At 60.2% G+C, this 47,542-nt stretch carries 53 protein-coding genes and 1 pseudogene (1 of these 54 cut by a window edge); 21 read left to right on the top strand and 33 right to left on the bottom strand.

What is annotated here, in order from left to right; all coding sequences use genetic code 11:
- From HGP16_RS24955 to HGP16_RS24920, 8 genes are all read right to left on the bottom strand, one after another.
- Nucleotides 1-1,600 (bottom strand): heme lyase CcmF/NrfE family subunit (locus tag HGP16_RS24955; protein WP_168842679.1); only part of this gene is annotated, 1,600 nt, incomplete at its 3' end.
- The gene (gene ccmE / locus HGP16_RS24950; protein ID WP_168842678.1) at nucleotides 1,597-2,046 is read right to left on the bottom strand and encodes a cytochrome c maturation protein CcmE; all 450 of its coding nucleotides are present in this window, start codon (nucleotides 2,044-2,046) and stop codon (nucleotides 1,597-1,599) included. The genes ccmE and HGP16_RS24955, both read right to left, overlap by 4 nt.
- Entirely contained in the window at nucleotides 2,043-3,185 is a 1,143-nt protein-coding gene (gene ccmI, locus HGP16_RS24945) for a c-type cytochrome biogenesis protein CcmI (RefSeq protein ID WP_168842677.1), read from the bottom strand. The genes ccmE and ccmI overlap by 4 nt, the downstream gene beginning before the upstream one ends.
- A 95-nt stretch (nucleotides 3,186-3,280) precedes the next feature.
- Entirely contained in the window at nucleotides 3,281-3,712 is a 432-nt protein-coding gene (locus tag HGP16_RS24940; RefSeq protein ID WP_168842676.1) for a hypothetical protein, read from the bottom strand.
- A gap of 90 nt (nucleotides 3,713-3,802) precedes the next feature.
- Nucleotides 3,803-5,200 (bottom strand): sensor histidine kinase, encoded by a 1,398-nt coding sequence (locus tag HGP16_RS24935; protein WP_168842675.1) that lies wholly within the window; start codon nucleotides 5,198-5,200, stop codon nucleotides 3,803-3,805.
- Nucleotides 5,190-5,861: a response regulator transcription factor gene (locus HGP16_RS24930; RefSeq protein ID WP_168842674.1), complete on the bottom strand. Its 672-nt coding sequence runs from the start codon at nucleotides 5,859-5,861 to the stop codon at nucleotides 5,190-5,192. Before HGP16_RS24930 ends, HGP16_RS24935 begins: the two co-directional genes overlap by 11 nt.
- A 137-nt stretch (nucleotides 5,862-5,998) precedes the next feature.
- Entirely contained in the window at nucleotides 5,999-6,247 is a 249-nt protein-coding gene (locus HGP16_RS24925; RefSeq protein WP_168842673.1) for a hypothetical protein, read from the bottom strand.
- A gap of 560 nt (nucleotides 6,248-6,807) precedes the next feature.
- On the bottom strand, nucleotides 6,808-7,116 hold the full coding sequence (locus tag HGP16_RS24920) for a Dabb family protein (protein WP_168842672.1): 309 nt from the start codon (nucleotides 7,114-7,116) through the stop codon (nucleotides 6,808-6,810).
- A 156-nt stretch (nucleotides 7,117-7,272) separates the two neighbouring features.
- Between HGP16_RS24920 and HGP16_RS24915 the strand changes: the two are divergent.
- Nucleotides 7,273-7,599 (top strand): annotated as a pseudogene (locus HGP16_RS24915) (MmcQ/YjbR family DNA-binding protein); the annotation flags it as partial.
- Here HGP16_RS24915 and HGP16_RS24910 read toward each other — a convergent pair.
- The gene (locus tag HGP16_RS24910) at nucleotides 7,580-8,068 is read right to left on the bottom strand and encodes a YcgN family cysteine cluster protein (RefSeq protein WP_168842685.1); all 489 of its coding nucleotides are present in this window, start codon (nucleotides 8,066-8,068) and stop codon (nucleotides 7,580-7,582) included. The pseudogene HGP16_RS24915 and the gene HGP16_RS24910 overlap by 20 nt on opposite strands.
- Nucleotides 8,069-8,233: 165 nt before the next feature.
- Between HGP16_RS24910 and HGP16_RS24905 the strand changes: the two genes are divergently transcribed.
- From HGP16_RS24905 to HGP16_RS24895, 3 genes are all read left to right on the top strand, one after another.
- Nucleotides 8,234-10,429 carry a transglycosylase domain-containing protein gene (locus tag HGP16_RS24905; protein ID WP_168842670.1) on the top strand — a complete coding sequence of 732 codons (2,196 nt, stop codon included), beginning with the start codon at nucleotides 8,234-8,236 and terminating at the stop codon, nucleotides 10,427-10,429.
- A gap of 267 nt (nucleotides 10,430-10,696) precedes the next feature.
- Nucleotides 10,697-11,284, top strand: a complete 588-nt coding sequence (locus HGP16_RS24900; RefSeq protein WP_168842669.1) for a DUF1214 domain-containing protein — start codon at nucleotides 10,697-10,699, stop codon at nucleotides 11,282-11,284.
- Nucleotides 11,277-11,825, top strand: coding sequence for a DUF1254 domain-containing protein (locus HGP16_RS24895; RefSeq protein ID WP_168842668.1), 549 nt, complete (start codon nucleotides 11,277-11,279; stop codon nucleotides 11,823-11,825). Before HGP16_RS24900 ends, HGP16_RS24895 begins: the two co-directional genes overlap by 8 nt.
- Before the next feature lie 139 nt (nucleotides 11,826-11,964).
- Here the strand turns inward: HGP16_RS24895 and HGP16_RS24890 are convergent, their stop codons facing one another.
- Nucleotides 11,965-12,132, bottom strand: coding sequence for a hypothetical protein (locus tag HGP16_RS24890; protein WP_168842667.1), 168 nt, complete (start codon nucleotides 12,130-12,132; stop codon nucleotides 11,965-11,967).
- Nucleotides 12,133-12,654: 522 nt separating this feature from the next.
- Here HGP16_RS24890 and HGP16_RS24885 point away from each other — a divergent pair.
- A complete protein-coding gene (locus HGP16_RS24885; protein WP_168842666.1) occupies nucleotides 12,655-12,861 on the top strand; it encodes a hypothetical protein in 207 nt (68 codons plus the stop codon).
- Between the two features lie 451 nt (nucleotides 12,862-13,312).
- Nucleotides 13,313-14,320: a DUF2336 domain-containing protein gene (locus tag HGP16_RS24880; RefSeq protein WP_409526862.1), complete on the top strand. Its 1,008-nt coding sequence runs from the start codon at nucleotides 13,313-13,315 to the stop codon at nucleotides 14,318-14,320.
- 7 nt (nucleotides 14,321-14,327) lie between these two features.
- Here the strand turns inward: HGP16_RS24880 and HGP16_RS24875 are convergent, their stop codons facing one another.
- The 3 genes from HGP16_RS24875 to HGP16_RS24865 all read right to left on the bottom strand — a co-directional run bounded on the left by HGP16_RS24875 (nucleotide 14,328) and on the right by HGP16_RS24865 (nucleotide 17,335).
- A complete protein-coding gene (locus HGP16_RS24875; RefSeq protein ID WP_168842664.1) occupies nucleotides 14,328-14,687 on the bottom strand; it encodes a DUF1491 family protein in 360 nt (119 codons plus the stop codon).
- 94 nt (nucleotides 14,688-14,781) lie between these two features.
- On the bottom strand, nucleotides 14,782-15,816 hold the full coding sequence (locus HGP16_RS24870) for a peptidoglycan-binding protein (protein ID WP_168842663.1): 1,035 nt from the start codon (nucleotides 15,814-15,816) through the stop codon (nucleotides 14,782-14,784).
- Complete coding sequence (locus tag HGP16_RS24865) at nucleotides 15,788-17,335, bottom strand: sensor histidine kinase (RefSeq protein WP_168842684.1); 1,548 nt, start codon at nucleotides 17,333-17,335, stop codon at nucleotides 15,788-15,790. Before HGP16_RS24865 ends, HGP16_RS24870 begins: the two co-directional genes overlap by 29 nt.
- A 470-nt stretch (nucleotides 17,336-17,805) precedes the next feature.
- On the opposite strand from HGP16_RS24865, the gene HGP16_RS24860 reads away from it, so the two are divergent.
- The gene (locus tag HGP16_RS24860) at nucleotides 17,806-18,270 is read left to right on the top strand and encodes a DUF5330 domain-containing protein (protein WP_168842662.1); all 465 of its coding nucleotides are present in this window, start codon (nucleotides 17,806-17,808) and stop codon (nucleotides 18,268-18,270) included.
- Nucleotides 18,271-18,400: 130 nt separating this feature from the next.
- A complete protein-coding gene (locus HGP16_RS24855; RefSeq protein ID WP_168842661.1) occupies nucleotides 18,401-18,823 on the top strand; it encodes a SufE family protein in 423 nt (140 codons plus the stop codon).
- A gap of 75 nt (nucleotides 18,824-18,898) precedes the next feature.
- Here the strand turns inward: HGP16_RS24855 and HGP16_RS24850 are convergent, their stop codons facing one another.
- The 8 genes from HGP16_RS24850 to HGP16_RS24815 form a co-directional block, all read right to left on the bottom strand.
- Nucleotides 18,899-19,330: a MucR family transcriptional regulator gene (locus tag HGP16_RS24850; RefSeq protein WP_047627360.1), complete on the bottom strand. Its 432-nt coding sequence runs from the start codon at nucleotides 19,328-19,330 to the stop codon at nucleotides 18,899-18,901.
- A gap of 532 nt (nucleotides 19,331-19,862) precedes the next feature.
- Nucleotides 19,863-20,228: a monovalent cation/H(+) antiporter subunit G gene (gene mnhG / locus HGP16_RS24845; RefSeq protein WP_168842660.1), complete on the bottom strand. Its 366-nt coding sequence runs from the start codon at nucleotides 20,226-20,228 to the stop codon at nucleotides 19,863-19,865.
- Nucleotides 20,228-20,605: a cation:proton antiporter gene (locus HGP16_RS24840; protein ID WP_168842659.1), complete on the bottom strand. Its 378-nt coding sequence runs from the start codon at nucleotides 20,603-20,605 to the stop codon at nucleotides 20,228-20,230. The genes mnhG and HGP16_RS24840 overlap by 1 nt, the downstream gene beginning before the upstream one ends.
- On the bottom strand, nucleotides 20,602-21,075 hold the full coding sequence (locus HGP16_RS24835) for a Na+/H+ antiporter subunit E (RefSeq protein ID WP_168842658.1): 474 nt from the start codon (nucleotides 21,073-21,075) through the stop codon (nucleotides 20,602-20,604). The genes HGP16_RS24840 and HGP16_RS24835 overlap by 4 nt, the downstream gene beginning before the upstream one ends.
- On the bottom strand, nucleotides 21,072-22,634 hold the full coding sequence (locus tag HGP16_RS24830; RefSeq protein WP_168842657.1) for a Na+/H+ antiporter subunit D: 1,563 nt from the start codon (nucleotides 22,632-22,634) through the stop codon (nucleotides 21,072-21,074). Before HGP16_RS24830 ends, HGP16_RS24835 begins: the two co-directional genes overlap by 4 nt.
- Before the next feature lie 4 nt (nucleotides 22,635-22,638).
- Nucleotides 22,639-23,016, bottom strand: coding sequence for a Na+/H+ antiporter subunit C (locus HGP16_RS24825; protein WP_168842656.1), 378 nt, complete (start codon nucleotides 23,014-23,016; stop codon nucleotides 22,639-22,641).
- Entirely contained in the window at nucleotides 23,016-23,435 is a 420-nt protein-coding gene (locus tag HGP16_RS24820; protein ID WP_168842655.1) for a Na+/H+ antiporter subunit B, read from the bottom strand. The genes HGP16_RS24825 and HGP16_RS24820 overlap by 1 nt, the downstream gene beginning before the upstream one ends.
- Nucleotides 23,432-25,828 (bottom strand): putative monovalent cation/H+ antiporter subunit A, encoded by a 2,397-nt coding sequence (locus HGP16_RS24815; protein ID WP_168842654.1) that lies wholly within the window; start codon nucleotides 25,826-25,828, stop codon nucleotides 23,432-23,434. Before HGP16_RS24815 ends, HGP16_RS24820 begins: the two co-directional genes overlap by 4 nt.
- 345 nt (nucleotides 25,829-26,173) lie before the next feature.
- On the opposite strand from HGP16_RS24815, the gene HGP16_RS24810 reads away from it, so the two are divergent.
- A complete protein-coding gene (locus HGP16_RS24810; protein WP_168842653.1) occupies nucleotides 26,174-26,689 on the top strand; it encodes a hypothetical protein in 516 nt (171 codons plus the stop codon).
- On the opposite strand, the gene trhA is transcribed toward HGP16_RS24810, so the two are convergent.
- Nucleotides 26,664-27,332, bottom strand: coding sequence for a PAQR family membrane homeostasis protein TrhA (trhA, locus tag HGP16_RS24805; RefSeq protein WP_168842652.1), 669 nt, complete (start codon nucleotides 27,330-27,332; stop codon nucleotides 26,664-26,666). The genes HGP16_RS24810 and trhA overlap by 26 nt on opposite strands.
- A 301-nt stretch (nucleotides 27,333-27,633) precedes the next feature.
- Between trhA and HGP16_RS24800 the strand changes: the two genes are divergently transcribed.
- Nucleotides 27,634-28,500 (top strand): VOC family protein, encoded by an 867-nt coding sequence (locus HGP16_RS24800; RefSeq protein ID WP_168842651.1) that lies wholly within the window; start codon nucleotides 27,634-27,636, stop codon nucleotides 28,498-28,500.
- A gap of 99 nt (nucleotides 28,501-28,599) precedes the next feature.
- Nucleotides 28,600-29,769, top strand: coding sequence for an AI-2E family transporter (locus tag HGP16_RS24795; RefSeq protein WP_168842650.1), 1,170 nt, complete (start codon nucleotides 28,600-28,602; stop codon nucleotides 29,767-29,769).
- Nucleotides 29,770-29,781: 12 nt separating this feature from the next.
- Here HGP16_RS24795 and HGP16_RS24790 read toward each other — a convergent pair whose 3' ends face one another.
- Nucleotides 29,782-30,573 carry a polysaccharide deacetylase family protein gene (locus tag HGP16_RS24790; RefSeq protein WP_168842649.1) on the bottom strand — a complete coding sequence of 264 codons (792 nt, stop codon included), beginning with the start codon at nucleotides 30,571-30,573 and terminating at the stop codon, nucleotides 29,782-29,784.
- 261 nt (nucleotides 30,574-30,834) lie between these two features.
- Between HGP16_RS24790 and HGP16_RS24785 the strand changes: the two genes are divergently transcribed.
- Together HGP16_RS24785 and HGP16_RS24780 are read left to right on the top strand one after the other, a co-directional pair.
- Entirely contained in the window at nucleotides 30,835-31,746 is a 912-nt protein-coding gene (locus HGP16_RS24785; RefSeq protein ID WP_168842648.1) for a DnaJ C-terminal domain-containing protein, read from the top strand.
- A gap of 3 nt (nucleotides 31,747-31,749) precedes the next feature.
- Nucleotides 31,750-32,082, top strand: a complete 333-nt coding sequence (locus HGP16_RS24780; RefSeq protein ID WP_168842647.1) for a chaperone modulator CbpM — start codon at nucleotides 31,750-31,752, stop codon at nucleotides 32,080-32,082.
- A gap of 72 nt (nucleotides 32,083-32,154) precedes the next feature.
- Here HGP16_RS24780 and HGP16_RS24775 read toward each other — a convergent pair whose 3' ends face one another.
- Nucleotides 32,155-32,544 (bottom strand): DUF930 domain-containing protein, encoded by a 390-nt coding sequence (locus tag HGP16_RS24775; protein WP_168842646.1) that lies wholly within the window; start codon nucleotides 32,542-32,544, stop codon nucleotides 32,155-32,157.
- 286 nt (nucleotides 32,545-32,830) lie between these two features.
- On the opposite strand from HGP16_RS24775, the gene HGP16_RS24770 reads away from it, so the two are divergent.
- The 4 genes from HGP16_RS24770 (at nucleotide 32,831) to HGP16_RS24755 (ending at nucleotide 37,661) form a co-directional block, all read left to right on the top strand.
- On the top strand, nucleotides 32,831-34,924 hold the full coding sequence (locus tag HGP16_RS24770) for a S9 family peptidase (protein WP_168842645.1): 2,094 nt from the start codon (nucleotides 32,831-32,833) through the stop codon (nucleotides 34,922-34,924).
- Nucleotides 34,925-34,945: 21 nt separating this feature from the next.
- Complete coding sequence (locus tag HGP16_RS24765; protein WP_168842644.1) at nucleotides 34,946-35,473, top strand: DUF1697 domain-containing protein; 528 nt, start codon at nucleotides 34,946-34,948, stop codon at nucleotides 35,471-35,473.
- Between the two features lie 70 nt (nucleotides 35,474-35,543).
- Nucleotides 35,544-37,049, top strand: coding sequence for a protein adenylyltransferase SelO (locus tag HGP16_RS24760; RefSeq protein ID WP_168842643.1), 1,506 nt, complete (start codon nucleotides 35,544-35,546; stop codon nucleotides 37,047-37,049).
- Between the two features lie 72 nt (nucleotides 37,050-37,121).
- A complete protein-coding gene (locus tag HGP16_RS24755) occupies nucleotides 37,122-37,661 on the top strand; it encodes a hypothetical protein (RefSeq protein WP_168842642.1) in 540 nt (179 codons plus the stop codon).
- A gap of 83 nt (nucleotides 37,662-37,744) precedes the next feature.
- On the opposite strand, the gene bla is transcribed toward HGP16_RS24755, so the two are convergent.
- The 3 genes from bla to dmeR form a co-directional block, all read right to left on the bottom strand.
- Nucleotides 37,745-38,755 (bottom strand): class A beta-lactamase, encoded by a 1,011-nt coding sequence (gene bla / locus HGP16_RS24750; protein WP_168842641.1) that lies wholly within the window; start codon nucleotides 38,753-38,755, stop codon nucleotides 37,745-37,747.
- A gap of 85 nt (nucleotides 38,756-38,840) precedes the next feature.
- A complete protein-coding gene (gene dmeF, locus HGP16_RS24745) occupies nucleotides 38,841-39,836 on the bottom strand; it encodes a CDF family Co(II)/Ni(II) efflux transporter DmeF (RefSeq protein WP_168842640.1) in 996 nt (331 codons plus the stop codon).
- A gap of 140 nt (nucleotides 39,837-39,976) precedes the next feature.
- The gene (dmeR, locus tag HGP16_RS24740) at nucleotides 39,977-40,249 is read right to left on the bottom strand and encodes a Ni(II)/Co(II)-sensing transcriptional repressor DmeR (RefSeq protein WP_168842639.1); all 273 of its coding nucleotides are present in this window, start codon (nucleotides 40,247-40,249) and stop codon (nucleotides 39,977-39,979) included.
- A 198-nt stretch (nucleotides 40,250-40,447) separates the two neighbouring features.
- On the opposite strand from dmeR, the gene HGP16_RS24735 reads away from it, so the two are divergent.
- Both HGP16_RS24735 and HGP16_RS24730 read left to right on the top strand, forming a co-directional pair.
- Nucleotides 40,448-40,861 (top strand): helix-turn-helix domain-containing protein, encoded by a 414-nt coding sequence (locus HGP16_RS24735; protein WP_168842638.1) that lies wholly within the window; start codon nucleotides 40,448-40,450, stop codon nucleotides 40,859-40,861.
- A 200-nt stretch (nucleotides 40,862-41,061) separates the two neighbouring features.
- Complete coding sequence (locus tag HGP16_RS24730) at nucleotides 41,062-41,550, top strand: GNAT family N-acetyltransferase (RefSeq protein ID WP_168842637.1); 489 nt, start codon at nucleotides 41,062-41,064, stop codon at nucleotides 41,548-41,550.
- Between the two features lie 103 nt (nucleotides 41,551-41,653).
- Here HGP16_RS24730 and HGP16_RS24725 read toward each other — a convergent pair whose 3' ends face one another.
- Nucleotides 41,654-42,286, bottom strand: coding sequence for a C39 family peptidase (locus HGP16_RS24725; RefSeq protein WP_205926581.1), 633 nt, complete (start codon nucleotides 42,284-42,286; stop codon nucleotides 41,654-41,656).
- A gap of 105 nt (nucleotides 42,287-42,391) precedes the next feature.
- Here HGP16_RS24725 and HGP16_RS24720 point away from each other — a divergent pair, with 105 nt between their 5' ends.
- Nucleotides 42,392-43,171: a class I SAM-dependent methyltransferase gene (locus tag HGP16_RS24720; protein WP_168842636.1), complete on the top strand. Its 780-nt coding sequence runs from the start codon at nucleotides 42,392-42,394 to the stop codon at nucleotides 43,169-43,171.
- Nucleotides 43,172-43,182: 11 nt separating this feature from the next.
- Here the strand turns inward: HGP16_RS24720 and HGP16_RS24715 are convergent, their stop codons facing one another.
- The 3 genes from HGP16_RS24715 to HGP16_RS24705 all read right to left on the bottom strand — a co-directional run bounded on the left by HGP16_RS24715 (nucleotide 43,183) and on the right by HGP16_RS24705 (nucleotide 45,537).
- Nucleotides 43,183-44,097, bottom strand: a complete 915-nt coding sequence (locus tag HGP16_RS24715) for a cytochrome c (protein WP_168842635.1) — start codon at nucleotides 44,095-44,097, stop codon at nucleotides 43,183-43,185.
- A gap of 196 nt (nucleotides 44,098-44,293) precedes the next feature.
- The gene (locus tag HGP16_RS24710; RefSeq protein WP_168842634.1) at nucleotides 44,294-44,737 is read right to left on the bottom strand and encodes a cytochrome c; all 444 of its coding nucleotides are present in this window, start codon (nucleotides 44,735-44,737) and stop codon (nucleotides 44,294-44,296) included.
- Between the two features lie 164 nt (nucleotides 44,738-44,901).
- A complete protein-coding gene (locus HGP16_RS24705) occupies nucleotides 44,902-45,537 on the bottom strand; it encodes a LysE family translocator (protein ID WP_168842633.1) in 636 nt (211 codons plus the stop codon).
- 128 nt (nucleotides 45,538-45,665) lie between these two features.
- On the opposite strand from HGP16_RS24705, the gene HGP16_RS24700 reads away from it, so the two are divergent.
- Complete coding sequence (locus HGP16_RS24700; RefSeq protein WP_168842632.1) at nucleotides 45,666-46,367, top strand: helix-turn-helix transcriptional regulator; 702 nt, start codon at nucleotides 45,666-45,668, stop codon at nucleotides 46,365-46,367.
- 36 nt (nucleotides 46,368-46,403) lie between these two features.
- Here HGP16_RS24700 and HGP16_RS24695 read toward each other — a convergent pair whose 3' ends face one another.
- Together HGP16_RS24695 and HGP16_RS24690 are read right to left on the bottom strand one after the other, a co-directional pair.
- The gene (locus tag HGP16_RS24695) at nucleotides 46,404-46,862 is read right to left on the bottom strand and encodes an anthrone oxygenase family protein (RefSeq protein WP_246703503.1); all 459 of its coding nucleotides are present in this window, start codon (nucleotides 46,860-46,862) and stop codon (nucleotides 46,404-46,406) included.
- 144 nt (nucleotides 46,863-47,006) lie between these two features.
- Nucleotides 47,007-47,542, bottom strand: the 3' portion of a protein-coding gene (locus HGP16_RS24690; protein ID WP_168842630.1) for a metallophosphoesterase. 304 nt of this gene lie beyond the right edge of the window; 536 of the gene's 840 nt are visible here — the last part of the coding sequence; its start codon lies beyond the right edge, outside the window; the stop codon is at nucleotides 47,007-47,009.

Genomic DNA, 47,542 nt, shown 5'->3' with positions numbered 1-47,542 from the left:
CGCCGAGTTCAGCGGTCTCGCCAGGTTTCATACTGGTGATGTTCTCGCCCTCGAAGGTCGTCACCGCGATGATACCAAGGACAGTAATGCCGAGGCCGGCATGCGCCAGCGCCGTGCCGAAAGCGGACCGCGGCAGCCCGCTGAGGCGCCGCCAGGCAACATTCGCAGCCCCCTTGCCGACACCGGCGCGATACCAGAGATCGGCCAAGGCGCCGAAGATCAGGAAGAAGCCGGCTGCAAGACCGAGAACGGCAAGTACCGGGCCGCCATACCGGATGTAAAACAGAACCAATCCAGCGATGAAGGCCAAGCCTGCGACGACATAGAGCCGCTGCAATGCGCCGAGCAGGTCGCCGCGCTTCCAGGCGAGCAGCGGGCCGAACGGCACGGCAATGAGGATCGGCGCCATCAGCAATCCGAATGTCATGTTGAAGAAGGGCGGACCGACGGAAATCTTGTCACCCGTCAGCGTTTCGAGCGCCAGTGGATAGAGCGTGCCGGTCAGCACCGTGCCGCAGGCAACCGTCAGGATCAGGTTGTTCAGCACCAGTGCTCCCTCGCGCGAGATCGGCGCGAACAATCCGCCGGCGGCAAGCTTCGGCGCGCGGAAGGCGAAGAGCGACAGCGCCCCGCCGATGAAGATCAGAAGAATGCAGAGAATGAAGATGCCGCGCGTCGGATCGCTGGCGAAGGAATGGACCGAGGTCAGCACACCGGAGCGGACGAGGAAGGTGCCGAGGAGCGACAGGGAAAAAGTGAGGATCGCCAGCAGCACGGTCCAGATCTTCAAGGCGTCGCGCTTTTCCATGACCAGCGCCGAATGCAGCAGCGCCGTGCCGGCAAGCCAGGGCATGAAGGAGGCATTTTCCACCGGATCCCAGAACCACCAGCCGCCCCAGCCGAGCTCGTAATAGGCCCAATAGGAGCCCATGGCGATGCCGAGCGTCAGGAAGCTCCAGGCTGCCAGCGTCCACGGACGGACCCAGCGCGCCCAGGCGGCATCGATGCGGCCTTCCAGAAGCGCCGCGACGGCAAAGGAAAAACAGACTGAGAAGCCGACATAGCCGAGATAGAGCAAGGGCGGATGGATCGCGAGGCCGATATCCTGCAGCACTGGATTGAGATCCTTGCCTTCCGCCGGCGCCGGATTGAGGCGGATGAACGGATTGGAGGTCAGCAGGATGAAGACCAGAAAGGCCGAAGATATCCACGATTGCACGGCCAGCACATTGGCGCGCAGCACATCGGGCAGATTGCGCCCGAACAGCGCAACCAGCGCGCTGAACAGCGCCAGGATCAGCAGCCACAGCATCATCGATCCCTCGTGATTGCCCCAGACGCCGGAGATCTTGAAGATCAGCGGCATCAGCGAATGGGAATTGGCCCAGACGTTGAGGACGGAGAAATCGGAGGCGACATAGGCGTAGGTCAGCACGCTGAAAGAGAAGGCGACCAGCAAGAACACGACGATCGAGCCGATCGGTGCGATATCCATCATCGACACGTCACCGCGCCGGGCACCGACCACAGGCAGAATTGAGACGATCAGCGCGGTGGCGAGCGCCAGCACCAGGGCATAATGTCCGAGTTCGATGATCATTGCGTCGCCTCCTCGCCCTTCCAGACGCCGTCGGCCTTCAGCTTGTCGGCGACCTGCTTCGGCATGTAGCGCTCATCATGCTTGGCGAGCACGCTGTCAGCAACGAAAACGTCGCTGCCCGGCTCGAACTTGCCTTCGGTCACCACACCCTGCCCTTCGCGGAAGAGATCCGGCAGGATGCCATCATATTTGACCTTGATCGTATCGGTGCCGTCGGTAACGGAAAACTGCACCTGCGTACCCTGGCCGCGCACGATCGAGCCTTCGCCGACGAGGCCGCCAAGGCGGATCAGCGTCCCGGCATTGACCGGCGTCTTCGCTAGGTCCGCCGGCATGTAGAAATAGGCGACCGACTGGCTGAAGGCGAAGAGGACCAGCAGCACGGCGACGGCGATGAAACCCATGCCGCCGGCGATGACTGCCAGACGTTTCTGCTTGCGGGTCATTGCTGCGTCACCTCCGTCGGCAGTCCCAATTCCTTCGCCAGCGCCAGAAGCTGCTGGCCCTGCCCTCCATCGGCCGGAAACGCCGCGAGGCCGCGCTTCAGCGCATCGACGGCACGATCCCGGTCGTTCAACACGGCATAGGAGCGGATGAGCCGCATCCAGCCTTCGAAATTCTTCGGATCCTCTTTGAGCTTGGTATCGAGACTATCGACCATGCCGCGGATCATCTGCTGGCGATCGCCGCTGCTGAGCGCGTTCGCCGCAGCGACGTCCTCGGCGGTCGGATTGCCGGGTGCATTACCGTTGGCGGATATCTCAGGTCGGCCGCCATTCTTGATGATGTGCTCGCCGACGGCCGCGAGCCAGGGCGCGTCCGGCGGCGATTGTTTCGCCAGGGCCTCAAAGGCGGTCTTCGCTTCGGCTGCCTTGCCTTCCTGCTCCAGCGCCAGCGCCAGATAGAAAAGCGTGCGCGGATTGGCGGCATCGAGCGCTTGCGATTGCTGCAGCACGCCACGCGCCTCCGCCGTCACGATGCCATTGGCCTTCACCACGAGAACTTCGCCGAGATCGCCGAGGTGAGCGGCACTCGGCCCTTCCAGGCGAATGAGGTTGCGATAGGCAAGCTCAGCATCGCCGATGCGGTTGGTTTTGAAATAGATCGGCGCCAGGACTTCCCAGCCCTTTGCGTCATCCGGGTTCTTGGCCAGATGCTGCTCGATCTTGACGATCGAGATGGCGAGATCGTTTCCCGGCATCTCAAGACGTGCTTCCAGCGGCTGGGCCGGCAATCCCGGCTTGCCGTTCGCAAGATAAAGACAGAGTCCGACGGCCGGAAGAATGACGATGATAAAGGCTTGGGCAAGGCGATAATTGCCGCGCGCGGGCAATTTCGTTGCCGCCTTGTCATCTTTGGCAATTGCGATGAGGCGCCGGCCGACCTCGGCACGGGCATAACCGGCCTCCTCGGCGGAAATCAGGCCGCCAGCGAGGTCCCGATCCAGTTCGCGGAGCTGATCGCGATAGACCTCGGCCTCTCCGGAACGACAGTCATCCGCCTCCTTTGCACCACGCAGAAGGGGATAGAGCAGCACAGCGCCGACAACCGCCGTAAGAACGGCCACGAGAATCCAGAACAGCATACACGCCCAATACTTTAACAGGGCGCCCATTCCAACCGAGAAAGGCCTTCTGACGAAGATTTGAGGCGTTTGGCCGCGCTTTTCGGCGTGAAACCCTATTCGAGCGGTGTCCAGGTGCCGTCGTCATTGCGGCAGGCCGCGCCCCTTGCCATCGTCGGTTTGTCGTCGACGGTGACAGTGTGGGTATATTGCCGGCAATTCTGCGAACCGACCTGATAAGGCGCGGCGGGGACTACCTCGCCGCTCGCATTCCTACCCTTCCATGCCACAGGCTGGCCGAGAGGCGAGGTCTCAAGCGCCCGATATTCCGCCTCCAGCGCGCGCTGCTTATCGCTGTCGCTGAGCTTGATGCCGGTGCGCTCGACGATGCCACCATCAAGAGCATTGATGAAGGTTGCGGAGGCTGGAGGCTTCGCAGACGAAAATAGGCTCTTGCCGCTCCCTAAGCCGCTCGTCGTCGAGCAACCGGAAAGCGCAATCGCGGCGAAAAGAGAGGGAGCGACCAGAAAAAAGGTACGAAGCTTCATACAACCGAACCAGTATCAAAAAGCAAAACCATAGGTACTGCGCTGCGGCATCGTCATGACCCACAACGTCTTTTGGCATCATGCCGTGCCTCACGCAACATCCTTCGTCAGGCCCGGCAAAATTAGGCTGGCGCGAAGCCCGCCCCAGGTGCCCCGGGACAGTTCGAGCCGGCCTTGATATTCGTTGGTAATCTCGCTGACAATCGACAGGCCAAGACCGGTGCCAGGCTTGCTTTCATCGAGCCTGCGTCCGCGTTTCATCGCCTCGCGAATCTGATCCGGCTCAAGCCCTGGCCCATCGTCTTCAACCACCAGTTCCACCCAATGACGGCGCACGGGATCAATGCCCTTGATCTCCGGCGGCGCTTCGCTCGCCGAAAGGCGCACCTTATGTTCGGCGAAGCGGGCGGCATTTTCCAAGAGATTGCCGACGGTCTCCTCCAGATCCTGCTGCTCCATGGCGAGCGCCAGATTGGGCGAGACGGTGAGCTCGAATTCCTTGTCGGCGTTCAGCCGCCGCATGACACGGACGAGCCGCTCCAGCGCCGGCTCCGCCTCGGTGCGGGCCAGCACGGATTCACGTTGCGCGGCGATGCGGGCGCGATTGAGATAGGATTGCACCTGCCCCTGCATGGCTTCCGCCTGGTTCTTCACAAGATCGCCATGCGAGCGCTCGAGCACGCGGGATTCGTTGAGCAGCACCGCGATCGGCGTTTTCAGCGAGTGCGCGAGATTGCCGACCTGCATGCGAGCACGCTCGACGATGCGCCGGTTGCTTTCGATCAGCGCATTGACCTCGTTGGCAAGCGGCAGGATTTCGCGCGGGAAATCGCCCTGCAGACGCTCGCTTTCGCCGGCACGGATACGCTCCAATGCGGCGCGGGCCTTATCGAGCGGTTTCAGGCCGTAAAGAATGGCGAGCGCATTGACAATGAGACTGCCGACACCGAAGCCGACCAGCGCGAAATAAAGGCTATGGGAAAAATTGCGGACATCGTCCTCGACGACGGCGATATTGCCGGTGACGCGGAAGCGCGCAGCGCGGCCGTCCGTGTCGAGCACAACCTCAGTTTCGGCCACTTGTACGCGGTTTCCAAAGGCGTCGGTAACGATGTAGTAGCGCTCGTAGTTCTTGTCGAAAGGCGCTTCCAGCACGGAAAGAACGGGCAGGCTCGACGCGCCGAGCGAGGGCGAAACCAGCGGTGTCGCGGTATAGGTGCCGAGCGGCTCAACCATCCAGTACCAACCGGTCTTCGGCTGTGCGAAACGAAGGTCGCCGAGCTGCGGGCTGCCCGACAGAGCGCCCTGATCGCCGATCGTTACCGAGTTGATGACGTTATAAAGCTGCGCGCGCAGCAAATCTTGAAAGCCGCGCTCGGCGCTCTTGCGATAGATATTCGAGATGACGAGGCCGATCACCACCAGCGCCACCGCCGACCACAATGTGGTCAACAGCAGGACGCGAGCGGTGAGCGACTTAATTCGCATTGGTCGGAGCTTGGATTCGGTAACCAAGGCCGCGGACCGTTTCGATTAGATCGACACCCATCTTCTTGCGCAGGCGACCGACGAAAACCTCGATCGTATTGGAATCCCTGTCGAAATCCTGGTCGTACATATGTTCGACCAGTTCGGTGCGCGAGACGACCTCGCCCTTGTGGTGCATGAGATAGGCGAGCAGGCGATATTCATGGGAGGTGAGCTTCAGCGGCTTGCCGTCGACGGTCGCCTTCGAGCTCTTGGTATCGAGCCGCACCGGGCCGCAGACGATTTCCGAGGAGGCATGGCCGGCCGCGCGGCGGATGAGCGCGCGGATGCGCGCCAGCACTTCCTCGACATGGAAGGGCTTGGCAACATAGTCGTCCGCGCCGGCATCGATGCCCGCCACCTTGTCGCTCCACCGGTCGCGGGCGGTCAGAAGCAGCACCGGCACCGTGCGCCCGGTGCCGCGCCATTTCTCCAGCACGGTGATGCCATCCATTTCAGGCAGGCCAATATCCAGAATGATCGCGTCGTAGGGTTCGGTATCGCCGAGGAAATGGCCTTCCTCACCATCAAAGGCCGTATCGACGACGTAACCCGCCTCCTTCAAGGCTTCGGCAAGCTGTCGATTCAAGTTGATATCGTCTTCGACTATGAGAATGCGCATGTCTGGATCCAATTTCCCCGGTTCGAGAAACAGTACTGTAAATCGTGCTGCAGTGGAATCACGGAAACAATAAGATTTTGTGTGGGATTCAAGGCCTTAGAATGTCCATTGCACGCCGGCGCTTCACGTGCCCACCCTCACATCGGCACTTTCATCGTCACCTTGCGCGGGCGCTGCCCATTGCCCTGCACGAGAACAGTGACAATGCAGCTGTCGCCGGAGGGTTGTGCGGATAGGAGCTGTCCTCCGGTCTTCTCTACGACCTCGGCCGCGGCCTCGCTGCAGTCGCTGTTGGCACGAGCCACCAGGGTCGACGTCGGCGCTGGCAGAACAGCCGAGCCGGCCAAGACGAGGGCCGCCGCTGCTATGCTTGAAAATGTGGCCATGCTTCGGACTTCCCACAGGGATATTAACTTGGTGATTATTTACCCAAACACGTCTGAATGGCAAATGAATGGGCTGTAATTTTCAGCCCATCGGGCAAGCAAGGCACGCAATCTCTGTCTTAACCATTTGAAATAATTGAATGCAAAGTGGCAAGCTCGCCACGACGGCAACCGAGCGGCGCTTTATCGCCCTGCATTGATACAATCTATCGGCGATATGTCCGCGACGACGCATATTTAGCTTCGAAGCGCCCTTCTTCGAGCTCCAGGCTCAGCCATTTTTAATCATTCTTGCTTATCATCTGCCCGTGGGTGCGACATGGGCAGGCACACCGCAATGGGCCAATGCAAACCGGCCCTCAAGCGCTCTACCGAGGTAAGGCGTTGGTATTTCCTTGAGTCCTTTGAATCACTTGAGACGATTCCTTCACAAATCGAGTCCACAACTTCAAAGATTGATTCAAGAGCCTCGCGAAAAGAATCCGGTTACCGACAATCCGATTCCGCTCGAATGCTCAATCCATTGAAATGGCTGGCAGGAACCGGCCCGGCGCGCCCGTTCAGAATGGTTCGCGGGCGGCCGTCGCGGTCTCGTAATCGGCGGCGATCCGCATCTCGCGCAGCGGACGAACACGCTCGATGGAGCGCTGATAGTTTGGATGCGCCTTGTAGGCGGCAAGCGCCACTTCGTCATCGAATTCGCCGTAGACGACGAGATCGACTTCGGTTCCGAGCTGGTCGGTCTTCATATTCGTGCCGATTTCCAGGAGCCGTGCATGTGGAATGGCTGTCAGGATCGAGAGGCCGGAGCGAACCTCCTCGAGATTGGCGCGATCAGGAACGGTGAAGAAGACGATATGACGGATCACGCGGCGGCTCCTTGTCCATATGCGAGGGCATGGCGCGATACCATGCGGATAGGCGCAATTCAATAAATTGGCCGCCTCGCTTCCGGGACCGTTTCGTCGCGGGCGTTGCAGGCGGCCATTTATCGTATATCGGTGGGACGTGTTACCATCACGGCCATGACCGACGAAGATCTTATATCCCTTGCCCTCTGCCTGCCGGAAGCGGCGGAGAATTCACACTTCGGAACGCGCGATTTTCGTGTTCGGGGCAAGATTTTCATGACCCTTCCAGGCCCGGACTTCTGCGTCGTCAAGCTGACACCCGACCAGCAGCAAATGGCATTGGCAACCATGCCGGGCGACATCATGGCCGTGCCTGGCGGCTGGGGCCTGAAGGGCTTTGCGCGGCTGTTTCATCATGATGCCGATCATGAGACGATCAGGTCACTGGTGCAGCGCGCATGGCGAAACGTGGCACCGAAATCTATGGCTTTGCCGGAGGGCTCGGCTCCATGTCGTCTTCGACGGTCAGCGGCCAATCGACCACATAATCCTCGAAATCGTCGAGCTCGACATCATTCTCGCTGATGGTACGTCCTCGGGCGGAAACGCCGGCGATGTGCACGGTTTCCGGATCGCCCGAGATCAGCGGGTGCCACCAGTAGAGATCACGACCTTCCTCGACGAGACGATAGGCGCAGGTCGGCGGCAGCCATGCCAAATCCGGCACCTTCTCCGGCGTCAACTGCACGCAGTCCGGCACGAAATCCCAGCGGTTCAGATAACTCGTGCAACGACAGCTCTCACCATCCATGAGCTTGCAGCGGACGGAGGTGAAATAGACATCGCCGCTATCCCAGTCCTCCAGCTTGTTGAGACAACAGAGGCCACAGCCGTCGCACAGGCTTTCCCATTCCGGCGAGCTCATTTCCGCCAGGGTCTTGCTTTTCCAGAAGGGTAACTCGTCTGTCATCATCGTCGTCCTCGCCACCCGACAAAGGGAATTCGGGCTGCGGCATGCATGTCTCTTGTTCTTTTCTCTAAATCAACCAATTATTCAAATAGCCGTTCTATGAGATAATGAGCTTTGTGTGTGCCACAAGAAGCACGCAGCAATATTGTGGTCGGGAAGTAGAGCGTGGAAGACCCATCCAATCCAGAAAACCGGCCGAAGGCGGAGCCTGAGACGCCAAAGGATAACGGGGCCGAAAAGCCGCGGCGTCGCAAGCGCTATTTCTTCCTGCGCCTTGATTCATGGATCGACTCCACTTTGTGGAACGCAGGCTTCGGTCTCGCCGAGGCATGGGAGGAGATCACGATCTTCTTCCGCCGTTTCCGCGTGCGCGGCTGGAAACGCATCGTTTTCGAGCTGCTCGGCGAAGGTCTGACGCTGGGCGCGGCCGGCTCGGTAGTGATGCTGATGCTCGCGATGCCCGCCTTCGAGTCGACGCAGGGCGACTGGCGCAACCGCGGCAATTTCGCCGTCACCTTCCTCGACCGTTACGGCAACGTTATCGGCCACCGCGGCATCATTCATGAGAATTCCGTGCCGGTCGACCAGCTGCCGGACTATTTCGTCAAGGCGGTACTCGCAACCGAGGACCGGCGCTTCTTCGACCATTTCGGTATCGACGTGATCGGCCTGTTCCGCGCGGTGACCGTCAATGCGCAAGCCGGCGGCGTCGTCCAGGGCGGCTCGACGCTGACGCAGCAGCTTGCCAAGAACATCTTTCTCAGCAACGAGCGCTCCATCGACCGCAAAATCAAGGAAGCCTTTCTGGCGATCTGGCTCGAGGCCAATCTCTCCAAGAAGGAGATTCTGAGCCTCTATCTCGATCGCACCTACATGGGCGGCGGCACCTTCGGCGCGGCGGCGGCGGCGCAATTCTATTTTGGCAAGAGCATAACCGACGTCAATCTGGCAGAGGCTGCAATGCTTGCGGGCCTTTTCAAGGCGCCGGCGAAATATGCGCCGCATGTCAATCTGCCGGCCGCCCGCGCCCGCGCCAACGACGTGCTTTCCAACCTCGTTCAGAGCGGGCTGATGACCGAGGGGCAGGTGATCGCCGCACGCCGCAATCCGGCCTCCGTCGTCGACCGCGCCCAGATCGAATCCCCGGACTATTTCCTCGACTGGGCCTTCGACGAAGTGCAGCGGCTCGCAACACGGTTTCCCGAGCGCTCGCTGATCGTTCGCACCACCATCGACATGGGGCTGCAGAAGGCGGCGGAAGATTCCGTCCAATCCAGCCTGATGGAGTTCGGCGAACGTTACCATGCCAAGCAGGGCGCCAGCGTCATGATCGAAAACGGTGGCGCCGTTCGCGCCATGGTCGGCGGCAGCGACTATGGCGAAAGCCAGTTCAATCGCGCCACCAAGGCGCTGCGCCAGCCGGGTTCCTCCTTCAAGATCTATACTTACTCCGTCGCGATGGAGAACGGCATGACGCCGACATCCACCATCGTCGACGCGCCCATCAGCTGGGGTAACTGGAGCCCGCACAATTACGAAAACCGCTATGAAGGCAAGGTGACGCTGACGCAGGCGATCACCCAGTCGATCAATACCATTCCGGTGCGGCTGGCGAAGGAGAAGTTCGGCATCCAGCCCATTCGCAACATGGCCAAGGCCATGGGCGTGGAAACGCCGATCCGCAACGACAAGACCATTCCGATCGGTACCTCCGAGGTGACCGTTCTCGACCAGGCGACGGCCTATGCCGTCTTCCCGGCCAACGGCATGCAGTCGCGGCGCCATGGCATCGACCAGATCACCGGGTATGACGGCAAGGTGCTCTACGACTTCAGTCACGACGAGCAGTCGGCCAAGCGCGTCCTCAGCGAAAAGGCCACGTCCTACATGAACCAGATGCTGACGCAGGTTCCGGTCATCGGCACCGGCCGCAGGGCAGCACTCGACAACGGCATCGTGGTCGGCGGCAAGACCGGCACCACGCAGGCCTATCGCGATGCCTGGTTCATCGGCTTTACCGGCAACTACACCTGCGCCGTCTGGTTCGGCAACGACGACTATACCTCCACGAACAACATGACGGGCGGCACGCTGCCGGCCATGACCTTCAAGAAGATCATGGATTATGCGCATCAGGGCATCGTGCTGAAACCCATACCCGGCATCAGCAACCCGTTCCCGGCGCAGAAGCCGCAAACCGTCGCAGCCAAGAAGCCAGCCGATGCCTCCACTCCCAGCCTGCCTCCCCTCATACGGCCGCGCTCGCTTTCGGTGGATTCCACGAATATCCTGCGCAATATCGGCGAAAGGCTGAAGGCCGCGAGCCGGCTCGGCGTGCAGAAGGTGGCGACGTCGGAATAAAGATCATCCAAGCAGAGATGAAGACGGAGGCCGCATCAGCACCCCGGGCGGGTTTTCCAACGAAAATATGAAGGAGCATGCCGCGGTCGCAACAAGGCCGGCCGACGGGCGAATGGCCCGACAGCTGCTGGTGTTTCGGCCGCAAGCTGCCGTGTTAGCTCATCGAGAGCATCCTGTATGACTGCAGCCTGAAAGCGGCTCGCCCTTCCCCCTACCGACAGAATCAGGAATAAATCGATACTGATTTGTCACGAGGACGATCCTAGGGTGTTCCGAGTTCCCCTTCTTGTTGCGCTTTCGCTTGTCATCGCCTTTGGTGGCGGGATCGTGTTCACGCTCCTGGCGCTGGATGCGACCTCCGGTTTCGGCGCGATCAAGCTCGGTGCCTGGCAGGCCTTTCCGGAAATGCAGACGGCCGATGCGGACCCTTATGCGAAATCCCACAGGGCTCGCGCCGGGCGCTTGCTCTACGGGACCGCGGAAGGGCTCGTGTTTACCGCCTCCGATGACGATGCCGGCGCGCGGCTGACGGCATCTTGTCGCTATCGCATCAGCGGCCAGACACCACCGGCGAGGCTTTGGACGCTGTTTATCGCGGGCAATGACGGCCGACCGATCGAAGGCGCCACCGGACGTCCTTCCACCATCAATTCCTGGATCGTCCTGCGCAATGCGGATTCAAGCTTCAGCATTACGGTTTCATCGAATGCGCAGGCGGGCAACTGGCTTGCCCCGCCCCCTGCCGGCAATTTCCGCCTCGTGTGGACGCTGCTGGATTCGCCGGCCGCCGGCAATTCCGGTCTGATCGATCTCGGTATGCCGAAACTCGAAAAAATCGGGTGCGGCAATGTTTAGATTCGTTTTCGCGATCCTGACCGGTCTCTTCGGCGCGGCGCTGCTGCACATTGTCATCATCCTCTCCTTGCCGCATTTCTCCGACCGCGATGCCTATACCCGCGTATCGGACGAGGGCGACGAGAACCATTTCTACATGCTCGACGACAAGGATGACGAGGCGGGGCTTTCCAACACCGATCCCTTTATCCGTACCGCCGTCTGCGCATTCGATATCGAGGACATCCCTGTTCATCTCACCGCGAAAGGCAAAGTGCCGTTCTGGTCGCTCGCCGTCTATGATGCCGCATCGAATGAAGTGTTCAGCATGAGCGACCGCACGTCCGTCGGCGGTGCGCTCGATTTGCTGCTCGCATCTCCCGTCCAGCTTACGGGCATACGCAAGGCATTGCCGCCAGCTCTCGCCCAATCGATCCTGGTGGAAGTGCCGCGCTCCCAAGGCTATGCGGTGCTGCATACGATGGCGCCGCAAGGCAGCTTTGATAACGCCGCCCGAGAATTCCTGTCGGAAGCGGGTTGCGACGAATTCGACAATGGCTGAGATTGACTGGGGCCGAGATAACTAGGCTTCGGGCGGCAGGGGATTTGCGTGACGATACGCGTCGTCTCGCCGCGATGGGAGACGGCTGATCTATATTAGCAACCGGGAGATGCGCGCATGGACGCGCGCCACCCGGGCATCACTTTCCTTTTGCACGCTTCGGCCCGGCTCCCGGTCGATGGGTGGGCGTATCCAGATGTTCGTAGCGCACGCCGGTAAACAAAAGGATCTTTGCTTCCACCGGCTCCTTCTGGGCGCGCGGCGTCATGCGCAATCGCCAATCCAAAAGAGATATGATCTTTGCCATTCTCGTCTCCATTTACGTCTCGAGACGGATGAACTTGCGACTTGATTTCACCCTGCCCGCCGCTGAAGCGGGCTAACGCTTCCCTCCATTCCAGCCTTGTTCGCTGGGCTGCAATAGAGGCATTCGCGTCTTCTCACGGCATTTCCCTTACACCGTGGCATGGCCTGCCGTTTGCGGCCTCCATGCTCCCTTACACACAATCATATTCTGCCAATCGCTGCTTTCAGCCGGAATTCAGACATATCGCAGTTAACAGAATGCTAATCACAGTCGCTCGTCACCCTTGGCACGAGTCGCCATGCCCTAATAACGCTGCGACAACGACTTTGGTTTCATCGATCAGTGAAAAATCGCCAGAACCGATTTCGCTAAAAAATCAAGTGATATCATATTATTAGGTTAAATAGTGGCGTTGCCGGCAAATGGAAATTCAGCCGATCCGTTGCAGAAAAACGTCACGCAAATATTATTTGCGCTCACAAAAAATTAACGTATTGTAATGTGGAAATTCGAGGGCGATCAATGAATATGGCGGGCAGTTCCGTCTTTTCTCCAGAGGATGTCACCGTTCTGCGCGGCGCGCTTGACGAGTGGTGCCTGGAAAAGCGGGTCGATATAAAAAGTGCCGAAGCCGAGTTCGCGGCCACCGCCGCGATTGGCCTTTTTCAATCGGGCTACAACACCTCGGAAAAGTTGCTCGCCGCCATGCGCGAGCATAAAGGCATCTGAACTATCCTCACTCTTATCGCGGCACCGGCCGAAGCTCAGACTGCGTTTTGCGGGCATGGAAGCATGCCTCCCGCGACCTTTTCAACCAAAACCCTCATAGGTTGAACACTCATACTGGCGCGCGTTCTGCGCAAGCTTATCCACAGGGGCTCTTCCGTTAAGCCGCCGCGGATGCGGCCGATGTCGGGCAGTCGCCCCCACGCAAGCTTAACGCGTAATTTTTATTCGGATTTTAATAAAGTTTTCACGAACCATTAACCTTGGCGGCCTTAGTCTTTCGCGAAAGCCAGATAAGGACGACCGTGTCCATACCCGTTTCGACAATCGCCGCCGAAGACGCCTTCTTCATCGAAAGGACCGTCCGGCACGATCGGAAGGAAGCGTCGCGGTATCCATGGTCGACCGTCCGGCTCCCTGCTTTTTTGTTCCGAGTATCAGTATGGGTGTTGGCGTGCGTGACCGGTTTCGAGACCTTGAAGAGCCTGCGACAGTCCGCAAGAAGGACGTGGTTCTGATGGCGACGATCACCAGCTTCGAAGGCATGGGGCATCCATCCAAATCGGAACTCCGCCAATTCGCCGAGCTTTTCACGCCCGTCTTCCAGGCGTCGTCAGAGGAAGCAAAGCGACAGGCGGTCGCCGCCCTCTCCCAATGCCAGACAGTGCCCCAGGCGGTTGCGCTGTTCATCGGCTGTCAGCCGATCTCCATCGCCGCCCCGTTCCTCACGAGCTCGCAGGCGATCGACGACGATACGCTGATCACCATCGCCCGCACGCAGGGCGCCGCCCACGCGCGCGCCATCGTCCGCCGGTCGTCTCTCTCCCCCAAGGTCATCGACGCTCTCGTCGGCCTGCACCAGGCCGAGCCCGAGCGCGGCATGACAGTGCCGGAGCAGCAAACGGACGCTGTTTCGACGCAGGCAGAGATAACGGAAACCGAACGGCTGTCGCGCGAAGAAGTATTGCGTCAGCAGATCAAGCAGGCTGCCCGCCATATGGGACGCGACGACAAGGATCGTCTCGGCCTGCGCAGCCTCAGCGAAATGCAGGAAGCCCTCCTCGTACGTTTCGCTCGCGAACGCGATGCGCGGCAATTTGCAACAACGCTTGCCGACGCGCTCTCCTCCAGCCACTGGCTCGCGGAGCGCATCCTGCTCGACACGTCGGGCCAGCAGCTCGCCGTCACGCTCGTCAGCCTCGGCATGGGCATTGCGGATGCCGTTTATTCGCTCGAGCGCTTCTATCCGCATCTGGCGGAACGACACGGAAGCGTCAGCCGGGCATGGCTGGTGCTCGACGACATGGATGCGGAAGAAAGCCAGGCCCGCGTCGAGGCGTGGCGCCGCGCCGACAGCTACACCTATCTGCCGCAGGAAAAGCCGGCACAACGGCCTGCAGCGCCATTATTTGGCGCGAAATCAGGCTCCATCCGCGAATTGCGGGTCGCAAACCGGCGGTAGAGACGGCTCAATCGAGCGGATTGGCGCGCAAACCGGCCATAGGGACGATATCGGCGATATCATCCGTCTCCAGCTCGACGATCCACAAATCCGGATCGAACTTCAGCTCGCGATCGAGGGTCTCGCGGATATCCTGCGGCTCCTTTCGCTCGGTGCGGATTTCGAAGAGCCGCGTTCCGCTCTCCTCCCCATCGAACAGGCTCTGCGGAGCAGGCGCATAAAGGGTTTCCGTTCCATCGCGGAAACGCTGCCGAATGAAGATCGCGCCCGCATGCTCTTCGCCCTTTCGTTCGACGGCGGCAAAATCGCCGCGGGCGAACAGGCGACGGACAAGAGCGGAAACAAAGATGTCGCTACGCAATCTCATAGGCGAGCTATAGCGACGAGAGGCGGCCAAGGCAATTCATGCTGGCTCGGCGCGCATTGATGTGCAGAGTTTGCAGATATGTTCCCGGCAGGCTTCAGAGCGCGCCGATGTCCTGCAGTTTTTTCAGCACCGCCACGTTCGGCTCGCCGGTCTCCGGCAGACTATAGTGCTTCTGGAAGCGGCGGATGGCTGCCTTCGTTTGCTCGCCGGCAACGCCGTCGATGCTGACATTGCTGTAGGCAATGTTGCTCAGGCCTTTCTGGATCTGCATGACCAGATTGACCTTGTTGACCGCATCGCTCGGGGCAGCCTTTGCCGCGACGGCGCCGGTCTTCAAATTCTTCTCCGCATTCAGAATGGCGGCGGCGACCGGATCGACGGCATCCGCGCGGGCGGAGACATTGACGGGACGCTCGGCAGGCACGGCGGCAGCACCTGCCCTGCCGCCTGCCGGCGTCGTGTCGGCGGCATTGCCGGCCTTCAGAGCTGCCAGTAGCTCTGGCGTCGGCACGCCGGTCTGTGCCAGACCCGAGGCTTCCTGGAAGAAGAGAATGGCTGATGTCGTGCGCGATCCAGGCTTTCCGTCGGCAACACCGTCATAAAGCCCGCGACGGATCAGTTCCGCCTGCACATCGGCAACCAGCTTCGATGGAGCAGCGGATGGCTGTGCCGAGGGCAGGCTCGCTACCTGACCGCCTGACGCGGGTATGGCTGGATCGGAAGCCGAACCCTGCCGCTCTATCCGGAACGTCGTGACGTTGCCAGCATCGGCCTGCTGTGCATGCAGGAACGATCTGCGGCCGGGAATCTGATAGGGCGAGCCGGGATCACGGGTGCGCAGCATGGGCGATGGGTGCGCGCCCGTCTGGTACCAAAGTGCGTTCGCGGTTACGAAGCCGAAAACACCGAAGAAAAGTGCCACACCGCCGGCAATGACGGGATGACGACCGACCGCACCGCCGATCAGACCGGCAAGTGCGCCCACACCGCGAAGGCCGAGGCCACCCAGCGCAGTACTGCCGCGCAGGCTCAGGCTGCCCAGGGCAACCGCTCCACGAGAAGCAAGACCAGGCTGCTTGGGCCTGCCCTTTGCTCTTCCCTTAGGCGATTTTCGCTTTTGCGGGGCCATTCATCCCTTCCTTGTTTCGCCCTTCGTTCGTCTCCGTTGTATGTTTCAGGCGTGGCGGAAAATCGACGGGGCGATTGACATCCACAGACTGTTGCATCGCCCCGACCCCCGAGCCGTCGAACGGGATCAGGATGGTGATCACCGTGCCCTCGCCCGGCGCGCTGGCAATGGAAAAGTTTCCGCCATGCAGGCCGACGAGGCCCTTGACCAGCGAAAGGCCGAGACCGGTGCCAGCATATCGGCGCGTATAGTCGTTCTGGATCTGCACAAAAGGCTGACCAAGGGAGGCCAGCCGCTCGCTTGCGATGCCAATCCCGGTGTCGCCGATCGACAGCTTCAGCATGCCATCGGTCAATGCCGCATCGATGGTAATCGCGCCGCCCGCATCGGTGAACTTGATGGCATTGCCGACGAGGTTGATGAGGATCTGCTGGATGGCACGCTGATCGGCAACGATATCGCCGAGGCCGCGCTGGACGCGGCTCGTCAAGGTCAGCCCCTTCTCTTTCGCCTGCAGGCCCAGCATCGCTTCGCATGTCGCGATGGATTCCTCGATCGAGAAGGATTCGAGCAGCAATTCGTAGCGGCCCGCCTCGATCTTGCTCATGTCGAGCATGGTGTTGACCACCGACAACAGATGCGCTCCCGACTGGCGGATCAGGCCGACATATTCGCGCTGGCGGTTGTTTTCGAGCTTGCCGAAATATTCTCCGCTGAGGATGTCGGAGAAGCCCAGGATCGCATTGAGCGGCGTGCGCAGTTCATGGCTGACAGCGGCAAGGAAACGCGATTTCGCGTCGTTGGCCGATTCCGCCTCCGCAGTCTTGCGGGCTGCGTCTTCACGAAGCTGCTGATCCTGAGAGATGTCGCGCAGCTGGCTGACGATCGCCGTCAGGCGACCCTCGCCGTCGCGACGAGCCGTGAGCTCCATGCGGACATGGACGAACTGTGCGTCGCTGCCGGCAATCGCGGAGCGTTCAAGGCGCAGACCGACGCCGTAAGAATCCCTCCCCTGACGAAGCACATCGATCGCCTGCAGGAAGACAATGCGATCCGAGACGTGGATCTGCTCGACGAAGCCACGGCCCGTCGGATCACGCATCCAGCTCAGGAATTCGACACGGTCACGACCGCCGATGGTCGTCACGTTTCCTTGCGGATCAAGCAGCAATACCAGGCCGAAGGCGGCTTCCAGCATCAGGTCGCGGTGCTCGACGACGACTGCCTCCGCGGGAACGGATGACGGTCGCTGACGCGACAGCGCTATGCTGCCGACGGCTGAAAACAGGAAAGCGGCGCAGACCGTGGCGACACCCACGGGCAAAGCCACGGCCGGGCTGGTAACGAAGGAGAGCCCTGCGGGAACAGCAAAGAGGGCGACGGAGGAGACGAGCGCAAGCCGGCGAAGGATCGCCTGTTCCTGTCCACGGACTTCGCCATTCCCGCTCGTCCGGGAGAGCCAGCTTCTGCCCACCCGGTCTACGAAGGCTCCAGCCCCGACAGCCATGTCACTCAACATGTCACTCAATACGCGCACACTACAACCCGTCAAAACGGTCACTTATTGGACTGCACAATAGGCCTCGCGGGCTTAAAGAAAGAATAAAGGAGGAACGCGCCGGATGCTCCAAAAGGCTCCAAAATCCCGTTTTGGCGCAGAATGCGGGACCTTTGTTTTTTGTGGTTAACAGCGGGTAAGCAACGGATTTTATTCATATTTCCGCCACGCGTTAACTTTTGTGACAAGGCGGAAGCGCGCAAAGCCCTGCATATCAACAGGATCAGGCGAGACATGCTTAACAGCAAACGCTACAATTTGATCTAAATCCGGCTCGAATTTGGAAAGCTAAAATTTGAATCAAATTAGCGGAAAATGCAGCCGAGTTTTGAAAAGCGATGTTGTCCTCTGCCGGATAGGGTTCAAGTCACATCGGGCGGGTCAGTCCGAATCGGCGACCGGGCCGAACGCAAGAGAGGATGGGCAGGGCAATGTGGTTTCTGATTAGAGCAGGGTTCTGGTTTTCGCTGGTTCTGATGTTCCTGCCGATCTTCGCAAAGCCCCAGGGCGATCCGCGGCCGGCAGGCGAACCGACGATGCAGGTTTCCGACGCAATTTCGGCTGCCTCGGGCGTCGTTCAATATGTCGGCGCCATGTGCACCGAGAAGCCGGATGTCTGCGTAAAGGGCGGCGAAACGCTGACCGCCCTCGGATATCAGGTTGGCGACGGCGCCCGCGTCGCCTATGACATGCTCGGCCGCCACTTCAAGGATCAGCAAGCAAATGCATCCGCTGATGCCGCATCGGCTCAGGCAAGTGCCGATCAGGTCGCCGCCATGGCTCAGCCGATGCCGGCCAGGCACGTGACCGGCGCCGAAACGGCCGACGTGGCCGTTACCGGCACGGTCCGGCTGCCATCCTCCGTTCCGCTGCCGACGCCTCGCCCACGCATCTGACGCTTCCTCCAATGGCCCCTGCCTGAACGCCGTGACCAGTCCATGTCCCGGCGTTCTTTTTTTGTCACGGGTTCAAATCGCCTGTCACTTCGCCTATATCCAAGGCATATGGACAATCTGGATCATTGCAATGGCATCGCTTGAAAAGATCATCGACGACTTTTCCTTCCTGGACGACTGGGAGGATCGCTATCGCTACGTGATCGAACTCGGCAAGGCACTGCCCGATCTGCCGGAGGACAAGCGGACGCTGAAAAACAAAGTGCAGGGCTGCGCCAGCCAGGTCTGGCTCGTGACACACGCGTCCGGCGATCCCGAGAACCCAATCCTTACGTTTGAAGGCGATTCCGACGCCCATATCGTGCGCGGCCTGGTGGCGATCGCGATGGCCACCTATTCGGGCAAGCCCGCCTCTGAAATCGCTGCGCTCGATGCACTCGATGTCTTCGGCAAGATCGGTCTTGTCGAGCATCTTTCGTCGCAGCGCGCCAATGGGCTGCGGTCGATGATCAAGCGTATTCGGGAGGAAGCCCGCGTCAGAGCCGCGGCATAGGCTCGGATTTACGGCATCCTTAGACAAAAACCCGGCTCGAAAGCCGGGTTTTTCTTTGGTTCAGCAATGAAGCTCTCAACGGCTGCCGCGCTTGCGGCGCTGGCCGAGGCCCATTTCCTTTGCAAGGCGCGAACGGGCTTCCGCATAGGCCGGTGCTACCATCGGGTAGTCGGCGGCCAGATCCCACTTCTCGCGATATTCTTCCGGCGAAAGACCATGATGGGTCATAAGATGGCGCTTCAGCGACTTGAAGCTGCCGCCACATTCCAGGCAGGTGATCTGATCATCCTGCACGGATTTGCGAACGGATACGGCCGGCTTCTGCTTTTCGACCACGGTTACGGCAGGAGCCGGAGCCGAGGTGTTGCTCAAGGCGGAATGTACGTCGGAAATCAAGTTCGGAAGGTCGCTGACCGGTACGACATGGTTGCTGACATAGGCCGCAACGATGTCGGCAGTCAGTTCAACCAGTAACTCCTGCCCGTTGCCAAGGGCCGCATCTGTCATTGTGTTCTCCTGTTCATCGGCTTGCTTGCCGCGCCGCGCCTCCAAAAAGAGAGCGCAGGACACAGCGTTGCTGTATAATCTGCGCCTGACTTCGAAAATCTGCTGATTCCGAAGTTTCCCAGCGCCGAGCAATTCGCGCAAACGTATTGCTCGTATTCGTAGCAGCCATCAGCAAGAAAACGGTGCATAACGCCACATTTCTTATCGCATGAAATCCACCCCTAGACTTCACGCGAGGGAAAACCGCCTCTTGCCGCCTGATATCAGAATTAGCGACCACGACAGCGATCTCTAATCGCTTATCGGAACAAAGTTTTGCTCAGCTTTGTATCAAAGAAAGATAAAAGCATTGAGAGCTTAAACCCGGTCGAGACTAACTTAACATCAGAACTCTACTTGAATCTGAATTAGCACTCTTTACCCAAATGTCCAGTTTTTAATCCCAACATTTCTTCGCAAAAAATTCATCTACTAAAAACTGGGTAACTAATAACGCGAACAGATATTCCTTCATTAACAATTTTTGCGTTTGTTAGCCCTTTTTTTCATTCCCGCGTTTCGCGAGCTGCCCGTGCAGCAACAATTCATCCCGCACTGAAGGCGCGGTTAAGCGATGACCCGCCTTATGCGCTGCCCGTGCAAGAAGATGTGCCGAAATCGGTGCGGTCAATACGAAAAAGACAAATCCGGCCAGCGCCCGCGCCAATATCGACAGGTCCTGCGAATGAATACCGACCGCAAGTAGCAATAGGCCGGAGCCCACCGTGCCTGCCTTCGATGCCGCATGCATGCGGCTGTAGAGATCGGGAAGGCGAACAATGCCGATGGCGGCAATGAGCGAGAACAATGCGCCAACCAATAGAAGCACCGCGACTAGGACAGCCCAAAGCAAATCCATCAGCGCCCTCCTTTTTTCGGCTTGTTCCGCTTGCGCATCTTCTTGCTTTCGGAAGCGCCAATAGTTTCCGGGCGCGCGGCACGTGGTTTCGAAATATCGGATTGCGCCTGCGTCAGGATGAACCGGGCGAAGGCGACGGTGGCAAGAAAACCAACGAGGCCCAGCGAAATGGCAATATCGATGTAGAGCGTGAAGCCGGTCTTGATGGCGATGACGGCAATGAAGCCGATGGCGATAGCCACCAGCATATCGAGCGCCAGAACCCGGTCCGGCAAAGTCGGGCCGGCAACCACGCGATAGACGGTCAACAGGAAGGCGACGCTCAAAATGCCGAGCGCCACCATCGCTGCGGCCGAAACGACGGATGCGGCCATCATCGGAAAGCCTCCATGATGCGGCGCTCGAAGCCGTCGGCAATGCCGCGCCTGATGGTTTCCGGATCGGAGCAATCGAGCGCGTGGACATAGAGTATCTTGCGGTCATCGGAAACGTCGACGGAGAGCGTGCCTGGCGTCAACGTGATGAGATTGGCAAGCAGCGTGATTTCGAAATCGCGGTCGACCGTCAGGGGAAAGGCGAAAATCCCGGGCTTCACATCCATTCTGGGGCTCATGACGGCCACGGCGACCGCCCAGACCGACTTGGCGAGTTCGCATACGAACAGCACCAGGAGTGCAAGGATACGCCGGGCACGGCCGAGATAGAGCACACCTCCGTAAGACGACCGAACGATCGCGAGCGCAATCGCCGCAAGGACGAAGCCGAAGACCAGATTGATGAAGGAAGTGCTGCCGGTTACGGCGACCCAGACGATGGCAAGCAGCAGATTGAAGATGAAGAGGATCATTGGGCGCCTCCTGCCGTGGGGAAGACGGAGTGCAGGTAGGCCGATGGCTGCTCGAGGCCGGCAGCGGCAGCCTGCGTCAGCTGCAGGAGCCATTCCGGAAACAGGCCGAAGCCGATAACCAGCAGCGAAAGAGCAAGAAGCGGCAAAGCAGCCTGCCACCTGATCGGCTCCGCCGCTACGCCGCCGCCCGGCGCGGGACGCCAATAGGCGAGCAGGAACACCCGCGCAAAAACGATCGTGGTCAGGAAACCGGCCAGCAGGATCGTTGCAGCCAGCCACCAGACGCCCGCTGCAAGCGCCGCCTTCACCAGCACGACCTTGGGCCAAAAGCCCGAAAAGGGCGGCAGGCCGCTGATGGCGAAGAAGAGCACCAGCGAGAGGCCGGCAAACCAGCCGCTCCGCCGATAGAGCCCGCCGAGAGCCGCAAGTGAAAAGCTGCCGCCGAGCCGTGCCGCCTGCCCCGCAAGCAGATAAAGCGCGGTCATCAATACCATCGAATGCAGCGCATAGAAGATCGCTCCGCTCAGGCCGTCGGCATTGCCGAGGGCAACGCCTGCCAGAATCGTGCCGATGCCCGATATGACGATATAGCCCAACATGCGGCGGATATCGTTTGCCCCGAGCGCACCCACGACGCCGACAAGCATGGTCGTGATGGCGATGACCGTGACCAGCGGGCCTAGGCCTGCCCGCTCAACGGGCAGCAACATGACCAAAACCCGGATGAGCGCATAGATGCCGACCTTGGTCAGCAGGCCGGCGAATAGGGCCGAAACGGTGATGCGGGGCGTGTGATAGGAAGCCGGGAGCCAGAAATTGACCGGGAAGGCCGCCGCCTTCATGCCGAAGGCCAACAGGAACAAGCCCGCCAATGTCGTTAGCGGCGCATTGTCGTCACCGGCCCTCGCCTTCATGGCGATATCGGCCATGTTGAGCGTGCCGAAGACGGCATAGAGATAGCCGACCGAGACGAGAAACAGCGTGGTGGCGATGAGATTAAGGACGGCATATTTCAGCGCGCCGTCGATCTGCTCCGGCTCCGAGCCAAGGATCAGCAGACCGAAGGACGAGATCAGCAGCACCTCGAACCAGACATAGAGATTGAAGACGTCGCCCGTCAGGAAGGCGCCGCTGACGCCGGCCAGCAACAGCATCAGGAAAGGGAAGAAGCCGTATCGCCGGCCGCTCGCGGTAATTTCGCCGAGCGAGTAGACGCTCGCAAACAGGGCAACGACCGCCGCCGTCAGGGCCATGAGCGCGCCGAAAATATCGACGCTGAAGGCGATGCCGAAAGGCGGCAGCCATCGTCCCATGACCATCGTCACGGCGCCCTGGCTGACGACCTTGTAGAGCAAGGCGGCGTCGATGAGCACCAGCAATACCAGGCCGGGAATAGCGATCGCGGCATGCCATTCGGCGCGGTTGCGCAACATCAGGAGAATAGCACCGAGCCCGATGCACAAGGCGACCGGCAGGATGACCAGCCAATGCCCCACCGGTATCGGCGCGGCAACCAACGCGCGGGAGAGGTCGACTGCAGTATCCGTCGGTCCGGCCATCGCGTCAGTATCCCAAGGGCGGCAGCGGCCGCTCGTCCGGCTCGGCCACCAGCATTTCGCCGGTGTTGTCGGTCTTCAGGTCCTGATAAGCGCGGTAGGTCAGGACAAGCAGAAAGGCGAGGAACGAAAAGGAGATGACGATCGCTGTCAGGATCAATGCCTGCGGCAGCGGATTGGCGGCTGCATTATCAAGCGTGCTCGCCCCTTTCTGGATGATGGGAGGCACTTCGGGAGTAACCCGGCCGGCGGTAAAAAGCAGAAGATTGACGGCATTGCCGAGGATGGCGATGCCGAGCATGATGCGGATCGAGAACTTCGACAGCATCAGATAGATCGCGGCGGCGAAGAAGAGGCCGACGACGACGGCAAAGACAGCCTCCATCAATCCACCTCCCGCTCTTCGAGCGCAAGCGCGATCGAGGTGATGGCGCCGACGACCACGAGATAGACACCGATATCGAAGAGCATGACGGTGGAGAGCGGCACCTCGACGCCGAAGATATGCGGATAGATCCAAAGACCGGTCATGAACGGCACGCCGGAAAAGACGGACAGGAAGCCGGCAACGGTCGCCGCAGCCAAGCCGAAGCCGGCAATCGCCAGCGGATGGAAGACGATCGCGCGCCGGACCGCCGTAACGCCGCAGGCAATGCCATAGATCGCCAGCGCCGAGGTCGCGATCAAGCCGCCGATAAAGCCCCCGCCGGGTTCGTTGTGGCCACGCAGCAGCACGAAAACGGAAAAGAGCAGCATCAAGGCCGTCAGAAATGGCGCGGCGGTGCGGAAGATCAGCGTATTCATAAGCTCTCGGCCTCCATCCCTTCGCCGAGACCGGCCTTCTCCTCAAGATCGGGATCGTTGGCCGCAAGCTTGCGCTCGCCGCCGGCACGGATGCGGATCAGCGCCAGGATCGCGAGGCCGGTCATGGCGACGACGGCAATCTCGCCGAGCGTGTCCGTGCCGCGGAAATCGACGATGATGACATTCACCACATTATCGCCATGCGCGATCAGCTTCGAATATTGATTGAAGAAGGCCGTCAGCGTCAGATCGAACGGTGCTTGGGTTGCTTTCAGCAGCAAGAGAGCAAAGCCGATGCCGCAGGCAATCGCCAGCACGGCATGAGCAATCCTGGCAAGCGGCGGCCGGTGATCCGAAGGCGAGAGGCGCAGGCGCGTCATCACCAGGGCCAGGATCACGACCGAAAGGGTCTCGACCATGAACTGCGTGAAGGACAGATCCGGTGCCCCGAACAAGAGGAAGATGACGGCAACGGCAAAACCCTGAATACCGAGAGAAACGATGGCCGTCAGCCGGTCCCGCGCGAACACGACCGCTGCAACGCCGATGATGGCGATCAGGAAAATCGTCGCCTCGTGCCATTGCAGGTTCGGCCAGGCGGGCATGGTAGGCAATTCGCCATGGATCACGAGAGGGATCAGCAGCATCGCCGCCAGGCAGAGGAAGGTGACGGTGACATAGGTTTCCAGCCGTCCGGGCTGCAGGAAACGCGAGACGCCGTGCGAAAGCCGCACCAGGCCGGAGATAAAGCCGTCGAAACCGCGGTCCGGTCCCGGTCCGAGCATCCGCAGGACAACGGACATGAGAAAACGGGCCTTGTCGAGCTGCCAATAGACAAGGATGCCGATCAGCACGGTCGCGACCGATAGCGCCAAAGGCACGCCGATATGCGGGGCCAGCGAAACCGCGATCTGCACATCTTTGCCGCTGACGGCGCTCGCCGTCGGTGAGGAGATATAGGCGTGCCAGGGAGCTGCGAACAAGGCCGAAGCGATGCCGAGCAAGGCAAGCACCACCGGCCCGAGCCAGAGCAATGGCGGCGCTTCATGCGGATGGCGCGGCGTCTCCGTCTGCGCCCCCAGGAAAGGCTTCAGCGCCACGGCGAAGGCGATGGCGAACATCAGCGCATTGCCGGCAACAGTGATGACCGTCAGGATGATCGCAGCCGGCGATGTCTGGGCCAGCGCGGCATAGATCTCTTCCTTGGCGAGGAAGCCGAAAGCCGGCGGCAGACCGCCCATCGATACCGCCGCAACCAAAGCGGCGGCAAAGGTCAGCGGCATGGCCGAGCGCAGCCCCCCCAGCCGGGTGATGTCGCGCGTTCCGGTCTCATGGTCGACGATGCCGGCGATCATGAACAGGGCACCCTTGAACAGCGAATGCGCCACCAGATAGAGGATGGCGGCTTCGACGGCATAATCCGTGCCGAAGCCGGTGAGCATCACCAGCAGGCCGAGCGAGGAAACCGTCGTATAGGCGAGCTTCAGTTTCAGATCGGTCTGGCGGATCGCAAGCAGGGTTCCGACGAGCAGCGTGGCGGCACCAAAAAGCGGAAGAATGATCTGCCAGGCCGGCGTACCGCCGAGGACCGGATTGAGCCGCATCACAAGATAGACGCCCGCCTTCACCATGGTTGCTGAGTGGAGATAGGCCGACACCGGGGTCGGCGCCTCCATGGCATTCGGCAGCCAGAAATGAAACGGAAACTGTGCCGATTTGGTGAAGGCGCCGCCAAGCACCAGGATCAGAGCCGCAAGATAGAGCGGGCTTGCACGGACGATATCCCCGGCCTTCAAGAGGTCGGACATCGCGGCGATGCCGGTTATCTGCCAGAGCAATAGCAGGCCGGCCAGCAGCAGCAGACCGCCGCCGCCGGTCACGACAAGCGCCTGCAGCGCCGCCCGGCGCGATGCCTCGCGCTGATGGTCAAAACCGATCAGGAGGAAGGACGTGATCGAAGTCAGTTCCCAGAAGACGAACAGCGTCAGGAAGCTATCCGAGACGACAAGGCCAAGCATCGAGCCCATGAAGAGGAAGATGAAGGAGAAGAAGCGTCCGAGATCCGCATGCCCCTTCAGATAGCCGCCGGTGTAGAGGACGATCAGCGTGCCGATGCCGGTGATGAGCAAGGCGAAAGTCAGCGACAGGCCGTCGATCAGCCAGGAAAACCGCAGATTGAGGCTTGGCACCCAGTCGAAGCCGCCCGATTCAACCTGCCCGGCTGCGATGGCCGGAAGGAAACCCACAAAATGAAGGAAGGCGAGCGCTGGGAACAACGCCAAGGGCCAAGCCGCATTATGACCCAGCCGCCGAACAGCGATTGGCGCGATCAATGCACCGAGAAAGGGCAGGCTCAGTGCCAGGAATGTCAGGCCCGCGGTGGCGGCGGCCATGTTCCCCCCTTTGCTGAATGATCATCGAATCCGTCAATACCGGCGCTGACTTGAAGGGATAGGCGAAAGGGCACACTGCCTCAAGCCCTGGCAAAGGAAAACCGGCCGTAAACCACCGAAATCGGTTTTAAAACGGCAACCTCTAGAAGTTGCAAATTCTGAAGCCACGGCAGCTTCGCGAACTGCTTGAGATGAACGGGACAAACCGCCAATTACGCATAGCTCGCAATGAAGCTGTAACGAATTGGCGCTAATTTACGCTCACGTCTTGAATCGCTCTGGAATTTTCGCCGAAAAATGCGCTAATCTTGTTCGGTTTGCAGATCCAGCCTCCCAGGAACCGCAATGCTCGCCCGCCTGATCGCTCTCCTGCTTCTTTCTCCCGTCTCGGCCTTTGCCGCGGATTGGCGATCCTATGACGATGCAGGTCTCGGCTATGCGATTGAGTTGCCGCCGGAATTCCATCCTGCGGCTCCTTCCGGCGATACCGATCGGCTCTCGCTGTCGCCGGCCGACCGCTCGGCGACGCTGCAGGTTTTCGGCACGATGATCGCCCATGGCGACTTTGCGTCGGAAGCGAACGGGCGCGTGGCGCTCGCCAGGGATGACGGCTGGAAGATTTCCTATTCCAAATCGAACTCGCGCGGCATCAGCTTTTCGGGCACCAAGCAGGGACGCATCGTCTATGTGCGCGGCGTCGCGCTCTGCAACGGGGCGGCGGCCTTCTTCCAGATGGATTATTCAAAAACGGATATGCAGCGCTACGACGCCATCGTCATGCGCCTGGTGCGCAGCCTGCGCTCGACCAGGAAGTGCACGCCGACGGCTGAGATCGTCAAAAGCTTTCCGGCGACAGGCTGAAGCAGGTCAGTACCGCCGAATAATGCACGGCGGCCGCGGCGACGACAAAGCCATGCCAGATGGCATTCTGGAAACGCAGCTTTTCCCATACGTGAAAGATCACGCCAAGCGAATAGATCACGCCGCCGATGACGATGAGCAGCATCGAAGCGAATGGGATATGCATGGAAACCGGCTTGGCGACAAGGATGCCGCTCCACCCCATGGCCAGATAGAGCAGGATCGCCAATCGGTCGTAGCGCCCCGGAAACAGACACTTCAGGACGATGCCGAAGGCAGCAAAGATCCAGACGGCGACTAGTACGCCGAGCAGCAGCGGGTCCTCGGCTCCGCGCTCGAGAAAGGGCGTATAGGTGGCGGCGATCAGGACATAGATGAAAGAATGGTCGAAACGCCGGAGAAACCATTTCGTCTTGGACACCGGCCAGAGATTGTAGGTGAAGGACATTCCGAGCGTCAGCACAAGACCAACACCGTAGATCCAGGCGGCCGCAATCCCTCCGTGGGAGCTCCAGACCGTCGCATAGAAGATCAATACGGTCGCGCCGATCAATGCAAAGACGACGCCGACACCGTTGACGATGCTGTCGGCGATAATCTCATAGCGATCATAGGCCCAACGGATGCCTCTGTACTCGGTCATTTCATTCGGTTCCGTTTCCGTCCGAAAACGATCTTTGCACCGGGACGATGAGGACGCAACTGCGCCAAACGAGCGCATCGATCAATCTTCGTAAACATGCGTATCCACTCCATGCGTCAATGAAAAGCGAACGCTCAATCCGCAATTTATAGTCTTCTGTGAACAATCAAAATTCGCCATATCAGAGTGCAAGTACAGCGGGCCAGAGGATCAACCGGCGAAACCCTCCCGCCCGCCGCTGGCGGTCCATTGCCGCCGACGCCGGTTGCTTTTTAGGAATATCGAGGTTGGAACTGACCCCATGACCGAAACCGCCCCTTCCTACGCGCTGACCCGTCCCGCCTATGTCGGTCAGTCGCACCTTGTCGTCAGCGACCTGCCGCTGGTGTCGCGCTTCTACCAGGACATGCTCGGCCTGAAGGCGATCGAGAAAACGGCGAGCGGCGAAGTGCTGGGCGTTGCCGGCCATCCCCTGCTGACGCTGACGACGGATCGGGCTGCGACGCGTGCGCCAAAGACGGCGGCGGGCCTCTTCCATACCGCCTTCCTGATGCCGAGCCGCGTCGAGCTGGCGCGCTGGCTTCGCCATGCTGCCCAAAACAATGTCGTGCTGGAAGGCGCATCGGACCACATCGTCAGCGAAGCCATCTATCTCTCCGACCCGGAAGGCAACGGCATCGAGATCTATGCCGATCGGCCGCACGGGGAATGGACTTTCCACGACGACGGCACGGTCGAAATGGCCACGCTCCGGCTCGATCTGCAGAAGCTTTATGAGAGCGCCTCCGAGGATCGCTGGGAAGGTATGGCCGAGGGATCTGCGATCGGCCATATCCATCTGCAGGTCGGCGACGTTGCCGAAGCCAATGCCTTCTATCGCGATGTTCTCGGCATGAAGGTCATGGCCGCGCGCTATCCCGGCGCAACCTTCCTTGCGACCGGCGGCTATCACCATCACCTCGGCGCCAATACCTGGAACAGCCGCGGCGCCGGTATGCGCTCCGAACATATGACCGGCCTTTCCGACTATACGCTGCGCTTCAACGACAAGGCTGCGCTCGACACGGCCGTCGCTGCCCTGGAGCAGCATGAGATCAAGACCGAGAAACGCGACGGCGGCGTTTCGCTACGCGACCCCTGGGGTATCGGACTGAACCTGATCGCTTGATTCGCCTGAATCGCTCTCGCCCTAAGCCCGTTGCGGAACCGGAACGGGCTTTTCGCGTTTGAGTAGAGAGGCGCTTGTGCCTTCCGGAATCTGCAAGGCATGGAAGTCGACAAAATCGTCACCACGCGGTCGGAAACAACGGTTACACGCGAAGGCAGGACCGACGCGGAACGCAACACATCTCAAGATGAGCGCGACGAAGACAGTATTTTCGATATATCCCACGGATCGATGCGCGGCAGGCTCGATGTCGCCGCATCCTGGGCAACCATAGGCATCTTCCTCATCCTGGCCTTGGCCGGTGTCTACATGATGTCACTGATTCTCATTCCAGTGACGCTCGCGGTCGTCGTCGGCATGATCCTCGGGCTGGCGGCGGAGAAGCTCAGCAAACTCGGCGTGCCCCGCGTCCTGAACGCTATTCTCCTGTCTTCGGCCGTAGCGCTGGTCATCTTCCTCGTCATCAATGCGCTTGCCGGACCGGTTGCCAAGCTCGCCCAGGAAGCACCGGACTTCTTTCAGCGCACCTCAGACCGGCTGATGCCCTATCTCGACCGGTTCAAATGGCTGCATATTTCATCCGAAAGCTTGCAGGGTGGCCCGATGTCGATCAGCACGCTGCTCGAAAACAGCGGCAATGTCCTGCATGTCGTGTCCGCCAACCTGACGCCGGCCATCGTGCAAATCCTGATTTTCTTCGCGGCATTGCTGCTGTTTCTTGCCGGCAGGATGAGCCTGCGCAGGACAATCATCATGGCCTTTTCCACCCGCGCGTCACGGCTGACCGCGATCCGGATCATCAATGCGGTGGAACAGGTGCTCGGCTTCTATTTTGCAACAGCCGCGCTGATCTATGCCGGAATTGGCGTTGCGATGACTGTTATCGCCTATGTTGGCGGGATGAGCGTGCCGGTATTATGGGGCGTCTTCGCTTTCGTTTCGAGTTTCATTCCATTCCTTGGAATCACGACGATGACGATTGCCCTGGCGATCGCCGGTATCGTCACGCATTCCGACATCATCTTCGGCCTCGCGCCCGCCGTCGCGTTTTTTGCCGTGCATCTGGCTGTTGAAAATCTCGTCTTCCCCGCGATCATGGGCCGCCAATGGGAAATCAATCCCTTCGTCGTCTTTCTTGCCATTCTCTTCTGGACATGGATGTGGGGTGCCGTCGGCGCCATGCTGGCCCTGCCGCTGTCGCTAATCATGATGACCGTGATCGACGAGCTGTTCATCGAGGAAAAGGCCCAGCCGCAATTGCCGGGTTAACCCCTTAAACACTCAATTCGTCGTGCCGTCGTCGCCCTTTTCGGGGATATCCTGCAGGCGAACGAACTCCACGCCCTTCGCCTTCAGCGCGAGGATGCTGGCCGCAACCCCCTCGCCCGCCGCATGTGTCGGCTGGTTGATATGGGAGATGATGACGTCGCCGTCCCTGGCGGAGGCATATTGCTTCTCCACCATCTTGGCCGGCAGCAGCGAACCGCTGTCGCCATTCACCGAATAGCCGGCAATCCGATAGCCCATGCCACGGATCTGCGCGATGGCGGAAAGGCTGTATTTCGCGGTCGCGCCGCGAAACCAGCGCGGCTGTGGAATCCCGGCGGCGATCATAGCATCGGCACCGCCCTTGACTTCCTGCGCGACAGCCTGCGGCGAGCCGGCGGCCGGGATGCCGTAGACCCTGGTCGGAATGTCGACGGCCGGAATATGGTTCTGCCCGTGATTTTCCAGTTCGAAGAGATCTGGATTGGCCAGGAAGATGGCGAGCGCATCGGGATTGGTGCGCAGCCAGCGCGCGGTGACGAAGATCGTCGCCGGGATGCGCTGATCGACAAGCGTGCTCAGAATGCGCGGATCGGTCTTGCCCATGCAGGCATCGAAAGTGAGCGCAACACGGGGTGCGCCCTTGCCCGCCCGATTGACGTGCAGATGCGGCTCGACAAGTTTGACGTTCGAGGCCGGCGCCTTCGGCGGCAGTTGCGGCCAACCGGCGGGCGGCTGCTCCGGCTGCGCGGCAAGGACAGCTTGCGCGGCAAGCAGAACCACTAATGTCGGCAACAGGCGTTTCATCAAGGAGGCCACCGGGTTGATCAAGCAAACGAAATCGGGCGGCCGAATGATGATCATTTCAGCCGCAGTGCCCGCCATTATCCGTCAACACGCCGGAAATATGGCAGACCGGCAGGGTTCACGCTCATTTCACATTACAAGTGCGCCGGATATCAAAGCCGCGAAGTCCGGGCTTCAACCAGGCGGCGTCTATGCTACGATTGATATGAGGTTGCCGTAGCACTATCTGCGTATTTTTCCGTGCTCCAAAGAGAGACATGCATGAGTCGCGATCCCTATGAAGTTCTGGGCGTAAAGCGGGACGCTCCGCAAAAGGATATTCAAAGCGCCTATCGCAAGCTTGCCAAGAAGCTGCACCCGGATCTCAACCCCGGTGACAAGCAGGCCGAGGAAAAGTTCAAGGAAGCCTCGGCAGCTTACGGCATTCTCGGCGATGAGGACAAGCGCGCGCGGTTCGACCGCGGCGAGATCGACAGCAGCGGTGCCGAGCAGGCGCCGCGCAACTATTACCGTGACTATGCGGCGAATGAAGGCCAGCGCGGTCGCTATCAGAACGCCGGCGGCTTTGCCGATTTCGGCGATGCCGACGACGTATTTTCCAGCTTCTTTTCACGGCGCAGCCGAGGCCAATCCCAGATGCAGGGTCAAGACCGTCACTATACGATGGAGGTCGACTTTCTTGACGCCATCAACGGCGTGAAGAAGCAGATCAGCTTGCCCGACGGACCGGCGCTTGACGTCCAGATCCCGCCCGGCACGCGTGACGCTCAGACGCTCCGCCTGAAGGGCAAAGGAGATCCGGGCTTCGGCGGCGGTGCGCCCGGCGATGCGCTGATTGCGGTGCACGTCCGCCCGCATCGCTTCTATACCCGCGATGGCGACGACATTCGGATGGAACTGCCGATCTCGCTGTCGGAAGCAGTGCTCGGCGGCAAGATCCGGGTTCCGACGCCTTCCGGCGCGGTGACCGTTACCCTCGCGCCGAACTCCAATACGGGCAAGGTGCTGCGCCTGAAGGGCAAGGGAGCGCCCGTGCGCGGCAAGGAAAACGGCGATGCCTATGTCTCCCTGAAGATCGTCCTGCCGGATACGGCGGATCCCGAGCTGACGCGCTTCGTTTCCGAATGGGAGGCAGGCAAGACGCAAGATCCCAGAAAGACCATGGGAGGATAAGCGATGAACGAGCGCGAGTTTCGACTGCACCTCCAGATCGAGACCACGGTGCTGGAAATCTGGATCTCACAGGGCTGGCTGGTGCCGGAAGAGACGGATCAGGGCCGGAATTTTCGCGAAGCCGATATTGCGCGCGGCCAACTGATCCTCGATCTCGACAGAGCAATGGGCCTCAACGAACCCGGCGTCGATGTCGTCATGGATCTGGTGGATCAGCTTCATAGCCTGAGGGCGACGCTGCGTGACCTGACGGACGCTGTCTGCCGTCAGCCGATCGATGTGCAGGAGCATATCTTGACAGAGCTAACGCGCGTAGAGTCCCAGAGACGGCGGTAGGGTTCGATCACATCGGGCTTTGGCGACATCAAGCCGGATTGTGGTCGTCAGCCGGCAGGGTGTCGGAAGCGCTCAGTCGTAGAGATAATGTTGCTGCCAGGCATCGCGCGGCACCTTGTCGCCGATCTGGTAGCTCAGATCCCGAACATTGATATGCTGCGGGCCGGTCACGCATGTGTACGAGAGGTGATACCAGTCACCCTTGCTGCGGAAAACCGCGCCGGGGGCATCCATGGCGTCCGGTTTCATATCGGGATCGCCGAAAGTATATGCGATCACCTTGTCCGGCTTGAAACCCGTCTTGTCCGTACCAATCCGCTTCATGGCTTCGGCATCGCATGCTTGCTCCATCCGCTCCGATGGATCGAGTTTCTCCAATTGCTTCTTGATGCCCTGATCGACGGCGAAGGCGGAGGTAGCGACGGAAACCAATGGAATAAGGATGGCGAAGAGTTTCAGCATGAAGACCGGTCCCTTGCATTGTTTTGGATTTTGAGTGCGTCGGTTCCATCAGGAAAGGCCTTGACCGCCTTCATGTCGACGCACTGTATGCCGACTTCGGTAAAGAATGTGGTCTCATCAAGGCAGCGCGCATTCGCGCATCCCGGGAGCCGCCTGTTCGATCGAGATTAATATTGACGGCTTGCATGAAACTTGAGCAGCGGACTTGCCGCTTGAACCTAAGGTCGGCGCCCTCTATTTCTCTCTTCTCTTCACATCCGACTTTCACACCAGAGAAAGTACTCCCGTGCCAGTTTTCAAGAATCTTCCCACCCCGCCCGTCGCCCCGAAAAAGCCGCTCACGGATACGCGTCACGGCATTGCCCGCACCGACGATTATGCCTGGCTGCGCGCTGATAACTGGCAGGCGATGTTCAAGGATCCGTCGATCCTGGCACCGGAAATCCGGGCACATCTGGAGGCTGAGAACGCCTACATGAATGCCGCGATGGCGGACACCAAGGAGCTGCAGAAGGTTCTTTTCGGCGAGATGAAGGGACGCATCAAGGAGGATGACAGCTCGATCCCGATGAAGGACGGCCCTTATGCCTACGGCACGCTCTTCGTCACCGGCGGCGAGCAGCCCCATTTTTTCCGTGAGCCGCGCAACGGCGGCGAGCGCAAGCTGCTGTTGAACGGCGACAGGGAGAATGAAGGAAAATCCTATTTCCGTCTTTCCGGCCTCGACCATTCCTCCGACCACAGCCATGGCATCTGGGGCTATGACGACAAGGGCTCGGAATATTTCACACTGAAGATCCGCAATTTCGAGACCGGCGAAGATCTGGCCGATGTGATCGAAAATACCGGCGGCGATGCCGTCTGGGCGCCCGACGGCAAGAGCTTCTTCTACACGCTGCAGGACGAGAACCATCGCCCTTCGAAGATCTTCCATCATATCATCGGCACGCCGCAAGCAGACGACCGGCTCGTCTATGAAGAGGAAGATCCGGGCTTCTTCATGGGCGTCGGCGGCTCGCTGCTCGACGACTATATCTTCATCGATATCCACGATCACGAAACCAGCGAATACCGCATCATCCCGACCTCCGACCTGACCGCCGAACCCAAGATCGTGGCCGAGCGCGAAACCGAGATCGAATATGAGATCACCGAGGGCGGCGACGTCTTCTACATTCTCACCAATGACGGCGACGCCAAGGATTTCAAGATCATGGAGACGCCGGCGGAGAAGCCGGGCAAGGAAAACTGGCGAGAGATCGTTGCTCACAAGCCGGGTACGCTGATCCTCAGCCATCTCGCCTATGCCCGCCACCTCATCTGGCTGGAACGCAAGGACGGCCTGCCGCGCATCATCATCCGTGATCGCCGCAGCGGCGAGGAACATGCCATTGCCTTTGAAGAGGAGGCCTATGCGCTCGGCCTGCAGGGTGCCGCCGAATACGACACGGATGTCATCCGCTTCTCTTATTCGTCGATGACGACGCCGAGCCAACTTTACGACTACAACATGGTGACGCGCGAGCGCACCCTCTTGAAGACTCAGGAAGTGCCTTCCGGTCACAATCCCGATGACTACGTGACGCGCCGCGTCTTCGCGCCGGCCTGGGACGGCGAGCGGGTGCCGGTGACGCTGCTCTATCGCAAGGACACGCCGCTCGACGGCTCCGCGCCTTGCCTTCTCTATGGCTACGGCGCCTACGGCGTCACCATTCCGGCCGGCTTCAATACCAATTGCCTGTCACTCGCCGATCGCGGCTTCGTTTATGCCGTCGCCCATATCCGCGGCGGCAAGGACAAGGGCTTTGCCTGGTACGAAGACGGCAAGATGGAGAAGAAGACCAATACCTTCAGGGACTTCATCGCCGCAGCAGACTATTTGAATCAGGAGAAGTTCACCTCTTACGCGAAGATCATCGCCGAGGGCGGATCGGCCGGCGGCATGCTGATGGGCGCCGTTGCCAACATGGCGCCGGAGAAATTCGCCGGCATCATCGCCGCCGTGCCCTTCGTCGACGTGCTCAACACCATGCTGGACGACACCCTGCCGCTGACGCCGCCGGAATGGCCGGAATGGGGCAATCCGATCGAAAGCAAGCAAGAATACGAGCAGATCGCCGCCTACAGCCCCTATGACAATGTCGGCGAAAAGCCCTATCCGCCGATCCTTGCGCTCGGCGGGCTCACCGACCCGCGTGTCACCTATTGGGAGCCGGCCAAGTGGGTTGCCAAGCTACGCGAGAAGACGACGAGCAATGCGCCCATCCTCCTGAAGACCAACATGGACGCCGGCCATGGTGGCGCTTCCGGCCGCTTCCAGCGTCTGGAGGAGGTGGCGTTCGAATATGCCTTCGCCGTCAAGGTCGCCGAGAAAATGTAAGCAGAACGGCAGGAGAAAGCCATGACCGTCTTCGTCGCCCTGCTGCGTGCCGTCAATGTCGGCGGCACCGGCATGCTCTCCATGGCCGATCTCAAGGCGCTCTGCGAGGAGATCGGCTTCAAGGATGTGAAGACTTATATCCAGAGCGGCAATGTGGTCTTCCGCACCGAAGAGGGTGAGGCGACGGCTCAGACTCTTCTGGAAGGCGCGCTGGCAAACAAGATGGGCAAGTCGCCCGGCGTCATCCTGCGCAGCCGCGAGGCTCTGGAAAGGGTGGCGGAAAACTCGCCCTTCCCGCACGCCAAGCCGAACTACCTGCTGGTGAACTTCCTGCGGGATGCGGCACCTGAGGATGCACTCACCAAGCTCGTCGCACCCGGTGGCGAGGAGGTGCATGTCGCCGGCAGGGAAGTCTACGTGCACTATCCCGATGGCTCGGGACGCTCGAAACTGAAGCTGCCGGCGCTGAAGGCGGGAACGGCGAGAAATCTCAATACGGTGCGCAAGCTTGCGGAGATGGCACGCGAGCTGGAGGAGAGCGAAAATTGAGATCGGCGACAGCAAAGCCGATTATGATATGTGTCTTGCGCCTCCCTCTTGGCAACCCTACCTTAAAGCCATGAGCTCACCTCTTCACGATGACACCGCGCTTCGGGCGCCGCCGGTCGCTTTCGACAACAGCTATGCACGCCTGCCTCCGCAGTTTTTCGCGGACCAAGCGCCGACACCTGTCGTCGCGCCGAGGCTGATCAAGTTCAACGAAGCGCTGGCGCAGGAACTCGGGCTCGACGTGGATGCTTTGAGAGAGAGTGCTGCGGCGATCTTTTCCGGCAACGAGCCGCCGCCGGGATCGCAGCCGATCGCCATGGCCTATGCCGGGCATCAGTTCGGCAATTTCGTGCCGCAGCTCGGCGATGGCCGCGCGATCCTTCTCGGCGAGGTCAAGGACCGCAACGGCAGGCGCCGCGACATCCAGCTCAAGGGTTCGGGACCAACGCCGTTTTCCCGCCGTGGCGATGGGCGCGCGGCACTCGGCCCGGTTCTGCGCGAATATATCGTCAGCGAAGCCATGCACGCTCTCGGCATCCCGACGACGCGAGCGCTGGCGGCGGTGACGACAGGTGAGCCTGTCTATCGCGAGGAAGTGCTGCCCGGCGCGGTCTTTACCCGCGTGGCGGCGAGCCATATCCGCGTCGGCACGTTCCAATTCTTTGCCGCGCGCGGCGATACGGAGAGCGTCAGGACGCTGGCGGATCATGTCATCAGCAGGCACTATCCAGAGATCAGAGACCGCGCCAACCCCTATCTCGCGCTGCTGGAAGCCGTTGCTGAACGGCAAGCGTCGCTGATCGCGCGGTGGCTGCATGTCGGCTTCATCCACGGCGTGATGAACACCGACAATATGACCATATCGGGTGAGACGATCGATTTCGGTCCCTGCGCCTTCATGGATGCCTATGATCCGGCGACCGTCTTCTCATCCATCGACCGCAACGGCCGCTATGCCTATGCCAACCAGCCGGCCATCGGCCAGTGGAACCTCGCGCGCCTCGGCGAGACGCTCATCCCGCTGATCGACCCCTCCGTCGATACCGCCATCGAGCTGGCGAACACCATCATCAAGGCCTATGGCGAGCGCTTCCAGGCTCATTGGCTTGCCGGCATGCGCGCCAAGATCGGGCTTGCGAGCGAGGAAGACGGCGATCTGGAGCTGATCCAGTCCCTCTTGGCAACGATGCAGCAGCAGGGTGCGGATTTTACGCTCACCTTCCGCCGGCTGGCCGCCATTGCCTCGGGTAAGGACGACAGCGATTTTGGCGCCACCTTTCAGGACCCGCAATCCGCAACGCTGTGGCTTGAACGCTGGCGCGAGCGTCTCAGCCGCGATCCTCAGACGCCGGCAGCGCGCGCTGCGGCGATGCGCAGGGTCAATCCGGCCTTCATCCCCCGCAATCACCGGATCGAGCAAGCGATCGAGGCCGCGATTGAAGACGATGATTTTTCCTTGTTCGAAGCATTGCTGAAGGTGCTCGCGACACCCTATGAAGACCAGCCTGCCTTCGCGCCCTATGCCGAACCTCCGCTGCCGAGCGAGCGCGTGCTGCAGACCTTCTGCGGCACTTGAGAAGGCCGAAGGCATAAGCCCCGGGCATGCTTGCAGAGTCATCGTCTCCTCAACCCATGGAGAGACACGACGATGAAAGTGCATCACAGCACGCAGAACTATTTCAGCACGCCGATCCGCAGCCAGCAGAACAGCGACAGCGACGACAGCTCGACCTTCTCGCTACTAGGCGATGGTGGCGGTCAGCAGGGGGATTCGCAGCGACCCTCTATCTCGTCCAGCGGCGTCCCCCCCTCCATTTCCTCCGGCTTCTGGATCAACCAGCTCAGCCAGGGATCGTCCTCCACATCGGACTCCACCGACGGCCAGCCGAGTGCCAGCGCTTCCGCCAGCAGCTCGGCCTCGTCGAGCAAGCAATCTGATCAGGACATTCTGGACGAATTTGCCAAATGGGCGAATATGACGCCGGCACAGAAGATCCGCGCACAGTATCTCGAAGCGCACGGCCTGACGGAAGATTCCTTCAAAGCCCTGTCTGGCGACGAGCAGAAGGCGATCAACGACCAGATCGCCAACGAGATCAAGCAGAAGCTCGGCGCCGGCAACGGTGACAGCAATGGCGATAACGACAAGGAAACGGACAGCGCCGCCTCGGCATTGTCCATCGCCTGAAGAAATTACCAGATTGCATGAAGACGATACGATCCTGATTCACTTCACGATCGTATCATCTTGTTTTCATGTATTTTATTTCGTTATTGCCCAACCATTCCGGTAACGATCCTGCTAACTTCGGCAAAGACAGCCTCTACGTCTTTTGCCGGCGCGGTCGCCTCCGCAACGAAAGTCGTGACCAGAATTGGCCCGCGTTCCGGCGGCCAGATCACGGCGACATCGGCATAGGAGCCGTTATTGCCGGTGCCCGTCTTGTCGCCGACCTTCCACTCCTTCGGCAGGCCGGCGCGCAGACGATTATTGCCCGTGGTGTTGGCGACCAGCCAGTTGACCAACTGATCCCTGGAGGTTTCCGACAGCGTGTTGCCGAGCGTCAGGAGGCCGATACTGTCAAGCATCGCATCCGGCGTCGTCGTATCGCGCGGGTCATCCTTGACCGCCTGGTTGACATCGGGCTCGTTGCGGTCGAGGCGGGTTTCGGTGTCGCCGGTGGTGCGCAGCCAGGAGGTCAAGGCAGCAGGACCGCCGAAGCTTTCAAGCAGCAGGTTGCCGGCCGTATTGTCGCTCAGCGTGATCGCCGCGCCGCAAAGTTCGGCCACGGTCATGCCGTCGGCGCCGGCATGCTTTTCCGTCTCAGGCGAATAGGTGACCACCTTATCCTTGCCATAGGCAACGCGACGGTCGAGCTTTTCTGTACCCTGATCGACGCGCGCCAGCACGAAACCGACAGCGAGCGCCTTGTAGGTGCTGCACAGGGGGAACCGCTCCTCCTCGCGATGACCTAGCGAAATGTTGGTTTCAGTGTCGAGCACGGAAACGCCGAGGCGGCCGCCGGTCTTCTTTTCCAGATCGGCAAGCTGCTTGTCGACATCGTCGGACAGCTGCGAATTATCCTGCGACCCGCCGTCGCCTTCCGTTCCCTGCATTCCCTGGCCGCTGGCGTCGGGCGTTGCCGAATTATCCGTTGCAGCGGGCGTTGATGGTGTTGCGCTGCTGTCCTGGGCGAAGAGCGCATCGGGACCGAGCGTCAGGGCGGGAAGAAGCAGCGCCGTGCCCGCCATCAGGCGGCGTCGGGTGAGCAATGTGGGCATGCGAAAAGCCTCCAGCAGAATCGGGCAGATTTGGGCTATGCGAGGAATATGGCAAGCCTCTGACCTCCCCGATTGCTAGCGGATTTTATGCCGCCTTGTCGACCGTGACTTCAACGGTGACGTGCGACAATTGATGAATATCGACAAGTCGGGCTTTGTAGAAAGACGGGTCGCGCGAGACGGGCGTCGCAACCGCGACGATCGCGGCATGATGCCCGGGACCGACCTGCCAGACGTGGAGGTCGGTAATGCGGTCTTCGTCCGTCTCGATCGCCTCGCGGATCTCATCTGGCAGATCTTCACCCGGCGGAATGAAGTCGAGCAGAACCGCGCCGGAAATGCGCAGCAGACCCCATGCCCATTGCAGGATCACCAGACCACCGACGATGCCCATGACAGGATCGAGGAAGGTCCAGCCGAAACGGCTGCCGAGCAGCAGGGCAACGATGGCGAGAACAGAGGTCATCGCATCGGCGATGACGTGGACATAGGCGGAACGGAGATTGTTGTCCCTGCCGCCGCCATGGCCATGGTCGTGATGGTGATCGTCATGGTCGTGATGATGATCATGATCATGTGCGTGACCGTGGCTGTGCCCATGGCCGGAGTGGCCGTGATGGTGATGGCTGTGATCGTCGCGCAGGAGCCATGCGCTCGCGAGATTGACGATAAGACCGACCACCGCGATGGCGATGGCCTCGCGGAAATTGATCGCCACCGGATCCAGAAGCCTCAGCATGCTCTCCCAGCCCATGATCAGCGCGATCAATGCCAGCACAATGGCGCTGGCGAAGCCCGCGAGATCGCCAAGCTTGCCGGTGCCGAAGGTGAAGCGCGCATTGTGCGCATGCCGGCGGGCATAGAGATAGGCGAGAGCCGAAATCAGCATGGCGCTGGCATGGGTCGACATGTGCCAGCCATCGGCAACCAGCGCCATCGAGCCATAGACCGTGCCGGCAGCGATCTCTATCACCATCATCACGGCGGTCAGCGCGATGACGAACCAGATGCGGCGTTCGTTGCGCTGGTGATCGGAGCCGAGAAAGACGTGGCTATGGCTCATATCGGAGGAAATACTCATGAACATCAGTCTCCTGTTGAACGTCTGAAGCGCTGAAAGGCGTCGCGATCTTCTGGATGCGCCCCTTGTGTTTCAGGCCTTCGATTTTTCAAATGCCGGTATCGCAAGACCGCCGCACGCATTTGCGCGGCACGGCCTGCTCACCGCAGATAGGTCTTCAGCACATCGGCTATCTCGTCGACCGCCTGACGCCGGGCCTCTTCAGTTTCGGCATGAAGCACATGTTCATGCAGATGATCTTCCAGGACCTCTCCAGTCAGGCCCATCAGGGCGCCGCGAATGGAGGCAAGAAGCTGCAGCACCTCCCCGCACGGCCGTTCGGCCTCGAGCGCGCGCTCCACCGCCTCCATCTGCCCTTTGAGACGGCGGATACGGGACAGGAGCTTGGCTTGCTGACGAATGGTGTGGGACATTGCCGCCTCGATTTATAATATAGGGGGGTATACTATTTATAACGGCCGATTGGAAGCCATCTCTTGAAGAGGCTACGGCCGGATTAGGCAGCCGCGAAAATACATCCGAGCTGGCCTTCGACACCACCTGGCCTTGAAAATTCCACCGCCAATCGCATATCTATCCCTATAGAGACTAGAGGTATTGGAGGATATGCAATGCTGTCGATCGGTGATCTGTCCAAGCGTACCGGCGTGAAAGTGCCGACGATCCGTTATTACGAGCAGATGGGGCTGATTTCAGAGCCCGACCGCAGCGAAGGCAACCAGCGGCGCTATTCCAAAACCGATCTTGAGCGTCTTGCCTTCATCCGCCATGGCCGCGACCTCGGCCTGACGATCGATGCCATCAAGGAGCTGATCTCGCTCAGCCAGCACCCCGACCGCCCTTGCGTGGGCGCCGACCGCATCGCCAAGGAGCATCTGGATGACGTGCGCACCAAGATCGCCCGGCTGAGAAAGCTGGAGCATGAGCTGGAGCGCATCGTTTCCCACTGCGACGGCCACAGCATCGAAGATTGCTATGTGATCCGCGCGCTTTCCGACCACGGACTATGCGAAGGGGAGCATTGAGGCGCCCCATTGACAAATGCGGGAAACCGGATCATTGATGCGCCCATGATCACGCACGCGCTCCATAATTGCTCGTATTTTTGGCTGTACCTGTAACAGGCGGCCAAGACAGATCATATTGTCAACAAGCCGCCGTCAGGCGGCTTTGTTGTATCGGCAGCGTCCTGACGGCTCATTGAAAAACAAGGACGCAAAATGCCATGCTAGACGATAGCGACATCTCACTTCTCCGCCCCCCGGTCCTCACCATCCGCAGTGCACAGCCGCGCGACCTGCCGGAGCTGAACGACATGATCCGGCTGCTCGCCGCCCATCACGGCGACCCGTCCGGCACGACGCCCGAGCAGCTCGAGCGCGATCTCTTCGGCACGGCACCCTGGATCACGGCGCTTGTCGCCGAAGGAGAACAAGGGCTGATCGGCTACGCCATCCTCGTACCGCTCTACAAGGCGCAGGAAGGGCAGCGCGGTATGGATCTGCATCACCTCTTCGTGCGTGACGGCCACCGCGGCCACGGCGTCGGACAGCATCTCGTCGACCGCGCCCGCGATATCGCCCGCAAGGCCGGCTGCAGCTACCTCTCGGTCGGCGCGGCGACGGGCAATTTCCAGGCCCATCGCTTTTACGAAAACATGGATTTCAAGCCGCGTCCGATCACCGGCATGCGCTATTTGCAGGCGCTGGCCTGATGCCGGCCTTTAACAGGATCACCATCGAAGACTGATCTGTAGAGCGTTTCTGGTTTTGCGCATTCCGGACGGAAAACCGCTGCGCACTTTCCCTGGAAATGCTTCAGTGATCGATGGCGATCCCGCGGCCTGCAAAGAACCTCTCGAATACCTCCAGCGACATCTCCACATTCTCGCGCGTCGCACCGATATGACCGGAGGGATTGTGGAAGCGGATCGTGTCTCCATCGATTGATGTCACCAGCACGAGATGGCCGCCTTTGGCCGGCGGCTCGGTCTCTGGCCAGCGGATGGAATGGTGCACCGACGCGATGAAGAACTCCGACTGCGCGAGGATATCGGCGACGCCGGCGACAGAAATGCCGGTGACGACCCGGGCATTCAGATCGAAGCGAGCCTTAACGAAGGGAACGAACGGCGCATAGATCAGCCCTTTGATCCGGCCATCCGCCTCCTCGACATAGCCGCCATACTCCCTGCATCCCATGGCCAGATCCATGATCGGGATTATTTTGCCGGTGCGGGCGGCGAGCACCATCTTCAGGCAGGCCATGCCGCAGAGATTGCCGGCCCAGCGGGCATAGTCCTCGACGCTGCGCGCGCCGGACGACGCCCAGAGCGGATCCCTCAGCAAGGCAATCTGCGCGCCCTCGGCCACGACAGCCAGCGTCATGTCAGGCGTTTCCCACTGGCTGAAATAAGGAATCTTCTGCGTCACCCTTGCGTCCACGACCATCCTCTCCCGTTGCCGAATCCCGCGCCGTTACCGCTGTAAGCTTGATTGGAAATGCGCTAGAAAAATGGCTGCCGGCTTCGATCTGCAACTGGAGGGAGGTGCGCCTTGGAACAGCGGTTCACATTCGATGGCGTCGCCAGCCTCTATAATACCTCTCGCCCTCTCTATCCCCATGCGCTTTTTGCCGATGTCACCGCCTTCGCCGGGCTGGAGCCCAAGGATCAGGTTCTCGAAATCGGCTGCGGCACAGGACAGGCGACGGAGAACTTCGCCCGCCAGGGACTTTCCGTTTTCGCACTTGATCCCGGCGCGGAACTGATTGAGTTGGCGCGGGAAAGATTAGCGGGATTTCCGCAGGTGCAATTCCATCAAACCACTTTCGAGGCATGGCCGAACGACCGACAGAGCTTCAAGCTCATAGCGGCAGCGCAATCCTTCCATTGGGTTTCGCCGGAATTGCGCTTCGCCAAGACGGCCGCTCTCCTCGCGCCAGAAGGAACCCTCGCCGTCTTCGGCAATGTGCCGATGCCGCTCGCGCCACCGCTTGCCGCAAAATTCGCCGAGATTTACTCCCGCCATGCGCCGCAGCTCGCCGGACCGCCTGCGGAAGCCTGGTATCTGCCCGACGGTCCCTTCGCCGAACAGCTGCGGCAGTCCGACCATTTCGAAGCGCCGACACAGCATTGCTATCACTGGAGCCGATTGCACAGGGCGCAAAGCTATACCGATCTGCTGCGCACGCTCTCAAGCTACAGGCTCCTGTCTGAAGATCGGAGGGAAGCATTGCTTTCCGGACTCGCGGACACAATCGCTACCCAAGGCGGCGAATTCGAGCTGCACTACGAAACGCATCTCTATCTTGCCAAGCGTTCGGCTGTGGTCTGAACAACCTAGGCCTATTTCGCCGGCAGCGCCTTCAGATAAGCCGCGATCGCCTCGCGATCGGTCGCCGGCAAGTGGGCGATGTTCTGCTGGACCTCGGCCATCGAGCCGCCGGCGGAATCATAGTTCGGCGTGAAGCCGGTTTCGAGATAATTGGCGATGTCGCCGACGCTCCAGCTGCCGATCGCCTTGGACCCCGGCCTGATATCCGGGATACGGCCCTTGCCTTCGGGATTGGGCGCACCCGCCAGCCACTGGCCGCTCAGGAAGCCGCCGAGGCTATCACGCGGTGTATGGCATTCGCCGCAATGTCCCGGCCCCTCCACCAGATATTGCCCGCGTTTGATCTTCTCGTCGGCATTGGCAAGGACGACGCGCGGCTGATCGTTGAGATAGAGGAACTTCCAGCCGCCAAGCGCCAGCCGGATATTGAAGGGAAAAGGCAATTCGTGCGGAGGCGCGACATTGCTGCTCTTCGGCAGTGTCTTCAGGAAGCCCCAGAGATCGTTGATGTCCTTGTCGCTCATGCGAGCATAGGAGCCGTAAGGAAAGGACGGATAGAGATGCTCGCCGTTTTTGCCGACGCCGCGCTTCATGGCATTGCCGAAATCGGCAAGTGTCCAGCTGCCGAGCCCCGCCTTCTCGTCCGGCGAGATATTCGGCACGTGGAAGGTGCCGAAGGGGCTCGTCAGCGCCAAGCCGCCCGAAAGCACCAGCTTGGCATCACCTTGCGCCCCGGGAGCCGCGTGACAGCTCGTACAGCCGCCGGCCCAGAACACCATCTCGCCATTCTTGACGTCGGGATCGCCGAGATTGGCCCAATGGCTCGCGGGTAACGGCGATGGGGCGGTGACGATATAGAATGCGCCAGAGCCAAGAATGATCACTCCGAAAAGGCAAAGCAACCAACGGACAAACCGCGCCATCACAACTATCCCCTAGCCTTGGTTCCAAAGCTATAAAACTTCGCACTGGAGGCAAAACCAGTGCGGATGCCAGAACCGATTTTCAGGGCCTTGCCGCTTTTCTTTGAATCGCGAAAAGGCTCTTACTTTCGCGCAATTCCGGACGGAAAACCGCTCCGCACTTTTCCTGGAATTGCTTTGGACAGGGCCGACCTACCGCTTAGTCCTTCTTGATGCGGTAGGCCTGATGACAGGCGCCACAGCTGCCGCCAAGGGTCTTCAGCGTCGCGCCGACGCCGTCCTTGTCGGCAGGGAGCTGGGCAAGCGCTGTCTCAGCATCAGTGGAAAGCTTGGCGGCCTTCGCCTTGAAGTCATCGAGATTGTCCCAAATCTTCGGATTGACCTCGGCATCATTCTTGTCGCTCTGCGGATTGAACTGATCCGGGAAGGCCTTGGCCGTTTCGGCGATCGTCGTCAGCGACGCCTTGACGATATCAGCATCATAGGGCTTGTCGCCCTTGGCAATCGCGCCCAGAGCACCGGCGGCGCCACCGACCTTTTTCATCAACCCGATGCGCGAGTCATGCGTGCCGTCGGCCGCAACGACCGAGCCCAATGCGATGCCGGCCAGAGCCGTCGCCGCAACAATCGCTTTCCACTTCATTTCGTTCTCCTACCTCTTGCTAATGATCGAGCCGCAGGCACGGCCGGCGCATGATTACGGCGACATGTTTGCCGCTTTCCCCTCCGGCAATGAAGTCACAAAGTGGTGAGAACCGAGTGAAATCAGTGTCATGCCATCGACACACTCGTTCGCCGTCGTAGGTCTCACGCCATTTTCAGGCCCTCCCAGACCGTGAACACCGAAATCGTTACGAGCAGCAGCCCGGCGGCACGGCCCGCAAAAGCGGTCGCACGCGGACTGGCAACCAGCAGATCGCGGCTGCGCCCGGCAGTGATGGCAAGCCCACCATAGACGGCAAATTGCGTTGCGATGGTCATGGCTCCCATAATGACGGCCTGTATCCACATCGGGCCGTAATCCGGCTTCAGGAACTGGGGATATACGGCGAAGATGAAGAGATAGGCCTTCGGGTTGATGAGGCAAGTCACCGCTCCCTGACGAAAGGCTTTCCACGCGGAGCGGCTGCCGGCCGGCCCCCCGCCCCCAACGGTGATGGAACTGCGCATCAGCGTGTAACCGATGAAGGCCATATAGGCGCCACCGGCAATCAGCAGCGGATTGAAGAGAATAGGCACGAAATGCATCAGCAGGCCGATGCCGATAGCACCGTTCAGCGAATGCACCATGCCGCCCAGCATGATGCCGCCGGTCGCGGCGAGGCCGCGATTGCTGCCGCCTGTCAGGGAATTGGCGAGCACGAACAGCATGTCCATGCCCGGCACGATGATGATGCCCAAGAGAAGAATGAAGAAGAGCCAGAGATTTTCTGCATAACCCATGTCAGTTGCCTATCGTCCTCTCCCTGAGAGCAGAAGAGGAAATTGTTGATTTTCAAGCGAATAGGCAGTCTTATAAATCGAACCAACTGACGGGGTAGTGTCAGTAGCCTTCATCTGCGGGGCAAGAAATGCGCAAGGCATCGCGCCTATTCGAGATCATCCAGATCCTGCGGCTGGCCAAGCGGCCGGTGACCGGGGCCGATATTGCCGGCCGGCTGGAGGTAACGGTGCGCTCCGTCTATCGCGACATCGCAGCGCTTCAGGCAATGCGGGTGCCGATCGAGGGCGAACGCGGTATCGGCTATATCTTGCGGCCCGGCTTCGACCTGCCGCCGCTGATGTTCTCGATCGAGGAAATGGAAGCGATCGTGCTGTCGCTGGCGCTGTTGGAGCGCACCGGCGACGCCGAACTGAAGCAGGCGGCCAAGCGCGTGAGCGCCAAAATTGCCGGCGCCGTGCCGCCGCCGCTGCGCCAGACCCTCGATGCCAATGCACTGCATGCCTGGGGCTTCGCCGCACCTTCGGCTTCCGCGATCGATCTTTCGCTGGTGCGCCGCGCCATTCGCGACGAGGAAAAGCTCGACCTTGCCTATCGCGACGAACTCGGCCGCGCCACCGAGCGCATCATTCGGCCGATCGCGCTGATCTATTACGCTGAGACGGCCAATATCGTCGCCTGGTGCGAACTGCGCCAGGCGATCCGCAATTTCCGCAGCGACCGGATCGAGGATTGCCAGCCGACCGGGCTCTGGTTCAAAAGCGAAGGCGACGGCCTGCGGCAGATCTGGGTGAATGGCTGGCAGGTAAACACCCCAGCCGCGGCCGTCTGAGGTGCTACAGCCGTCGAGGATCAGTTTTGCGCGCCGCTATAAAGCGACGGCAGTCACCAACAGAATGAAAGCCAGCAATCCCAAGGCGGCGCGCACGGCATGCGACCATTCCCACCGATCGCGCAGCATGGTCCAGTCCGGCTTGACGGCAACCTCGATCCGATGACCACCGAATGGATCGTGAGAAAAGAAACCTGCGCCCATCCCTTTCAGCTCCGCGTCTTTCAGCCAAAAATTGTTTACCGGTTGTACCAGCAGCCAAAAGACGGCGTGCATGGCGACCATGGCAGCAAAGGCAGCGGCCGACAACCAGAATGCTAGCGTATTGGCCGGTGTCAGGAACAGGAGTAGCAGAAGCAGCAGAGCGCCGAGCGGCTCACTGACACCACCGATCGTAAACCCGGGATAGTAAATCCCCTGAACTGTCAGATAGTCCTCTTTCGACAGCCGCATTTTGCCGGGCAGCTCCAGCAAATGCGCCAATGCCAGCGCCATAGCGACTGCCACAACTAAGATTGTCAGGATTTGCAATATCGGAAACATAGCTCCGCCTCACAGGCAGCCTCCGTTCCCTAAACTTACAGGGATCTGGATCGTTCCCTGCAGGCATCAAAAGATGCCGGGGATCTCATTTAGCACCTAAAACGCCAGCACCCTGCTTTCCTCGCGTCCGAATCCTGCAATTTCCAACCGATCCGCGTGAACCGAGACGATCGCATAGGCACTCGTGTCTTCGGTATCCACCATGCCCTTGAAGTTGACGAAATAGGTTCCGTCCGACACGCCGAAATTGCCGGCATGATTGTGACCGTTGAGATAGGCGACGACGTGGTCGTGCTCGGCCAGAAGCGCCAGCATTCGGTCGCTGTCGAGGGCGTTATGCGGATTATCCGGGAAGATCGGATAGTGGTTCATGACGATGACCCTCTCGCCGGATACCCTTGCTTCTCGCAGTTTCGCAGCGAGCCAGTCGTATTGCGTATTGCTGATCGCCCCGTTCCAGCGCTGGCCGTTGAGCGCGCCGGCGCTCCCTAGCGCTTTCATCAGATCCTTCGCCTCCTGGCGACGCGGATCGCCTTCCGGCGGAGCAAAAACGCTGATCTCATTGCCGTCGAGCGCGATGAAGCGATAGCCGGAATGGCTGAAGTCGTAATAGGCCGCCGGCATGCCCACAC

It is taken from the genome of Rhizobium sp. P40RR-XXII, from assembly GCF_012641405.1.
Classification (GTDB): domain Bacteria; phylum Pseudomonadota; class Alphaproteobacteria; order Rhizobiales; family Rhizobiaceae; genus Rhizobium.
Note: the sequence above shows the minus strand (reverse complement) of the source record. Positions and strands in the feature narration are given on the sequence as shown.

Bases quoted from the DNA above. Each gene is read 5' to 3' on its own strand.
- HGP16_RS24820 (WP_168842655.1), bottom strand. From the start codon at position 23,435: ATGAATACGCTGATCTTCCGCACCGCCGCGCCATTTCTGACGGCCTTG.
- HGP16_RS24755 (WP_168842642.1), top strand. From the start codon at position 37,122: ATGAAAGTGCATCACAGCACGCAGAACTATTTCAGCACGCCGATCCGC.
- HGP16_RS24825 (WP_168842656.1), bottom strand. From the start codon at position 23,016: ATGGAGGCTGTCTTTGCCGTCGTCGTCGGCCTCTTCTTCGCCGCCGCG.
- HGP16_RS24865 (WP_168842684.1), bottom strand. From the start codon at position 17,335: ATGTTGAGTGACATGGCTGTCGGGGCTGGAGCCTTCGTAGACCGGGTG.
- HGP16_RS24700 (WP_168842632.1), top strand. From the start codon at position 45,666: ATGCGCAAGGCATCGCGCCTATTCGAGATCATCCAGATCCTGCGGCTG.
- HGP16_RS24795 (WP_168842650.1), top strand. From the start codon at position 28,600: ATGGAAGTCGACAAAATCGTCACCACGCGGTCGGAAACAACGGTTACA.
- HGP16_RS24860 (WP_168842662.1), top strand. From the start codon at position 17,806: ATGTGGTTTCTGATTAGAGCAGGGTTCTGGTTTTCGCTGGTTCTGATG.
- HGP16_RS24730 (WP_168842637.1), top strand. From the start codon at position 41,062: ATGCTAGACGATAGCGACATCTCACTTCTCCGCCCCCCGGTCCTCACC.
- dmeR (WP_168842639.1), bottom strand. From the start codon at position 40,249: ATGTCCCACACCATTCGTCAGCAAGCCAAGCTCCTGTCCCGTATCCGC.
- HGP16_RS24885 (WP_168842666.1), top strand. From the start codon at position 12,655: ATGAATATGGCGGGCAGTTCCGTCTTTTCTCCAGAGGATGTCACCGTT.
- HGP16_RS24760 (WP_168842643.1), top strand. From the start codon at position 35,544: ATGAGCTCACCTCTTCACGATGACACCGCGCTTCGGGCGCCGCCGGTC.
- HGP16_RS24810 (WP_168842653.1), top strand. From the start codon at position 26,174: ATGCTCGCCCGCCTGATCGCTCTCCTGCTTCTTTCTCCCGTCTCGGCC.
- HGP16_RS24780 (WP_168842647.1), top strand. From the start codon at position 31,750: ATGAACGAGCGCGAGTTTCGACTGCACCTCCAGATCGAGACCACGGTG.
- HGP16_RS24725 (WP_205926581.1), bottom strand. From the start codon at position 42,286: ATGGTCGTGGACGCAAGGGTGACGCAGAAGATTCCTTATTTCAGCCAG.
- HGP16_RS24840 (WP_168842659.1), bottom strand. From the start codon at position 20,605: ATGATGGCCGCATCCGTCGTTTCGGCCGCAGCGATGGTGGCGCTCGGC.
- HGP16_RS24850 (WP_047627360.1), bottom strand. From the start codon at position 19,330: ATGACAGATGCGGCCCTTGGCAACGGGCAGGAGTTACTGGTTGAACTG.
- HGP16_RS24935 (WP_168842675.1), bottom strand. From the start codon at position 5,200: ATGCGAATTAAGTCGCTCACCGCTCGCGTCCTGCTGTTGACCACATTG.
- HGP16_RS24710 (WP_168842634.1), bottom strand. From the start codon at position 44,737: ATGAAGTGGAAAGCGATTGTTGCGGCGACGGCTCTGGCCGGCATCGCA.
- HGP16_RS24695 (WP_246703503.1), bottom strand. From the start codon at position 46,862: ATGGCGCTGGCATTGGCGCATTTGCTGGAGCTGCCCGGCAAAATGCGG.
- HGP16_RS24775 (WP_168842646.1), bottom strand. From the start codon at position 32,544: ATGCTGAAACTCTTCGCCATCCTTATTCCATTGGTTTCCGTCGCTACC.
- HGP16_RS24785 (WP_168842648.1), top strand. From the start codon at position 30,835: ATGAGTCGCGATCCCTATGAAGTTCTGGGCGTAAAGCGGGACGCTCCG.
- HGP16_RS24895 (WP_168842668.1), top strand. From the start codon at position 11,277: ATGTTTAGATTCGTTTTCGCGATCCTGACCGGTCTCTTCGGCGCGGCG.
- HGP16_RS24930 (WP_168842674.1), bottom strand. From the start codon at position 5,861: ATGCGCATTCTCATAGTCGAAGACGATATCAACTTGAATCGACAGCTT.
- HGP16_RS24735 (WP_168842638.1), top strand. From the start codon at position 40,448: ATGCTGTCGATCGGTGATCTGTCCAAGCGTACCGGCGTGAAAGTGCCG.
- mnhG (WP_168842660.1), bottom strand. From the start codon at position 20,228: ATGGATTTGCTTTGGGCTGTCCTAGTCGCGGTGCTTCTATTGGTTGGC.
- dmeF (WP_168842640.1), bottom strand. From the start codon at position 39,836: ATGAGTATTTCCTCCGATATGAGCCATAGCCACGTCTTTCTCGGCTCC.
- HGP16_RS24875 (WP_168842664.1), bottom strand. From the start codon at position 14,687: ATGAGATTGCGTAGCGACATCTTTGTTTCCGCTCTTGTCCGTCGCCTG.
- HGP16_RS24890 (WP_168842667.1), bottom strand. From the start codon at position 12,132: ATGGCAAAGATCATATCTCTTTTGGATTGGCGATTGCGCATGACGCCG.
- HGP16_RS24910 (WP_168842685.1), bottom strand. From the start codon at position 8,068: ATGACAGACGAGTTACCCTTCTGGAAAAGCAAGACCCTGGCGGAAATG.
- HGP16_RS24835 (WP_168842658.1), bottom strand. From the start codon at position 21,075: ATGATCCTCTTCATCTTCAATCTGCTGCTTGCCATCGTCTGGGTCGCC.
- HGP16_RS24800 (WP_168842651.1), top strand. From the start codon at position 27,634: ATGACCGAAACCGCCCCTTCCTACGCGCTGACCCGTCCCGCCTATGTC.
- HGP16_RS24870 (WP_168842663.1), bottom strand. From the start codon at position 15,816: ATGGCCCCGCAAAAGCGAAAATCGCCTAAGGGAAGAGCAAAGGGCAGG.
- ccmE (WP_168842678.1), bottom strand. From the start codon at position 2,046: ATGACCCGCAAGCAGAAACGTCTGGCAGTCATCGCCGGCGGCATGGGT.
- trhA (WP_168842652.1), bottom strand. From the start codon at position 27,332: ATGACCGAGTACAGAGGCATCCGTTGGGCCTATGATCGCTATGAGATT.
- HGP16_RS24830 (WP_168842657.1), bottom strand. From the start codon at position 22,634: ATGGCCGGACCGACGGATACTGCAGTCGACCTCTCCCGCGCGTTGGTT.
- HGP16_RS24940 (WP_168842676.1), bottom strand. From the start codon at position 3,712: ATGAAGCTTCGTACCTTTTTTCTGGTCGCTCCCTCTCTTTTCGCCGCG.
- ccmI (WP_168842677.1), bottom strand. From the start codon at position 3,185: ATGCTGTTCTGGATTCTCGTGGCCGTTCTTACGGCGGTTGTCGGCGCT.
- HGP16_RS24790 (WP_168842649.1), bottom strand. From the start codon at position 30,573: ATGAAACGCCTGTTGCCGACATTAGTGGTTCTGCTTGCCGCGCAAGCT.
- HGP16_RS24815 (WP_168842654.1), bottom strand. From the start codon at position 25,828: ATGGCCGCCGCCACCGCGGGCCTGACATTCCTGGCACTGAGCCTGCCC.
- HGP16_RS24705 (WP_168842633.1), bottom strand. From the start codon at position 45,537: ATGGGTTATGCAGAAAATCTCTGGCTCTTCTTCATTCTTCTCTTGGGC.
- bla (WP_168842641.1), bottom strand. From the start codon at position 38,755: ATGCCCACATTGCTCACCCGACGCCGCCTGATGGCGGGCACGGCGCTG.
- HGP16_RS24925 (WP_168842673.1), bottom strand. From the start codon at position 6,247: ATGGCCACATTTTCAAGCATAGCAGCGGCGGCCCTCGTCTTGGCCGGC.
- HGP16_RS24765 (WP_168842644.1), top strand. From the start codon at position 34,946: ATGACCGTCTTCGTCGCCCTGCTGCGTGCCGTCAATGTCGGCGGCACC.
- HGP16_RS24855 (WP_168842661.1), top strand. From the start codon at position 18,401: ATGGCATCGCTTGAAAAGATCATCGACGACTTTTCCTTCCTGGACGAC.